This is a genomic window from Pseudomonas sp. SbOxS1, assembly GCF_013416725.1.
Taxonomy (GTDB): Bacteria; Pseudomonadota; Gammaproteobacteria; order Pseudomonadales; family Pseudomonadaceae; genus Aquipseudomonas.
Window position 1 is genome coordinate 115,343 of the sequence record NZ_JAAVXC010000001.1, and the last position, 57,671, is coordinate 173,013.

Consider the following 57,671-nt stretch of genomic DNA (forward strand, 5'->3'; position numbering starts at 1 on the left):
TTTATCGGTCATTGCATTCTCCAACGCGCCAGGAAGTTCTAAGATGCGCCATTGTTTTCCGCTTGGCGAATCCGACGATGATACAGATCACTGCCCTGCCCGCCTTCACCGACAACTACATCTGGTTGTTACAAGACCCCGACACCCGGCGCTGTGCGGTGGTCGATCCGGGCGATGCCGCGCCGGTAAATGCCTGGCTCACGGCCAATCCGGGCTGGGTCTTGAGTGATATTCTGATCACTCACCATCACCATGACCATGTCGGCGGCGTCGAGCAGCTCAAGAAAGCGACGGACGCAACCGTCTACGGTCCTGCCAGCGAAAGCATCCCCAAGCGGGACATCGCGCTCAAGGATAACGATCGCATCCATGTGCTGGGCCATGACTTCGAGATCATTGCCGTGCCCGGGCATACCCTGGGCCACATTGCCTATTATCACACCGGCTTGCTGTTCTGTGGCGACACCCTCTTTGCGGCGGGTTGCGGGCGCCTGTTCGAAGGCACGCCCAAGCAAATGCACACCTCGCTGTCGCGCCTCGCCGCGCTTCCCGAAGACACCCGGGTGTACTGCACCCATGAGTACACCCTGAGCAACCTGCGCTTCGCTGCCGCGGTCGAACCCGGCAACGCCGATACCCTCGAACGCCTGGCCAGCGTGACCCGTCAGCGAGAAGCCGGGGCCATCACCCTGCCATCGACGGTGGCCCTGGAAAAACGTACGAATCCGTTTTTACGTACCGGCGAAACATCCGTTAAAGAAAAAGCGGATGAACGGACCGGCACCGATAACTCCGCGCCCGATATGGTTTTTGCTGCGCTGAGAGCGTGGAAAGATACGTTTTGAGCACTTTGCACCATGGTCCAAAAACTCTGAAAGGTTGACCGCAGAGGGCGTGCTTTCTAGAATCGCCCGACATTTTTGCCCGGAACTTACTTCCAGCCAATGTCGTCATCTATACGCAAAGCCATCAATTCGGACGCACTGACCCGCCTGGCGCAAGCCATAGCGGTGGCTGTGTCCGCGACATTGGCGGGCTGTTCCAGTCATGTGCCGCAGACCGATGCGGCACACGCACCGAATATTGCCGCGCGCGCCAAACAGAAACCCGTCTTCCTCACCGAAAAGCCCAGCCCGCAGATCCCGCAGGATGTCTGGGAGCGCATGCGCCAGGGCTTCCAGCTGCAGGACGGCCTGGGTGTCAACCCGCGCATCGAGCAACAACGACTGTGGTTCGCCAGCAATCCATCCTTCCTCGAAAACGCCGGCGACCGTGGCAGCCTGTACATCCACTACATCGTCGAGCGCCTTGAAGAACGCAACATGCCGCTGGAACTGGCACTGCTGCCAGTGATTGAAAGCGCCTACAACCCGATGGCCTATTCCCGCGCCAACGCGGTGGGCTTGTGGCAATTCATTCCCTCCACCGGGCGTTACTTCAACCTGCGCCAGACCCGTTTCTATGATGGCCGTCGCGACATCACCGCCTCGACCACGGCGGCCATGGACTACCTGACCCGCCTGCACGACATGTTCAACGGTGACTGGCTGCTGGCCCTGGCCGCCTACAACGCCGGTGAAGGCACGGTCAGCCGCGCCATCGAACGCAACGAGCGACTCGGCCTGCCAACCGACTACTGGAACCTGCCGCTGCCCGCCGAGACCCAGGCCTACGTGCCGAAGTTGCTGGCACTCTCGCAAGTGGTGATGGCGCCGGATGCTTATGGCGTGAACCTCAACCCGATCGCCAACGAACCGTATTTCCAGGTCGTCGAGATCAACCAGCGCATGGACCTGTCCAAGGTCGCCGCGGTGGCCAATATCGACGAAGACGAGCTGTTCCAGCTCAACCCCGCCTTCAAGCAACGCACCACCATCGACGGCCCGCAGCACTTGCTGGTGCCGACGTCCAAGGCCCAACTGCTGACCACCAGCCTGCAGACCATGCGTCCGGAAGAGTTGATCAGCAAGAAGCAGCTCAAACCGGTTTTCGAAGGGTCTGACGATACACAGCTGGCGGGCGTCAAGCGTAGCTATCGGGTCAAGCGCGGCGACAACCTGGGCTCCATTGCCAAGGCCAACAATGTCGACGTCAAGGACCTGCAACGCTGGAACAAGTTGAGCGGCAGGAATCTCAAGGCCGGCCAGACCCTGGTCATGCAAGACACCGGCAAACGTAACTCGGGGCGCATCAACACCGTGGTCGCGGCCAAGTCCAGGACCAACGCCGAGAAGTCGCAATCCAAGTACAAGGTGCAACGGGGCGATTCGCTATACATGGTAGCCAAGCGCTTCAATGTTGAAATGCAACACCTCAAGCGCTGGAATCCTCGTGTCGGCCAGGCACTCAAGCCGGGGCAGATGCTGACGGTCTCCAATCCGCATTAAAAAAGAGCCCCTGATTCCAGGGGCTTTTTTATGCCGCATTGTAGGAGCTGAGCTTGCTCGCGATAGCGGTGTATCGGGCAACATCCATGTTGAATATGACGCCGCCATCGCGAGCAAACTCGGCTCCTAAAAACCGTTCTTTTTCCTGTCCATACAAGCTGTTACTGTACGATCCACAAAGCCCAAGCCGCCTGGATCGGATCTCTGACTTGAAGCGTCCCCTCCTCCTGCTCCTGATCAGCCTGGCCTTGAGCTCCACCGCAAGCGCGACGATCAGCGAAAGCCATGGTTATGCGCAGTTCGGCACGCTCAAGTACCCGGCCAGATTTACCCACTTCGACTGGGTCAACCCGCAAGCGCCCAAGGGCGGTACGTTGCGGGTCATGGCATTTGGCACCTTCGATACGCTCAACCCGTACACCTTCAAGGGCACAAGCCCCGTTGCCACCCCCAATTTCCTGCAGTACGGCATCAACGAGCTCAACGAGCCGCTGATGGTCGGCACCGGCCAATACGCGCCGCTCGGTGACGAGCCGACCTCCAGTTACGGCCTGATCGCCCAATCGGTGGAATACAGCGAGGACCGCAGCTGGGTCGTCTTCAACTTGCGCCCGCAAGCTCGCTTCCACGACGGCACGCCGATCACCGCCTATGACGTAGCATTCTCCTACCGTTTGCTGCTCAAGGAAGGCCATCCGCAATACCGCACCAACCTGCAGGAAGTGTCGCGGGTCGACATCCTCAACCCGCAGCGCATTCGATTCGTGTTCAAGCGTGCTGGCAATCCCCTGTTGATCCTGCGTCTGGGGGAGTTGCCGGTGCTGCCGCAGCATTACTGGAAAGGTCGCGATTTCAAGGCGACCACCTTCGAGCCGCCACTGGGCAGCGGACCGTATCGCATCACTTCGGTTACGCCGGGGCGGCAGATCGTGTTCGAGCGAGTCAAGGACTATTGGGGCAAGGACCTGCCGGTCAATCGCGGCAAGTACAATTTCGACCGCATGGAAGTCGAGTTCTACCGTGACAGTGACGTGGCGTTCGAAGCGTTCAAGGCTGGCGAATTCGACATCTATATCGAGCACCAGGCGAAGAACTGGGTCACCGGCTACAACTTCCCGGCGATCCGGCGCGGCGAGGTGATCAAGGCGCAGATCCCGCACCAGATCCCGACCCAGACCCAGGGCCTGTTCATGAACAGCCGCCGCCCGACGTTCGCCGAGTCAAAGGTTCGTGAAGCACTAGGATTGATGTTCGACTTCGAGTGGACCAACCGCACGTTGTTCAGCGGCGCCTACCAACGCGCCATGAGTTACTACCCCAACAGCGAGTTCTCCGCCAGCGGGCTGCCGGTAGGCCATGAATGGCTGTTGCTCAAGCCGTATCGCGAGCAATTGCCAGCCAGGCTGTTCACCGAGCCTTTCAGCCTGCCACAGACCCAGGGCCGCGGAATCCCCCGGGACACAATGCGCAAGGCCCTGACCCTGCTGGCCGAGGCCGGCTGGAAGCTCAACGGCCAGCGTTTGCAGAACGCGGCCGGGCAACCGCTGCGCCTGGAGATACTGCTGGTCAACCCGAACCTGGAGCGCATCCTGCAACCCTACGTCGAGAACCTGGCCAGCATCGGCATCGACGCCAGGCTGCGCACGGTCGATCGCGCGCAGTACAAGCAGCGCCTCGATCAGTTCGATTTCGACATGATCCTGATGACCCTCAACCAGACCCTCAGCCCGGGCCTCGAGCAATGGCAGTACTTTCATTCCAGCCAGGCCACGGTCAAGGGCAGCAAGAATTACGCAGGCATTGCCAACCCGGTGGTGGACCACCTGCTCGAACAATTGCTCGCCGCCAAGACCCGCGATGAACAAATCGCCGCCGGCAAGGCACTGGACCGCACGTTGCTGTGGCAGCACTACATCATTCCCAACTGGTACCTTAATTATCACCGCCTGGCCTACCGCAACCGGTTCGCCTTCGTCACGACGCCGCCCTACACCCTGGGCCTGAGCGCGTGGTGGCTGAAATCTTCGGAGAAAGATCGATGAAATCTGCAAGTGGCCTGCTCGCCCTGTTGTTCGCAGGATGGGCCTTCGCCGCCCCGCAACATGCCCTGACCCTGTACAACGAACCGCCGAAATACCCGGCCGACTTCAAGCATTTCGATTACGTCGACCCGGACGCCCCCAAGGGCGGAAAATTCCGCCAGGCCGGCTTCGGCGGTTTTGACAGCCTCAACCCGTTCATCAGCAAGGGCGTCGCGGCCAACGACATCGACCTGATCTACGACACCCTGGCGCGACAGAGCCTCGATGAGCCTTTCACGGAATATGGCCTGATCGCCGGCAAGATCGAAAAAGCCCCGAACAACGACTGGGTGCGTTTCTACTTGCGACCCGAAGCGCGATTCCATGATGGTCATCCGGTGCGCGCCGAAGACGTGGTGTTCAGCTTCCAGACCCTGGTCAAGGATGGCGCACCGATGTTTCGTGGTTACTACAGCGACGTCGAAGACGTGGTCGCCGAAGATCCGCTGACCGTGCTGTTCAAGTTCAAGCACAGCAACAACCGCGAATTGCCGTTGATCCTCGGCCAGTTGCCGGTGCTGCCCAAGCACTGGTGGGCGAGCCGCGACTTCAACAAGGGCAACCTGGAAGTCCCGCTGGGCAGCGGCCCGTACAAGGTCACCGAAGTGAAGGCCGGGCGCTCGGTGCGCTATGAACGGGTCAAGGATTACTGGGGCAAGGACCTGCCGATCAACCGCGGCTTCTACAACTTCGACGTGATGACCACCGATTACTACCGCGACAACACGGTGGCGCTGGAAGGCCTGAAGGCCGGGCAGTTCGATTACTGGCTGGAGATGACCGCAAAGAACTGGGCCAACGCCTACAATATCCCGGCGGTGACCGAAGGCCGGCTGATCAAGGAACAGATCCCCAACGGCAACCCCACCGGCATGCAAGGCTTCGTGTTCAATCTGCGCCGCCCGCTGTTCCAGGACGTGCGTGTGCGCCAGGCCCTGACCCTGCTGCTGGACTTCGAATGGACCAACAAGCAGTTGTTCAACGGCGCCTACGCAAGGACCCGCAGCTATTTCGAGAACTCGGAAATGGCCGCCACCGGTTTACCGGACGCCGATCAGCTGGCGATCCTCGATCCGTTCCGCGGCAAGCTTCCCGAGCAGGTGTTCAGCGAGGCGTTCCAGAATCCCGTGACCGATGCCAGCGGCATGATCCGCACCCAGCAACGCAAGGCCTACCAACTGCTGCAAGAGGCCGGCTGGCGCATCGTCGACGACAAGATGGTCGACGCCACCGGAAAACCGGTGAGCATCGAATTCCTGCTGGCCCAGACCGAATTCGAACGGGTGCTGCTGCCGTTCAAGCGTAACCTGAGCGACCTCGGGATCGAACTGGTGATCCGCCGGGTCGACGTTTCGCAATACGTCAACCGCGTGCGCTCGCGGGACTTCGACATGATCGTCGGCAGCTTCCCGCAGTCCAACTCGCCGGGCAACGAACAGCGCGAATTCTGGATGACCGCGGCCGCCGACAAACCCGGCAGCCGCAATTCCATGGGCCTGAAAGACCCGGTGGTGGACCAGTTGGTCGAACAACTGATCAACGCCGATTCACGCAAAAGCCTGGTGGCCCACGCCCGCGCACTGGACCGCGTGCTGCAATGGGGTTATTACGTGATCCCCAACTGGCACATCAAGACCTGGCGCGTGGCGTACTGGAACCACATCGGCCACCCCAAGGTCTCGCCTAAATACGACATCGGTATCAACACCTGGTGGATCAAGCCCGATGCGAAACCGGCCATAGAGATCGAAACCAAATTGCAAGCCGACCCTGCGGGCACGGAGTAATCAGATGCTGGCGTATATTTTTCGGCGACTGCTGCTGATCATCCCGACACTGTTCGGCATCCTGCTGATCAACTTCGTGATCATCCAGGCGGCCCCCGGTGGCCCCGTGGAACAGATGATCGCCAAGCTCGAGGGCTTCGAAGGGGCCACCAGCCGCATCGCCGGCGGCGGTGCCGAGGTGTCGGTGGCAGGCTCGGCCTATCGCGGCGCACAGGGCCTGGACCCGGCCTTGATCAAGGAAATCGAGCACATGTACGGCTTCGACAAATCGGCGCCGGAACGCTTGTGGATCATGGTCAAGAACTATGCCTCCCTGGATTTCGGCGACAGTTTCTTCCGCGATGCCAAGGTCATCGACCTGATCAAGGAAAAGATGCCGGTGTCGATCTCCCTCGGGCTGTGGAGCACCCTGATCATGTACCTGGTGTCGATCCCGCTGGGGATCGCCAAGGCCACGCGGCACGGCAGCCACTTCGACGTCTGGACCAGTTCGGCGATCATCGTCGGCTATGCGATCCCGGCGTTCCTGTTCGCCATCCTGCTGATCGTGGTGTTTGCCGGCGGCAGTTACCTGGACTGGTTCCCGTTGCGTGGGCTGACCTCGAACAACTTCGACGAACTGAGCATGGGCGGCAAGATCCTCGACTACTTCTGGCACCTGGCACTTCCGGTGACCGCACTGGTGATCGGCAACTTCGCGACCATGACCCTGCTGACCAAGAACAGCTTCCTCGATGAAATCAACAAGCAGTACGTGGTTACCGCCAAGGCCAAGGGCCTGACCAATCACAAGGTTCTGTACGGCCATGTGTTTCGCAACGCCATGCTGCTGGTGATCGCCGGCTTCCCTTCGGCGTTCATCGGCATCTTCTTCACCGGCTCGTTGCTGGTGGAGGTGATCTTCTCCCTCGACGGCCTGGGCCTGATGAGTTTCGAAGCGGCGATCAACCGCGACTACCCGGTGGTCTTCGGCACCCTGTTCATCTTCACCCTGCTGGGGCTGGTGGTGAAGCTGATCGGCGACCTCACCTACACCTTCGTCGATCCGCGCATCGACTTCGAAAGCCGGGAGCATTGAGATGAACCTGTCCCCTCTCAATCGACGACGTTTCGAACTGTTCAAGGCCAACAAACGCGGCTGGTGGTCGATGTGGCTGTTCCTGATCCTGTTCGGCGCCAGTCTCGGCGCCGAGTTGATCGCCAACGACAAGCCGCTGGTGGTGCACTACGACAACGGCTGGTACTTCCCGGCCCTCAAGCGCTACCCGGAAACCACCTTCGGCGGGGAATTCCCGCTGGAAGCCAACTACAAGAGCCCATACATCCGCGAACTGCTCAAGGCCAAGGACGCCTGGGTGTTGTGGGCGCCGATTCCCTACAGCTACCAGAGCATCAACTACGACCTGAAGGTCCCGGCCCCCGCGCCTCCGTCGACCGATAACCTGCTGGGCACCGATGACCAGGGCCGCGATGTGCTGGCGCGGGTGATCTACGGCTTCCGCATTTCCGTGTTGTTTGCCCTGACGCTGACGTTGCTCAGCTCGCTCATCGGTGTGATCGCCGGTGCGCTGCAGGGTTTCTATGGCGGCTGGGTGGACTTGGCCGGGCAACGTTTCCTGGAGATCTGGTCCGGGTTGCCGGTGCTGTATCTGCTGATCATCCTCGCCAGCTTCGTCCAGCCGAACTTCTGGTGGCTGCTGGGGATCATGCTGCTGTTTTCCTGGATGAGCCTGGTGGACGTGGTGCGCGCCGAGTTCCTGCGTGGGCGCAACCTTGAATACGTGCGTGCAGCGCGGGCATTGGGCATGCAGAATGGCGCGATCATGTTCCGTCATATCCTGCCCAACGCCATGGTCTCGACCATGACCTTCATGCCGTTCATCCTGACCGGCGCCATCGGCACCCTGACCGCCCTGGACTTCCTCGGCTTCGGCTTGCCGGCCGGCAGTCCGTCACTGGGTGAGCTGGTAGCCCAGGGCAAATCCAACCTGCAAGCGCCCTGGCTGGGCATGAGCGCGTTTGCCGTGCTGGCGTTGATGTTGAGTTTGCTGGTGTTCATCGGCGAGTCCGCTCGCGATGCCTTCGACCCGAGGAAGTGAAATGAATCAGCACAATCTGATCGAAGTGCGCGACCTGGCCGTCGAATTTGTCGTTGGCGAGCGCTGCCAACGGGTGGTCGAAGGTGTCAGCTTCGACATCAAGCGCGGCGAAACCCTGGCGCTGGTGGGTGAAAGCGGCTCCGGCAAATCGGTGACGGCGCATTCGATCCTGCGCCTGCTGCCCTACCCGCTCGCCCGGCACCCGTCGGGGACCATCGTGTATTCCGGGCAGAACCTGCTGGACCTGAAAGAGAAAACCATCCGCCACATCCGCGGCAACCGGATCGCGATGATCTTCCAGGAACCGATGACCTCGCTCAACCCGCTGCACTCGATTGAGAAACAAATCAACGAGGTGTTGCGCACCCACAAGGGCCTGATCGGCAAAGTCGCGACCAAACGCACCCTGGAACTGCTGGAAATGGTCGGCATCCCGGAGCCGGAAAAACGCCTCAAGGCTCTGCCCCACGAATTGTCCGGCGGCCAGCGCCAGCGCGTGATGATCGCCATGGCCCTGGCGAACGAGCCGGAACTGTTGATTGCCGACGAGCCAACCACCGCCCTGGACGTGACCGTACAACTGAAAATCCTCGAATTGCTCAAGCAATTGCAGGCCCGATTGGGCATGGCGCTGCTACTGATCAGTCACGATTTGAACCTTGTGCGAAGAATTGCGCATCGCGTATGTGTCATGCAGCGCGGTTGCATCGTCGAACAGGCATCGTGCGAAGAATTGTTCCGCGCGCCGCAGCATCCGTACACTCGGGAACTGCTGGCAGCGGAGCCCAGCGGAAAGCCTGCGACCAATGTTATCGGCCCGCCATTGCTTGCGGTCGAGGACCTGAAAGTCTGGTTCCCGATCAAGAAAGGCCTGCTGAAAAAGACCGTGGATTACGTCAAGGCGGTCGATGGCATCAATTTCAGCCTGCCCCAGGGCCAGACCCTGGGGATCGTGGGTGAAAGCGGTTCCGGCAAGTCGACACTGGGCCTGGCAATCCTGCGCTTGATCGGCAGTAAAGGCGGCATCCGTTTTGAAGGCAAGCAGCTCGACAGCCTGACGCAGCAACAGGTGCGGCCGCTGCGGCGGGAGATGCAGGTGGTGTTCCAGGACCCCTTCGGCAGCCTGAGCCCGCGTATGTGCGTGAGCCAGATCGTCGGCGAAGGCCTGCGGATCCACAAGATGGGCAGCGAGGCCGAACAGGAACAAGCGATCATTGCGGCACTCAAGGAGGTAGGTCTGGACCCGGAAACCCGGCACCGCTACCCCCACGAATTTTCCGGCGGGCAACGGCAGAGAATCGCCATTGCCCGGGCTTTAGTGCTAAAACCGGCGTTGATTCTGCTGGACGAGCCGACTTCGGCCCTCGACCGCACCGTGCAACGCCAAGTGGTCGAGCTTTTACGATCATTGCAAAGCAAGTACAACCTGACGTATCTGTTCATCAGCCATGACCTGGCTGTCGTCAAGGCGCTGAGCCACCAGCTGATGGTGGTCAAGCAGGGCCAAGTGGTCGAACAGGGAGACGCGCAAAGCATTTTTGCCGCCCCCCAACATCCGTATACACAGCAGTTGCTGGAAGCCGCCTTTTTGGCACCAGCCACTGCGCAATAACCTGAAAAGAGGAGCAACACATGGGTTTTCTCGCCGGTAAGCGCGTACTGATCGTCGGTGTCGCCAGCAAGCTGTCCATCGCATCCGGCATCGCTGCCGCCATGCATCGCGAGGGCGCTGAGCTTGCCTTCACTTATCAGAACGACAAACTCAAGGGTCGTGTCGAAGAGTTCGCACAAGGCTGGGGTTCGAGCCCTGAGCTGTGCTTCCCGTGCGACGTGGCCAGCGATGCCGAAATCGCCAAGGTCTTCGAAGAACTGAGCAAGAAGTGGGACGGCCTGGACTGCATCGTGCACTCCGTGGGCTTCGCCCCGGGCGACCAACTGGACGGCGACTTCACCGAAGCCACCACCCGTGAAGGTTTCCGCATCGCTCACGACATCAGCGCCTACAGCTTCGTGGCCCTGGCCAAGGCCGGCCGCGAAATGATGAAAGGCCGCAACGGCAGCCTGCTGACCCTGTCGTACCTGGGCGCCGAGCGCACCATGCCTAACTACAACGTAATGGGTATGGCCAAGGCTTCCCTGGAAGCTGGCGTACGTTACCTGGCCGGCTCCCTGGGCCCGGACGGTACCCGCGTGAACTGCGTATCGGCAGGCCCGATCCGCACTCTCGCCGCTTCCGGCATCAAGAACTTCCGCAAGATGCTGGCCGCCAACGAAGCGCAAACCCCGCTGCGTCGCAACGTCACCATCGAAGAAGTCGGCAACGCCGGCGCCTTCCTGTGCTCGGACCTGGCGTCGGGCATCAGCGGTGAAATCATGTACGTGGACGGTGGTTTCAACACCACGGCCATGGGCAACATCGAAGAGTGATCTTCGGTTAGCCATTAAAAAACCCGCCTTTTCAGGCGGGTTTTTTACATCATTTTCCTCACTGCCATAGCTTTAGCAACCGGTCTCGTGCTCATTCCAATGGCGCCTACACCCAATAAGCCAAATTGAGTGGCGACTTGATCAACAGTCCTATTAGATTGCACTAAAGCACGGCCCGGCCGCGGAGCGGATTGTGCTCTAGCCGGTGCAGGGGGGGGGAATGGATGCGACTTCGGCAGCACTTACTGATCTGGGCGGCAGATACTCTGTAAGTATGAGATTGTCAAACTGCGTATTCGGGATACGATGGGTCGCTCCGGATTGCGCAATTGTTCGCAAGTCTGCATCGGGACGAAGACCCAGGCCATATTCAAGCACTTGAGGGCTACCGGTATGGTGGACGCCGAAAATTTGTGCATCGGGGCCGGCACGTCTCAAGAAAGCGTCTGCGACCTCAACATTTAACGTTGTATAGAGACCTGGCCCTAATAGCTCTCCGCCAGCATGCATAGCTGCCCCTGAAAGCGTACCGCCATTATTGAGCTCGAGAAGCGGCGCTCTTTTCCCGACAAAATACCCAAAGAAGTTGCTGGGCAAATTTGAAGGTAACATTTCCAGCGCTTTGCTTGCCACGATAACCAAGTGCCCACTCGGATCCGTCCGCATCACTGGATTCCCCTGACAATACGCATACGCATTCATCCCCCCCTTGCCAAAGGGACTCCAACTGTCCGGACTGTTAAACCGCATCAACACCGGATTAAACGCCCGATAGCCATTACCCAGTAAATAATGCCCGGTCACCGGGTCCGGGCGCTCACCGTTGAATCCCAGCAGACTGGTCAAGCCATTTTCATTTCGGCGGTGGCCGTAAGGTGAATAAGTCACTGGCTGTTGCGAGGCGCTGCTTTTGAATACATGCAGCACCGAACGTTGTTGATCGGTGGTCAGCAGAGCGACATCCAATCCATCGCCATTTCGATGTTGCTCCGCAAGCAACAGACCACCCTGCTGAATGATGGAACAACGGGCCGCTCCCTGTATCTCGGTCGCCAAGCGACTTTTGCAGTAAAAGCGCTGGTGCACAGGGGCATTTGGCTGGTCGTGACTGGTCACGCGATCCAGTGGGTCGTAGCGATAATGGCTGAGCAGGATTGGCAGTGACGAATCCATGGGAGCTCCTGTTTTACAAGTGCTGGGAGCCTGAGTGTTGACTGCAATGCCAAGAAGGACAACTATCAGAACTGATAGGTAGGGACCCATAACGCGATCGAAAAATCTTGTACGCGCACAGTGGCTTCAACACCATTGCCATGGGCAATCTCGTAGAGCAATCCCATAAAAACCCGCCAGCTGGCGGGTTTTTATGGAATTGCTCAACCTTGAAAACACCAAATGCTTGAGTGTCGTTCAAGTCCAATCGTAAGCGTCTCCATAATCGAGAAGGAGTTCATCCCCCTTCTTGATGTCTTGCCAGGCCACAAAAAACGTCATGTATCTTCCAACGCTAATGGATGCCACGTTTTCAGCGCCCAACGATGGCCTGCCTGGCGCGTTAGGACTATTGACCAAACTTAAAATATTACCGCTGCCATGAGCGCTGATCGTTCCGTCATTTGAAAACGAGCTAAAGGCGTAACTGTTCACAGGTTTATGGCCTTTTTCTGCAATCTCCTCCAGCAGGGTTTTACTTCCAAAATGCAACTTCCCGGAATAGGGGCCCAGCACTTCGAATCTTTTAATGTCACGCTTCGCAACGACCGATCGACCACGCGCGGGCCCATTCGTCAGCACTTTAGTTTCCATGAGCTGATCAAACCTTGGTGCGAGGTTATTATCGTTTCGAATCCAGTCTTGAACGTCCCGGGTGATTTTTTCGTGCAATTTCGACTTTGTGGCCGCGGGCGTCACGTTATCGAGTAGCTGATTCCAGTAGGTCACCACAATTTCATCAGCCGTTGCTGGGCGCCCTTTTAGTCCACCAGGCCCTTCAGCTCTTAGTGTGAGGCTCTCTTTAACATTGTTCGGGTCCTGCAGAATCGGCAACGAATTGTCTATGTCATGACCCAGGTGAGGCCCATCCTCAAGATCTGGTCGGGGGCGCTTGCTACTTGCGGGCGCACTCTCTTCTGCCGGACGTTTAGTGCCCCGACTTTTGCGTGCGAAGGGTGGCCTGGGCGTGGGCTCACCAAAGATAAGGAGCTCTTTTCCAGATTTTGTAAGATCACCTGTTTCGCCCACGTAAGTTTCCCAACGCATTGGATTCAGATTGTTTTGCTCAGCAAAATCAACGGCAGTCAGCTTATTGTCTCGTGACTTATATAGCGCCTGCCAAGCGTCCAGATGTTCATAGGTGATATTGGTAAACTCCTCACCCTTAGCGTGTTTCACCAGCACCTTTCCAGCGGCTTTAAGCTTGCCATATTGGTCGATGTGTTCCATGAATGATGCAAGATTGAGGTTGTGTCGGTTGGCAAAACCCTCTTGTGTCAATCGATCACGTCCCCGTTGAGATTGAGCTTGCCAGTGCCTCAAATGCTTTTCAGTCACTGCGGTCTGAACGTTCCTTGCCCTTTGGAGCATTTGTTGCCCTTCACTGGTGAGTCCAAGACTCAACTGCGCATACTGTCTGAATTCCTGGGGATCGAGTCGGTATCTTGAGGCGAATTCGCGCACGGCCGACTCTTCGAGCGAATTATTCAACTTCTGCCATTTCACCAGGTGGTTGTGGGTGATCAAGTCATAGTCATCAGGCGCTCCTCCACTCAACCCGATCTTCTGCCACTGACCAGCGTCCGCTGACCCTACCCGCAACTCTGTTTGCCGGTTGGTTTTGTAATTGACGATATTGACAGAGACCACATCGGCATTGAGATCGAAATCATTGCGGATTTGATAGACCGCGATATTTCCGCCTTCATCTATGTTGCAGATGTAGTGCCGCTGAGCATCGACGCTTCGGTAAATCCCTTTGGCATTAGGCGTGAGCCCCGCTATGCATACTGCTGGCGCCGCATAATGACGGTGGACCAGGTTGCTGATGGCTGTTCTCGGCGCCCGGTAGCTCGGTCCGAAAATGTGTTGGGTGGATGGATCGATCAGGCGGAAATCGTCGGACGCCGGGCTGCCGGTGTTGCGCATCGGGACATTATCGATACCGTCAACTTTGCTCAGCAGGTCACCCGTACGCAGCGGTTTCCAGGTTGCTGGATTCACCGAGATCAGATGATGAACGCCGGGGGAAATGATGTTCATCGATAATTTGCTGAGTTGAGTGATGCCTCTATTGATTTGCCTCGCGCCTGCACCCGCTAATTTGAGCGAGACGGTACCTCCCAGCTTGAGCAATGTCAGCGGGCCGGCCAGCGGATTGAGTTCCTTTAGTGTCGAGATCGCCAATTGTTTGGTCAGTACAGTGAATCGAGGCAGGGCAACACGAATACCGACTTTCCCGCCCTGGACCGCCAGCCGAGCTAAACCGGAGACGTATCTTCCGACTGGCGCACCGAACGATACGATATCGGTAAACAGGGCCAGGCCACCTCGTTCAATGCCCTGTGGATCGCCCGATGACAGGTCGTCTATCGCCCCCCAGACAGGCACCACCATTTTCCCCCAGAAAGAGCCCTCCTCCAGCAACGTTTGCACGAGGTCCGATTCTCGAGTGTCTTTTCTGGTTTGCTCCAGGAGTGCCTGTTCGTCACAGAAGAACAGCCCCCTCGTGACCATTTCTGCCAGGTCCTCACTGCGCCGGGAATTGAGCAGGTTGGCGTCAAAGGATTCTTCGCGAGGAGCGGCTACGATGGGGGATAGCGTTCGGCCGACCTGCTCGGCGATCAATAAGCGACCCTCTGAGGGTTTGCTTCCTTCCTTATAGGCCGACCAGTCGAACCCCAGTTCGGTACCGAGCCTGAACGTTGCTCTGCCAGGGCGGGAACTGCTGCCGGTTGACCGCACCTCTGACAAGCCACCAATGAGCAAGTCACGGATGTCTTCGCGAGCACGGGCCACGCCAGCCCTGGGAAACACTTCCATGTAGTATTTGTGGTTGCGGAAAACAGTCTCGATGATGAACCCTGCCCGCCCCCGGACCGCATCTGTGTTGCTTTTGGTTTCGTGTTGAATTTGCGTTTGGGGAAGAGGTTCTCTCAAGGAGTACACCCTGACTTCACCATTGGCGATGCTGTGTCGATAGAATGACGGAAGTTGCGTGAGAAGCCCATTGATCAGGGTTCTGTAGGCAGCCTTCGGCGCATCGAGGGACAAGTGGAACGCCTCTGCAAACGCCTCATCCGAAGCGAAACGCCAACGGCTGGGCAGGTTCAGGACCAAGTCCTGGACCGCCTCGGTCATTTCGCGCTCATGCTCTTCCAGAACCGTTACGGCTCGCTCGATTTCATCGACCGAGTAACCTTCATGCTTTATCGCCAGCACCCCATTGCTGACGGCCCATTGCACTGCCGGAGCCAGTCTGGATGTAGCAACCAGCGATTGGTGTTCAGGTGAAGCGGCACGATGATGTTCGGCTGGCAGGTTGAGCAACTGCTCAAAAGTCATGTGTTTTGACGAACCGCAAGCCATCGCCTCCGCCAGCAGAAACCCGCTCCTGAAATTGACCCACGCGCTGGAGCCGGTATAGATCAAATCATCCGGAATATCACGGACCCAAAGCTCGGAAGAGGTATTCGCTTCGATGACGCGCATCACCAGACGCGCGACAGGCTCGAAAGTGTCCAGGCGACTCATCAAGTCCTTTACGATGTCATTGCGTATGAAAGAATAGTTAACCCCCTGGCCGGTGAACTGCTCGATATCATAGTGTGAATATAAACATTCCGGCCGAGTCGGTGGTGCCGCGATGCTCAACCAAAGTGCACGCCACACCAGTTTCGCCAATACCGGTTGCGGGCAGGTTTCTCCTTCTTTGCTGCCATGCCAGTCCAGTGCCTTGACGAGCCTGCGGCCCAGGGCAAGGCTGTTTTCCGAATTCACCAATTGTTCAAGAACAACCGTCGGTGTATGGGTAACTTGTTGCTCCAACTCGACTGTAAAAAAATGCTGGGCCAAGTGATTGATCAGCGACGTTGCATGCTCCGCTCGAACTTGATAAACAACCTCGAGTATGCACTTATCGTCGTATTCATCCATGACCGGATCAAGATCACTGAATTGACCGTCGTGCCCCAGTATGAAGGCGGCGCGAAGCTCCTTCAGACGATCCAGCGCGGCCGTCCATTGAACGGCCGTCTGCGGCGACGATGGGGTAATCAAGTAATATTTCAAGACAAGTTCGAGCCGAATCGTACCGTCGCTTCGGATGCCATCGCCAATGATGCGATGGACGTCCAGGAGAACTGCAATATCGTGCTGCCAATAAACAGGAATATCATCAAGCAGTAACTTTACGTTACCAATGGAAAGTACCAGAGCCGGCAAAGGCGTCTCTACCTTGGGACTACTCAACAAAGGTACGATCACATGATGCCAGAACCAATCCGTTTCGCTGGGGCGGATAATTCCGTTTTTCTTGTCTTGCAAGTACTGTTGAAATTCTTCGTCTGCGTCAAGTTTTTTCAGAACCGCAAACGCCTCGGCGCAGACATTGCCCAGTGCAGAATGGGTGGGCGGAGGGTAAAATAAATGTGTTGCCGCCGATGAAGAATAACCATGGACACGCAAAGTACCGTTTATGAGTTGCTCCATGTAACCAATTAAATGATCAATATCCTGCAGGCGCTTTTCTGGTCGTTTGAAATAGAAGTCGGAAATAGCATTATTCAAAATACAACCCTCATGAAATTCAATTCTGCTTTAGTATTTTTTATATTTAGCAGACATGAGCGCACAACTCACCTTGCAATAAGTGACAATTCATTCAACGCCAAAAACAGGACGTGGACGGTACTCGCGTGAAGTGCATATCGGCAGGCCCTTCGCACCCTCGCCGCTTTCGTCTTCAAGAACTTGCGTAAGATGCTGGCCACCAACGAAGCGCAAACCCCGCTGCATCGCAACGTCACCCTCGAAGAAGTCGGCACGCCGGCGCCTTTCTGTGGTGATCTTCGGTTCCATTGAAAAACCGCCTTTTTTGGCGGTTTTTTCATGCCTGCAATTTCGCGTACGTTGCTGATCCCTGCTTGCTCGCGACAGCGGTGTATCAATCGACATCCATTGTGAATTTTGGCCCGTTATCGCGGGCAAGCCCGCTCCCGCAGGTTTTTTGTTTAGTAAGCAAATGGGGTCAGACACTCGCCCGCCGAATATCTTTCAATCGGAAAGTACAGGTCTACACTGGGCATCATCTCACGCAAATCGAGGCACGCCAGATGCAGCTCTCCCCTTTTCACTTGGCCATTCCGGTGTATGACCTGGCTGCTGCGCGGCACTTCTATGGCAGCGTGTTCGGCCTTGAAGAAGGCCGCTCCAGCGACCATTGGGTCGATTTCAATTTCTTCGGCCATCAACTGGTGATCCACCTCGCGCCAAAAAACGCCTCGCAGGAAGCCGTCCACACCAACGCCGTCGACGGCCACGACGTGCCGGTGCCGCATTTCGGTGTGGTGCTGGGGATGGCGGAGTGGGAGGCATTGGCCGAGCGGCTGAAGGCATTGGAGACGCGTTTTGTGATTGAACCGGGGATTCGTTTTCAGGGATTGGTGGGTGAACAGGCGACGATGTTTTTGTTCGATCCGTGTGGAAATGCGCTGGAGTTCAAGGCGTTCAAGGATATTGGGCAGTTGTTTGCCAAATGAGGGAAGGCGTTGCCTTCAAGGCCGCCTTCGCGAGCAAGCCCGCTCCCACATTTGACCGAGTTGAAATGCTATCAATTGTGGGAGCGAGCCTGCTCGCGAAGAGGCCCGTAAAAACAACGCTGAACTAACGGCCCAACGCTTTTTCAGCCTCAACCAGCAGCTCTTCAACCGAACCATGAACCGCCGGGTCATGCTCGATCTGCCCGATACTGAAACGAATCTCATACCCGCGATGCGCCGTGGCCTTGCGCTCATCGAGCATTTCTTCAAGCCGCGCCTTGATCGCCGCGATATCCACGCCTGCAGAGCCGGTGAGCAAGGCCACGAACGTGGAACCCTCCAGCCGCCCGATCACGTCGCTCTCACGAAAACCGATGCGCAGTACATCGGCAAAGATTTTCAGCGCCTTGTCACCTTCGGTGCGACCAAACAGGTAGTTGATGCGCTTGAACTCGTCGAGGTTGAAGAACAGCAGCGTCGCCGGCCGGCCCAGTTGCTGGCAGGCGTCCAGGCCCGATTGAGCCAGGGCGAGGAAACCGTGCCGGTTGGGCAGCAGCGTCAACTCATCCATGCTCGCCATCTGCACCCCGATCAGCTCTTGCTCAGCCTTGCGGGCCAGATCGCGCAGTAGCTCACGCTCCTGCTGTGGCGTCCCTGCACGTTCACAAGATTTGTGCGGTTTGCCTGAGATCAGCATCACATACTCCATGGGTGGGTATGTTGTTTAGAGTCCTCAATATCGGGTTTGACTCCATGTCGACTCGCCGTTGGTCAGCTACCCACTACCGGACACGGCCCGCCGGCGTCCGCCCAGCGCTTGAACTGCGTGACAAAAATATCGTGCGGCACCGGCACTGGCGCACGATCACCGCCAGGATTCCAGCCCCAAAGCACCAGTTTGTCTTCGTTGACGTGCTTGATCAGCGCCGCGAAATCGCGGTCACCGTTGCTCGCGCGGTCCTTGATCATGCTGCACAGCTGGTCGGGCGGCAGGCCGATCCAGGCCATTTTGTGCGCCGCTGGCGGCAAGCTCCAATGCGGTGCACCGGGTGGCGCATTCGGACCGTAACTGGCCGGAGGATTGGCTTCGGCATGGCAACTGGCGCAAGGCAAACCCGCCGCGCCCTTGCCGTCCATGCCGCGCACGACGTTCATCGCATGGGGCGTTCCCGCGTCGAACTGCAAGGGCGAATCGCCAGGAATGTGGCAGTTCTGGCAACGGGGGCTCTGGAACACCTGGCGAACCGTGTCGAAGGCCTTCACGGCCTCCTTGTCATCGGCGAACAGCTCCGTTGCATAGATAAACAGGCAAATCAGCAGCACCGAGCCGAGCAACCAATGGTGTCTTTTCATCTCACACCCCCGACAGTTGCAACGGCAGCTCACGCAAGCGTTGCCCGGTCAGGGCGTACACCGCGTTGGCCACTGCCGGCGCCGTGGGCGGCACACCCGCCTCGCCGATGCCACCGGGTTTTTCCGTGCTGGGCAGGATATGCACTTCGACCACCGGCATCTCGTTGAGCCGCAGCACCTGGTAATCGTGGTAGTTGGACTGCACCACCCTGCCGTCCTTGATCGTCAGTTTGCTGTGCAAGGTGAAGCCCAGGCCGAAGGCGATGCACGACTCCATTTGCGCCGCGATGCTCTTCGGATTGACCGCAATCCCGCAGTCCACCGCACACACCACCCGGTGCACACGAATCGCCAGGTTGTCCTGGGAGACTTCGGCGACCTGGGCCACGTAGCTGCCAAATGACTCATGCACCGCCACGCCCAAGGCATGGCCGTCGGGCAGCGGCGCCTTCCAGTTGGCTTTCTCCACCGCCAGGTTCAATACGCCGAGATGCCGTGGATGCGCCTTGAGCAAGGCCCGTCGATACTCCACCGGGTCCTTGCTGGTCGCGGCGGCCAGTTCATCGATAAGCGATTCCATGACGAAGGCGGTGTGGGTATGCCCCACCGAACGCAGCCACAGTACGCTGATGCCGGTTTTTGGCGAATGCAGGTCAACCTGATGATTGGCCAGCCCCTGCAGATAAGGACTGTCCGCCACGCCCTCCACCGACGTCTTGTCGATGCCGTTCTTGACCATGGCGGCTTCGAGCGAGGTGCCGGCCATGATCGACTGTCCGACCAGCACATGCTTCCAGGCCAGCGGCAGGCCATCCGCGCCCAGGCCGACGCGCGCCTGATGCAGGAACGCCGAGCGATAATAGCCGCCACGGATATCATCCTCCCGCGCCCACACGGTTTTCACCGGCCCGCCCGCGGCCTTGGCGACCTGGACCGCTTCGGCGACAAAGTCCGAGGTCGGGTTGGCGCGCCGGCCAAATCCGCCGCCAAGGAACTCGGTATGGATCACTACCTGCTCAGGCTTGAGCCCGGTGATTTTGCCGGCGATCATCTGGTCCAGGGTCTGGAATTGCGTACCGGTCCAGATCTCGCATTTGTCCTGGGTGATGCTCACGGTGCAGTTGAGTGGCTCCATGGGCGCGTGGGCCAGGTAGGGCACGCTGTATTCAACGTCCACCGTCTTGGTCGCTTTGGCCAACGCTGCCTGGGTATCGCCAGCCTGGCTGGCGGGCAGCCCGGGCGTGGCCGCGAGCTTGCGAAAATCCTCGAGCAATTGCTCACTGTCGAGCCCTGCGTTCGGCCCCAGGTCCCACTCGACGTGCAGTGCATCACGCCCCAGTTTCGCCGCCCAGTAGTGATCGGCGATCACCGCCACGCCGGTTGGCACCTGCACCACTTTGTGCACACCGGGTATCGCCAGCGCGTCGGCGCCTTCAAAGGATTTGACGCTGCCACCGAACACCGGCGAACGCGCGACCATCGCGGTCATCAGGCCGTCGAACTGCACGTCCATGCCGAATTTGGCGCGCCCGGTGATTTTCTCCGGCGTATCCAGGCGCTTGGTCGGTTTGCCGATGATTTTCCAGTCCTTGGCCTCCTTGAGCTTGATGGTCGCGGGGTCCGGCACCGGCAGCTTGCCGGCGTCATCGGCCAGTTCACCGTAAGTGGCGTGCTGGTCGCCGGCGATCACCACGCCTGACTCGGTGCGAATCCCGGAGGGCGCGACGTTGAAGCGCTTGGCCGCGGCCTCGACCAGCAGCAGCCGCGCCGCCGCACCGGCCTGGCGGTAACGGTCGAATTCCATCCAGGTCGAGGTCGAGCCGCCGGTGATCTGCATGCCGCCGAACCCGGCCAGACCGTAATCGGCGGCCGAAGCCGGAGCGTGCTCGACGCGGATTTTCGACCAGTCGGCGTCCAGCTCTTCGGCGATCAGCATGGTCAACCCGGTCCAGATGCCCTGGCCCATTTCCGAATGGCCGAGCAACACCGTGACACTGTTGTCGTTGCCGATGCGCAGGAAGGCATTGGGTGCGAACACGTTGCCCTGGTTTTCCGCGCCCTGGGCAAAACGATGAGCCCCGGGGATGACGAATGCCACCACCAGCCCGCCACCCAGTACGGCACTGCCCTTCAGAAAACCACGACGTGACAGCGGATCGATGCTGTTCATGGCCATCAACCCAAACCCAACTGGGCGGCGCGTTTGACCGCGGCGCGAATTCTTGGGTAGGTACCACAACGACAGATATTGCCCGACAACGCCTGGTCGATGTCGCTGTCGGTCGGTTGCGGGATTTTTGCCAGCAAGGCCGCCGCCGACATGATCTGCCCGGACTGGCAGTAACCGCATTGCACCACATCGAGTTCGGTCCAGGCTCGTTGCACCGGGTGCGAGCCGTCGGTGGACAGGCCTTCGATGGTGAGGATTTTCTGCCCATGGGCCACGGCGGTGGCCGGTGTGATGCAGGAGCGCAAAGGCGTGCCGTCGATGTGCACGGTACAGGCGCCGCACTGGGCCATGCCGCAGCCGAACTTGGTGCCGGTCAGGTGCGCGACATCGCGCAGGACCCAGAGCAGCGGCATGTCTGCAGGGACATCCAGCTCCTGGTCCTTGCCATTGATGTTCAAGGTCAGCATTGCGAAGGTCCTCAGACTCACGGTGTTCTGAAGTTGGCGCCGCTGTGGCGATCAGGAACCTACGCGCGCCTTGGGGTTATCCCTACAGCTAAGCGCAAATTGAACGGCAGGCCGAGGTGTATCGACCACCGGTCACGAAAGCGGCCTGGCAGCCGACCTGATTTCAAGTGAACACGTGATCGCTCCCACGCTCTGCGTGGGAATGCCGCCAGGGACGCTCCGCGTTCCGCCGACGACGCATGACGTGAGCCAGGCGATATGGTGACGCGGAGCGTCACAGGATGCATTCCCACGCAGAGCGTGGGAACGATCACAAACCCTAAGTGGCCGTTACCGCAGGAATGGATATGTACTCCGACAAAAATAAAGGTCGGCTGTCAGGCCGCCTTCGCCGGCAAGCCGGGCTCCTACACCCTCGGCCTGAACAAAATACCAGTGTAACGCCACAGAAACAGCCCAAACGCCACACACCAAAGCAACGCCGACACCCCCAATCCCCACGCGGAAAACGACACCAGCAACACCCGCGAAAGACCCGCCAGCAGCACCAGGGCAAACCCCACAACGATGACTTTCGAGGGCACCAACGGCCGCCCGGTATGCCCCAGGCTCACCCGCGCAATCATCGCCAGAATCAACCCGCCAATACCGCCCACCGCCAACGAATGGGTGGCCAGGCTCTGTTGCGGCATCAGCCCCAGATGCCACAGCACCATGGCAAACACCGCCACCACCAGCCAGGCGTAAGACAGGTACAGAGACCACAACAGCGGCACACGCCACATACCGCGGTCATGCCAACGCCACAGGCGCAGCAGGTGCAGACTGCCCATCAATAAAAACAACGCCGCCAGCCAAAACCTGGGCACGTCATCCAAACCGATGGCAAACGTCACCGCGGCCAGCATCCCGCTCACCAGCAACACCCTGGTGGGTAGTGGATTGGCCGCAGGCGTTGCCGGACGGTTCAAGCCGCGCTGAATGAAAAACGGAATCACCCGTCCGCCAATCACGCTCATCAACGCGCCGACCAACCATAAGGCCGCCAATACACCACGCCGCTGCAAACCAGCGTCATCAGCCCGGAAACCCCACAATGTCATGACCTGACAGCCGGCCAGCAACGTGATCATCAGCAGGATCGGATAGTTTTCACGCTTGCCAGCGGCCACCAGATCGCGCCCCAGCACCCAGGCCAACAACGGCAAAAAAGGCAGCTGCAAAAGCAGCAACCAGGCAGGAGAAATCGGTAGGAACCAGGCCAGTCGGGCCAGCAACCAGATCAGCACCAGCCCGAGCAGTGGCCACCCGTTGAGCCCGCGGCGGCCAGTCCAGTTAGGCACCGCCGTCAACAGGAACCCGGCGATGATCGCCACTGCGAACCCGAACGGCATTTCGTGCCGATGCCAGGCGAGCATGCCGCCCAGCGGTTGCGCGCCGGGCAAGCGACCGTACAACCACAGGGCCCAGATCGCCACTGCCAGTGCGGCAAACGCGGCACCCGCGAGAAAGAACGGGCGAAAACCGAGGCTTAAGACGGGAGCAGCTGCCAGTTTGCCCATCAGGCCACCACCGCGTGCTGAGGTTTGCTCAACCGGTGTTGGGCCAGCAGGCGCATGACGTAACCGATTTTCAGCAGGGTCGGCCCGACGATGGTCATGGCGTGCAACGACACCAGCGCCACGATCGACAGATGTCCGCCATACAGGTAAGCGCCGTAGATGCCTGCCAGCAACATCGCCAGGCCGACGCCCAGCACGCGACTGGACAGGTGCAGCACATTCCGGGAGTTGCTGAAGAAATGGAACACTTTCCGTACTCCTGTAGCCGTTCAGTTGTACGTTGGATGTATCAAGTCGCGTGCCAGGTATTGAGCCCTTGTAAATCAGGCACGTGGAGACGTACGAGTCATAACGACTCACCACAAAAACAGTCTATTTGACTCATGACATGGTCATATCGACAACGCCCCGTAGAAATTCCTTACACACTCGGCGATCTACGGCACGGCCAGACCGTCGGAGGCTGGCTACGCTGATAATCCAGCATGCAAAAACCTGCCAAGGAGACCCGCCATGCTACACGTGCAAAAACTCACCCCCTGCCTGTGGTTCGATGGTCAGGCCGAAGAGGCCGCCAGGTTCTACTGTGCGATCTTCGATCATTCGAAAATCAGCGCCATCACTCACTACGGCGAAGCCGGTAAGGAGTTCCACGGCCGGGAAGTCGGTTCGGTCATGACAGTCAGCTTCGAACTCGACGGGCAGACGTTTACCGGCCTCAACGGCGGCCCGAACTTCACCTTCAACGAGGCGATCTCGTTCCAGGTCAACTGCCAGACCCAGGAAGAAGTCGACCACTTCTGGGGACGCCTGTCCGCCGGCGGGCCGGTCGAGGCCCAGCAATGCGGCTGGCTCAAGGACAAATTCGGCGTGTCCTGGCAGATCGTCCCGGTGGCGATGATGGACATGATCAAGGACCCAGACACGGTAAAATCCCAACGCGCGATGCTGGCGATGATGCACATGAAAAAACTCGATATCGCCGAACTGAAACGAGCCTTTGACGGCGAGAGCTAATACACTCAGGCGCTGATCTGCCAAGGATTGACCATGAAGCCCTCCAAGCTCAGGGACGCCGACAAGGCCCCGCGCTTCTGGCGCGATGACGCCCTGCCCTTCATCGAAGCCCGCTCCATCGCCGATGGGCGCGAAGTCTGCTACACCCGGCATGCCCACGAGCACTTTTCAATCGGTGCGATCACCGCCGGGCGCAGTACCTATGTCCATGAGCAATCGAACTTCGAGGTCGGTGCCGGCACCGTGGTGCTGATGAACCCCGGTGATGTGCATGCCTGCAATCCGATCGACGATCAGCCCTGGTCGTACCTGATGCTGTATGTCGACACCCCGTGGCTCACCGATTTGCAGCATCAGCTCGGGTTTGGCAACGATCAGGCGTTTCGCCGGTTCGCGGTCACCCATACCACGGACCGTGCGCTGTTCGTTGGCTTACAGGCGTTGTACCAGGTACTGGTCGACGATCAGCAAGACGTGTTACGCAAACACAGCGCGGCCGTGGAGTTTTTCACCGAGGTGCAGCTACGCCTGAATCCGGCTCAACAAACGCTGCGCGAGCCCAACTTCAAGCTCGAGCGCGCAGCTGACTTCATCCACGAGCACTGCACGCAAATGCTCAAGCTCGAAGATATCTGCGAAGCGGCGCAGCTGTCGCCGTCCTACCTGATCCGCGCGTTCAAGCAGCATTACGGCATGACACCCCACGCCTTCCTGGTCAATCGGCGCATCCAGTTCGCCCAGGATCAACTGCGCAACGGCAGGCTGATCGCCGATGTGGCGCTCGAAGCCGGGTTTGCCGACCAGGCGCATTTCCAGCGGGCGTTCAAGCAGCATCTGGCGGCAACGCCAGGTCAGTACCGTGGCTGACTAAGGCAACACCAGGTACACCGCACTCACCGCCAGCAACAATGCCATCCCTCGATTGAACAAGCGCATGCCCGCCGGGTTGTGCAAGTAGCCGCGCAAGAAGGTCCCGGCGTAGGCCCAGCAACCGACCGACAGGTAGCAAACCACCAGGTACACCGCCGCGAACTGCCACACCAGGCGCTCCTCGCCATCGGCGACGAACGCGCCCATGCCAGCCACACAGGCCAGCCAGGCCTTGGGGTTGAGCCATTGCATGACCGCACCATAGAGCATCGACGGCGCGCGGCCCGAGTCACTGGCCTGCAGTTGCCCGTTGTCGGCGGCCAGTTTGAACGCCATGTACAACAGGAACGCCACCCCGGCCCACTGCACCACTTGCGTCATGGCCGGCCACAACTGCAACAGCTCATGCAAGCCCAGCCCCATCAGTACCAGCAGCAACACGAACCCCAGCGTCGCCCCGGCCACGTGCCGCTGACTGGCGCGAAAACCGAAGCGCGCCCCCGAACCCAACGCCACGATATTCACCGGCCCTGGCGTGATTGAAGCGGCCAATGCAAACGCCGCCATGGACATGATCAAACTCATCGCACACCTGCTCAGTCAATTGAACCAGGCGTCAATGTAAGTATCGCTGCGGTGCGCGTATTGAAGAAAACGCCCCTCGGCGGTTCCCGTCATGAGTAATAACCGACCACCCTCTTCACCTTCACCAACGCCTGGCGCAGCGCGTCCATGTCCACAGAGCCCAGCGCCAGGCGTATCGCGTGCGGGACATGCTGGCTAACCGCAAAGGGTTCGGCGGGCGACACCGACACCTGCTCGCGCATCAACGCCATGGCGATCTGGTCGGCGCGGGCGTCTTCGGCCAAGGGCAACCAGATGAAATACGAGAACGGATGGCTGATGGTCCGCAGCCCCGCCAGCACCTCACGGGCCAGGGCTTGCCGGGCCTGTGCGTCCGCGCGCTTCTGCGCCTCAAGCCTGCTGACGGTGCCGTCCTCCAGCCAGCCCGTTGCAATGGCGGTCATCACCCCGGGGGTGTTCCAGGTGGTCGCCATGATGGTGCGTTCGAATCCGCCAATCCACTGCGGCGGCGCGGCGACAAAACCGACGCGCAGCCCGGTGGCGACATTCTTCGATAAGCCGCTGACGTACACCGTTCTTTCCGGCGCCATTTCAGCCAGGGGTGGCGGTGCGTCTTCGGCCAGGAAAGCGTAGGCCGCGTCCTCGATGATCGTCAGGTCATGCCGGCGTGCAATCGCCACCAGTTGCTCGCGCTGATCGACGTCCATCACCCAACCCAGCGGATTGTGCAAGGTCGGCATCGAGTACACGGCCCGCACTGATCGAATCCGGCACAGTTTGTCCAGGGCAGGCAGGTCAGGCCCCCTGTCCGTGACGGGAATGGGCAGGACTTCGAGATGCAGCGTTTCGGCCAGCGTCTTGAAGCCCGGATAGGTCAAGGCATCCGCGGCAATGACATCGCCGGGCTTGAGCAGGCTCATCATCACCACCGCCAGGCCGTGCTGGGCGCCACTGACGATCAACACCTGTTCGGCCGGCACGTTCAGGCCACGCTCGCGCAGATGACGGGCGAACACCGCCCGCTCATGCAAACGCCCGGCGTGAGGCTGGTAACGCAGGAGGGACTCCAGGTCACCGGACAACGCGAGCTGGCGCAGGGCGTTGCGCAGCAGATCAGCCTGGCCAGGCAATGACGGGTAGTTAAAGTTGAGGTCGATCATCCCCGCTGCCACCACCGCCTGAGAAATGCCCTGGCCCGGCGGCAACGAGGTCTCCCGGACAAACGTCCCGCGCCCGGTTTCGCCGCTGACCAGGCCCATGCTCTCGAGCTCGGCATACACCCGGCTGGCGGTGACCAGCGCCAAACCGTGTTCCGTGGCCAGTTGCCGGTGGGTCGGCAAGCGCGTACCGGGCGGCAAGCGCCCCGAGCGGATATCAGCGGCAAAGGCGTCAACCAGCGTTTTGTAGCGGGATCGAGGCATGTCCAGATGTATCCATGACAATTTTTTGATTGTACCGATAGTCAGCCATAGGATGGATTCGTGCAATCAAACAATGAGCGTGAGCGAGATGGAACGGACTTCTAACCTGCAACACCGGACGCTGGAGACAAATACCAGTGGCTGGATCAACGGCCTGATTGGCGTGGTGATCTTCAGCGGCTCGCTGCCCGCGACGCGGGTGGCGGTACTCGAATTCAATCCGGTGTTCCTCACTGTCGCCCGCGCGACCCTCGCCGCGATTCTGGCCCTGTGCCTGTTGTTGCTGTTCAAGGAAAAACGCCCCGGACGACATCAACTGGTGCCCCTGGCCATCGTGGCACTGGGCGTGGTGGTGGGGTTTCCGCTGCTGACCGCGCTGGCGCTGCAGTACGTCACGTCTGCGCATTCGATCGTATTCGTCGGCCTGCTGCCGCTGGCGACGGCGGTGTTCGGCGTCTTGCGCGGTGGCGAACGCCCGCGGCCGGTATTCTGGATCTTCTCGGTGCTGGGCAGCCTGCTGGTGGTCGGGTTCGCTGCTGCCCAAGGCCTGACGGCCTCGCCCCAAGGCGATATCCTGATGCTGTTGGCGATCCTGGCCTGCGGGCTGGGTTATGCCGAAGGCGCAAAGTTGTCCCGCACACTCGGCGGCTGGCAGGTGATTTGCTGGGCGCTGGTGTTGGCGCTGCCGTTCATGGCCGCACTGACCTGGTGGCGGATGCCGGCGACCTTGGCCAACATCAGCCTGCCGGCCTGGTTCAGCCTGGCCTACGTGTCGCTGTTCAGCATGCTGATCGGTTTTGTATTCTGGTATCGCGGGCTGGCGCAAGGGGGCATCGCCGCCGTCGGGCAACTGCAATTACTGCAGCCATTTTTCGGCCTGGCACTGGCCGCGACCTTGCTGCATGAACACGTCAGCCTGGGCATGCTCGGCGTCACCGTGGCGGTGATCCTGTGTGTGGCCGGGGCGAAAAAGTTCGCGCGCTAGCCACTGGTACGCTGCCTGCGTCCATGACTGTATGGGTCAAGCCCCTGGGCAGCTGTGATAAAAATACCGCTCCTGCTGCTGGAGCCGATCATGGACCTCACCACCCTCACCCTTTTCCTTCCGGCCTGTTTCGCCCTGAACATGGCGCCAGGCCCGAACAACCTGCTGTCGGTCAGCAATTCGACCCGCTATGGCTACCGCACCGCGTGCCTGGCCGGTGTTGGCCGTTTGCTCGCCTTCGCCGCCATGATCGCCCTCGCCTCGGCCGGCCTGGCGGTGGTGCTGCAAACCTCGGAATGGTTGTTCTACGGGATCAAGATTCTCGGCGCCGCGTACCTGTTTTATCTCGCCTGGCAACTGTGGCGCGCCAACCCCGGCGAAGAAACCGCAGTGAGCGCCCCGCCGGCGGGGATGCTGGCGTTGGCCCGGCAAGAGTTTCTGGTGGCGGCCGGCAACCCGAAGGCGATCCTGATCTTCACCGCGTTCCTGCCGCAATTCGTCGACCCGACCCGCGCCATCACGCCACAATTTGCGCTGTTGGGCGCGTTGTTCCTGATGCTGGAATGGATCGCCATCGGCGCCTACGCTTACATGGGCCTGCACATGCGCCGCTGGTTTGCCAGGCCTTCGGGCAAGCGGATGTTCAATCGCTGCTGCGCAGGGTTGTTGTCGGCGGCGGCTTCAGTGTTGCTGATGGCGCGCCGGGCCTGACCAAACTACCGCGCTCATGTCATGGGGCACATGCCGATGGATCAATCAACGCCGGACGCCCAGTCCATCTGCAGCCCCATTACCCGCAGCGCAATTTTTATCGTGGCTACCCTGGTTCCCGGCGATGACGCCGCCAGCAAAGTGCGGGGCTGGTGCGCAGACATCGCCGCCCTCACGCGTTCGGTCGGCAAACGGGTTCCCTCGGGCAATCTGTCGTGCATCTGTGGTTTTGGCTCCGCGGCGTGGGACACCTTGTTTGGCCACCCACGCCCCGCCTCGCTGCACGACTTCCGAGAATTCGGACCAGAGGAACGTCGCGCAATCTCCACCCCAGGCGATCTCTTGCTGCACATTCGCGCTGAGCATATGGACCTGTGTTTCGAATTGGCGACGCAGCTACTCTCAGCGCTTGACAGTGCGGTTTCGGTGATCGATGAAGTTCACGGCTTCCGCTATTTCGACATGCGCAGCATCATCGGTTTTGTCGATGGCACCGAAAACCCCGTCGGACGCAAGGCTGTCGGCTTCACCATTGTGGGCGATGAAGACCCTGCATTTAGCGGAGGCAGCTATGTGCTGGTGCAGAAGTACCTGCACAAAATGAATGCCTGGAACGCATTATCCGTCGAGGCGCAGGAGCGGATTATCGGGCGAACCAAATTGTCCGATATCGAACTCGACGACGCAGTCAAACCACGCAATTCGCACAGCGCCCTGACAACCCTCATCAAGGATGGCGAAGAAGTGAAGATCCTGCGCGACAACATGCCGTTTGGCCGGCCAGGCGCTGGTGAATTTGGCACTTATTTCATCGGCTATGCGCGCTCGCCCGAACCGCTGGAACAGATGCTCGAGAACATGTTTGTCGGCAAACCCGCGGGTAATTACGACCGTTTGCTGGATTTCAGCACGGCAGTCACCGGTGGCTTGTTTTTCGCGCCCTCGTCGGATCTGCTGGAAGCACTGGCGGATCGCGACCCCTCGCGAACCTGACGGCCAACGCACGAAATTCTCTGTCGATTTTCCGGTGGAGGGGTTCTGCCCTGCAGCATAAGCTCAACCCATGAACCTACAAGACACGCTACTGCCGCCCCGCGCCGAGATGGTTCGCGCCATGCTCGAACGAGACACCGCCTACGAGGGGGTGTTTTTTACCGCGGTCAAGACCACCGGCATTTTCTGCCGCCCCGGTTGCACCGCACGCAGCCCGAAGCCTGAGAATGTCGAGTTCTTCGCCCACGCCGATGAGTGCCTGGCGGCGGGGTATCGCGCCTGCCTGCGGTGCAAACCCATGGACGCCGCCGCGACTGCGCCGCACTGGGTGCAGCGGTTGCTCACGTCCGTGGACGCCGATCCGGAGCAGCGCTGGACCGACGCCCAGTTACAGGCCGAAGGCATCGAGCCGCTGAAACTGCGCCGCTGGTTCAAGCAGCATTTGGGCATGACCTTTCATGCCTGGCTGCGCACCCGACGCCTCGGCATGGCCTTGGGCGGGATCAAGCAGGGGGATTCCATCGACAACGCTGCGTACGACTCCGGCTACGAATCCCTGAGCGGTTTTCGCGATGCGTTCCAGAAGTCATTCCATATCACACCCGGCCGCGCCGCCAACAGTGAGCCGCTGCTGTTCACGCGCCTGACCACTGCGCTGGGGCCGATGATCGCCATGGCCGAACGGCGCGGGCTGGTGCTGCTGGAGTTCCTCGACCAATCCAGCCTGACCCGGGAAGTGCAGGCGCTGCAAAACCGCTTTGGCTACGCCGTGGCGCCGGGGCATAACGGGCACTTGCAGCAAATCGAAGAGCAACTGAGCGAGTATTTTGCCGGCGAACGCACTGAATTCAGCGTTGCCCTGCACATGCCCGGCAGCGATTTTTCCCGCCAGGTTTGGGCCGAGCTGGCACACATTCCCTACGGCCGGACTACGACCTACGGGGCGATCGCTGCCCGTCTGGGCAAACCCGGCGCCAGTCGGGCGGTGGGCCTGGCCAACGGTCATAACCGCCTCTCGATTGTCGTGCCCTGCCATCGGGTGATCGGCGCCGATGGCTCGCTGACCGGCTACGCTGGAGGTCAGCCGCGCAAGGCGTTCCTGCTCAGGCTGGAAAACGCGACGGTACAGATCACCGAGCAATTGGCCCTTTGATCACTCGCTGCATTGGGCAGCCTCTGCAAGGATGTTTCATGTCTGACCCCTATCGGCTGGCCACCCAATGGCTGGCAGCCCTGGATGACGATTGGCGTCGGCACATCGCCGCCATCGGCCCGTGCCTGCATCAACCTCACGCGGCCCGCGATCCCTATGAATCACTGGTGCGAGCGATTGCCTACCAGCAACTGCATGCCAAGGCCGGGGATGCAATCGTCGGCCGGTTGCTGGCGCTGTACCCGTCGGTGGCGTTTCCTCGGCCTGAGCAGATTGTCGCGACGGATTTTGATCGATTGCGCAGTTGCGGTTTTTCCGCCAGCAAGATTGCAACCATACAGGGCATCGCCCAGGCCGCACTGGACGGCGTGGTGCCGGATTACGCCACGGCACTGGCCATGGACGATGAAGCACTGATCGAACGCCTGGTCACCCTGCGCGGCGTGGGGCGCTGGACCGTCGAGATGCTGTTGATCTACAGCCTGGAGCGGCCGGACATCCTGCCGGCCGACGACTTTGGCGTGCGCGAGGGTTATCGGCGGCTCAAGGGGTTGGAGGTGCAGCCGACGCGTAAGCAGATGGTAGAGATCGGGTTGGCGTGGAGCCCGTATCGGACTGTGGCGGCGTGGTATCTGTGGCGGGTGCCTGGCAGGTAGGCTGTGGTGAGGGGATTCATCCCCGTTGGACTGCGCAGCAGTCCCATTTTTTGGGGCCGCTTCGCTGCCCAACGGGGATGAATCCCCTCACCACAGGGTTGCATTCAGCTTGACTGTCCAAGCCAGTCACAACCCCGACTTCAACCGGCTGAACGCCCGAATCAAAGCCCGGTTGAACGCCTTGCCATTGTCATTCTTGCTGTACAACGACGCCCGCACCGCCTGCGTCGGATAAGTCCCCGGATCATTGCGAATCGCCGGGTCAATCAAGGCATCCGCCGCCGTGATCGCGTTGGCATAGTGGATGGTGTCGGTGATCGGTGCGATCACTTCAGGCGTCATCAAGTAATCCATCAAGGCCAGCCCCGCCTCGGGATGCGGGGCGTCCTTGGGAATGACCATGGCGTCGAACCAGATCAGCGTGCCCTCTTTCGGTATCCGGTATTGCAACGAAAACGGCTTTCCAGCCGCCTGAGCCTGGCCTGCCGCAATGGCCACGTTACCGTTCCACGACATCGCCACACAGGTATTGCCGTTGGCCAGGTCGCTGATGTTCAGGTCGTTGTCGAAGTAGCGAATGTACGGGCGAATCTTCGCCAGTTGCTGTTCGGCCAGTTTCAGGTCATCGAGGTTCTGGCGGTTGATGTCCAGCCCCATGTATTTCATGACCGCCGCGAACACTTCGTTAGGGTCGTTGAGCAGGCTGACTCCGCAATCGGCGAATTTCGAAACCACCGTCGGGTCGAACAGCATTGCCCAGCTGTCCGTTGGCGCATCGGGCAGGCGCCGCTGGACCGCCTCTTGCTGATAACCCACGCCAGTGGTGCCCCAGGCGTAGATCCCGGCATATCGGTTGCCCGGGTCGAACACCGCCATGTGCTGTCGGAACTCTTCGCCGACACCGGCAAAGTGCGGTATCCGCTGCTTGTCCACGGTCTGGATCGCGCCGCTCTGGATTGCCCGCGACAGGTGCTGCCCCGCCGTCAGCACCAGGTCGTAGCCGCTGCGACCGGTCAGCAGTTTGGTTTCGACGGTTTCCAGGGAATCGAAGTGATCGGCGACCACATGGATACCGGTTTTTTTCTCGAAGTTGCTCAAAGTGTCCGGGGCCAGGTACTCGCCCCAGATATACAGGTTCACCACCGGTTTGGCGGTGTCGGCGGCCTGCACACACAGGGGTGCAAGCACCAGCAGTAACGCTTGGGTCAGTTTGTGCAGGCCCATGTTTACACGCCCTTTTTGTTGCAGGCAGCGCCGGCGTACTGCGGCATGGTGATGCACGCGACGTTGCCGCCACCGAGAAGAATTTCCCGGGAGTTTTCGATGCCGACGATCTTGTGCCGCGGGAACAGCTCGGCCAGGGTCGCCAGCGCCACTTGATCGTTGCGATCGCCGAACAACGGCACCACAATCGAAGTGTTACCGGCGTAGTAATTGATATAGGACGCGCAGATTTTCGTGCCAGCCTGACGGGTATGCGTGCTGTCCTGTTGGTCCAGGCCCTCGGCCTCTTCGGCCGTCCACTCCAGCACGTCCGGTTGTGGCAGCTTGTGCACGATCAGCTCGCGGCCACGGCTGTCACGGGTACTGCGCAGGATGTCGTAGGCTTCCTGGTAGATTTCCCACTGCGGGTCGTCGCGATTGTCAGTCCATTGCAGCACCACCTCGCCGGGGCGCACAAAGCACGCCAGGTCGTCGACGTGGCCGTCGGTTTCGTCGAATTTGCAGCCCCGTGGCAGCCAGATGACCTGCTCGGCACCCAGGTAATCGGTCAGGCGGCGAGTGACTTCATCCTTGCCCAGATGCTGGTTGCGGTTACGATTGAGTAGGCATTGCTCGGTGGTGAGAATGCTGCCCTGGCCGTCGCTCTGAATGCCGCCCAGCTCGGCAATCAACGGCGCGCGATAGCGGTCGAAGCCTTCGATTTCGAGGATTTTGCTCGCGATCTGGTCGTCCTTGTCCCACGGGTAGTACAAGCCGCCGTCGAGGCCGCCGTAGGCGTTGAACTCGAAGTCGACGCCGCGCACTTCACCGCTCTCGTCGTTGACCACGAAGCACGGCCCGCTGTCGCGGAACCAGGTGTCATTGCAGGTCATTTCCACTACGCGTACTTGTGGCGGCAACTGGCGGCGCGCGGTGGCGAATTGCGTGGCCGAGGCGCAGACGGTGACCGGTTCGCTGTGGGAAATAGCGGTGACGATCTGCACCCAGACTTTCTGCGCAGGCTTGGCGCCATTGCGCCAGACGTCGGTGCGCTCAGGCCAGCCGAGCCAGCAGCCGGACTTGGTTTCGAATTCGCCGGGCAAACGGAACCCGTCGAGTTTGGGAGTGGAATCGAGCAAACGTGCCATGGGCAAACCTCATCAGCGGGGATTGGAATGACCACAGGCTAAGGTTGCGCGCGCCCTCCTCGCCAACGATGATTATTTCGGAACACTTGAATTCAACTCATCAATCGACCAGTTGATCGTTGAACCATTCGAGCATCTGCGCCACCGCAGGCCGCTCCAGGCGAACCCGCTCGCACACCAGCGCGTATTGCCCCAAGGCCGTCATGCTTGAAGTGAATGGCCGCACCAGGCGACCGCTGAGCAAGTCCTCCTGGGCTGTCAGGTTATCGCCCATGGCGACACCCTGCCCCTGGGCCGCAGCCTCCAGGGCCAACCCGGCGTGGGCGAAATACAGTTGCCGTTCGGGGCGCTGGTCACCGGCATGGCTGGTGAGCCAGGCGGTCCAGGTCTTGCCGTCCTGATCGTCATGCAGCAAGCAGTGGCGGGCCAGGTCCTTCGGGGTTTTCAGGGTGCCCTGGTTGAAAAGACCAGGGCTGCACACCGGGAAAAACTGCAGCGCCGGCAATGGCCGGACGAAATACGCACTGCTGTCCACGGGACCGGTGCCATAGGTGATGGCCAGGTCGATGTCTTCGCCCGGTGCCGTGGCGTCGATGGGTTGCTCGTAGAGGTGCAAGGTGATGTGCGGATAGCGCGCATAGAAATCCGAGAGACGACTCATCAACCACTTTTGCGCGAGCTCAGCGGTGACCGCCAGGCGCAACACCGCCAGGGACGAAGGGTCGCGCAGTTCGTCGCAGGCATCACCGATCAGTTCAAAGGCCTGCTGCAGGCTTTGCATCAGGCGTCCGGCGGCCATGGTCGGGCGAATCTGCCGGCCTTCGCGCACAAACAGCGAGACTCCCAGCTGTTCTTCCAACTGGCGGATCTGATGGCTGACGGCGCTGTCGGTTACGCACAACTCCGCCGCCGCCCGGCCAAAATGAGCGTGACGGGCGGCGCATTCGAAGGTTCTAAGGGCTGCCAGGGAGGGGAGTCGGCGCATAGGGGCGGGTCCGGGGTTGGAGGCGGTCATGCTGACCCGGTGTAGCGTGGGCGTCCAGTGGGACTGCGTTATCGTGCTTCACCTGTAGGAGCGAGGCTTGCCCGCGAAGAACGATGACGGGGTGCGACAGGTACACCGCGGCGCCTGGTTCGCCGGCAAGCCTGGCTCCTACAACAATGCGATGGCGTCGGCACTTTCGCCTCATATCCTCTAGGCTGAACCGAACAACTTTGCCACGGGAGATCCCCATGCATCTCGAAGGCTCCTGCCATTGCGGCGCGGTGTCGTTCAGCCTGACCAGCGCCCACCCCTACCCCTATCAACGCTGCTACTGCTCGATCTGCCGCAAGACCCAGGGCGGTGGTGGTTATGCGATCAACATTGCCGGTGACGCCAATAGCCTCAAGGTGCGCGGGCGCAGGAACGTCGCGATCTACCATGCCCTGCTCAAGGGCGAAGGCGAAAAGCGCGCCCATCGCAGTAGCGCCGAACGGCATTTCTGTTCGCTGTGCGGCTCGGGTCTATGGCTGTTCAGCCCCGAATGGCCGGAACTGATCCACCCCTTCGCCTCGGCCATCGACACCCCGCTACCGGTGCCACCGCAGCACACGCATTTGCTGTTGGACTCCAAGGCTCCCTGGGTCGAGGCCGAAGTACAGCCGGGCGATAAACAGTTCGAGGGCTATCCCGAAGAATCGATCGCCGAGTGGCATGAACGGCTGGGTTTAAGCTGCTGAGCGATTTGCACAGGTGCTGATGGCCCCTTCGCGGGCAAGCCCGCTCCTACAGGGCTGCGGGCACGCCGCTGTGGAAGCGGAACTCCACATCCGGCGATTCGATCAGTTCCTGCTCGGCGGCCCGCACCTTGTCGATCACCTGGGCGATGTCCTTGGCGTCCCCGTACTGGTACGCCAGCTTCAGGTAGCCCTGGAAGTGCCGGGCCTCGCTTTTGAGCAGGCCGAAGTAGAACTTGCCCAGCTCCTCGTCCAGATGCGGTACCAACGCCTCGAAACGCTCGCAACTGCGGGCCTCGATGAATGCGCCGACCACCAGGGTATCCACCAGCTTTACCGGTTCGTGACTGCGCACCACCTTGCGCAACCCCGAGGCGTAGCGCCCGGCCGACAACTGGCGCAAGCCGATCTTGCGTTTCTTCATCAGGCGCATGACTTGCTCGTGGTGCACCAGCTCTTCCCGGGCCAGACGCGACATCATGTTGATCAAATCGACGTGGGAGTGATATTTGGCAATCAGGCTTAGCGCCGTGCTGGCCGCCTTGAACTCGCAATTCTTGTGGTCGATCAGCAAGGTGTCCTGGTCGGCCAAAGCGGCCTGAACCCAGCCATCCGGGGTGCGGCAGCCGAGGAACTCGTGAATTTCGGGAAGGATCATGGGGCTCACGGAAATAGGTATGAAACAAAGGGCGCCGATTATACCGGCCTGCCCGAAGACCACCAGTCACACCGTTGATATGCATCAAGCCACCGAATGCCGCGCAGGAACTATAGTTGTGCAACGCCATGCTTTTTCATTTTCAGGAGATCCCGATCATGCAAGCCATTCGCAGCATTCTGGTGGTCATCGACCCCGAGCATTCGGAAAGCCTGGCGCTCAAACGAGCCAAACTCATCGCCGGCGTGACCCAGGCGCACCTGCACCTGCTGGTCTGTGACCGCAAGCACGACCACAGCGCCATGCTGGGTGTACTCAAGGCTGCCCTGTTGCAAGACGGATACAGCGTCACGACCGAGCAGGCCTGGAATGAAAGCCTGCACGAAACCATCATCGACGTGCAGCAGGCCGAAGGCTGCGGCCTGGTGATCAAACAGCATTTCCCCGACAGCTCGCTGAAAAAGGCCCTGTTGACCCCGGTGGACTGGAAACTGCTGCGCCACTGCCCTACCCCGGTGCTGTTGGTGAAAACCGCAGGCTCGTGGAAGGACAAAGTGATCCTGGCGGCCATCGACGTTGGCAACATGGAGAGTGAGCACCGTCATTTGCACAACAGCATCATCGACTACGGCTACGACATCGCCAGCCTGGCCAAGGCGCACCTGCATGTGATCAGTGCTCATCCGTCGCCGATGCTGTCGGCGGCCGACCCAACGCTGCAGCTGAGCGAAACCATCGAGGCGCGCTATCGCGAACAGTGCAAGGCGTTCCAGGCCGAGTTCGACATCGACAACGAACACCTGCACATCGCCGAGGGCCCGGCGGATGTGCTGATTCCATTCATGGTGCACAAACTGCAGGCGGCGGTGACGGTGATCGGCACCGTGGCGCGCAGCGGATTATCGGGAACGTTGATCGGCAATACGGCGGAAGTGGTGCTCGATGCGGTGGAAAGCGATGTGCTGGTGCTCAAGCCACAGGAAGTTGAGGATCACCTGGAGGAGCTGGCGGTCAAGCATTGAGATTTGCAGCGCCGGGTAAACCGCCTTCGCGGGCAAGCCCGCTCCTACAGACGGTGAGAATCCTGTAGGAGCGAGGCTTGCCCGCGAAGCTTCTAAAAATCACTCGCCAAACGCATCCTTGAGAAACCCCGGCGCAATGTAGCGCTGGTAATGCGCCTCGGAGAGCAGGAAAAATTCCCGATCGATGGCATCGCGCAATTCCGGCAGGCTCCAGTCGCGAAACTCCGGCAACAGCACCATCCCGTAGGCTTGCAGATTGTTGATGACACGCGCGCCCCGGGCGATCAACTGGTAGGCCCAGCAATACTCGGACTGATGCGGCACGAAGCGGATCTTGCGCTGTTCCAGCTGCGTTCGCAGCAGCGCCGGGTCGAAAATTTCCACCTTGGCGGCCATCACCTGGGACAACAACTTCTCAAGACGCAGCCACACCGCGCGTTTTTCTTCCTCGTTGTAGCCGTTCCAGTGGATCACTTCGTGGTGGAAACGCTTGCAGCCACGGCACACCAAGTCACCGTAAACAGTGGAGCAAAGGCCGATGCAGGGGGTCTTGATGGTCTGATTGGGCATAGGTAGGCAAAACGCGAAAAGCAAAACAGGACGGCATGTTAGCCCTTTGTCTAACATTGATCACCCCTCAAAGTTTCAGTCGCCAACTTACCTTTAATTTTTTTTTGCCGTAGAATCAGCCTGCCTTTTTAGGCGCCAATGTCCGTTAGAAGCTGTTTTCAAAGCGTCACGAGCACAGTCGTTCCTTCAGAGCGGTGTTGGCGAAGGGTTTTTCCAGCGGGGAAAAGCCTTGCGCCAACCCTCATCAGCTCCCGTTCTGCAGGCGTAAAACTTTGAAAGCAGCTTCTGTAAGGAATTGTCGGTAATTCTGGCTAAGTGGCTCACAACGCCATACAGCGCATGAGTACGGCAATTTCGGGATGAGCGTCCCGGACACCCATTTGGGACCACTGATGAGGGTAATAACTGTGCTTGAAGCCTACCGCAAACATATCGAAGAGCGCGCAGCACTGGGTATCGTTCCCCAGCCGCTTAACGCCGAACAAACTGCAGGCCTGGTCGAGCTGCTGAAGAATCCCCCGGCTGGCGAAGAAGCATTCCTCGTTGACCTGATCACCAATCGCGTTCCGCCTGGAGTGGACGAAGCAGCCTATGTCAAGGCCGGCTTCCTGTCCGCCATCGCCAAAGGCGAAGCCCAATCCCCCCTGATCGACAAGAAGCGCGCTGTTGAACTGCTCGGCACCATGCAGGGCGGCTACAACATCGTGACCCTGGTCAACCTGCTGGACGACGCCGAGCTGGCGCCAGTAGCTGCCGAAGAACTCAAGCACACCCTGCTGATGTTCGACGCCTTCCACGACGTGGCTGAAAAAGCCAAGAACGGCAACGTTCACGCCAAGGGCGTACTGCAATCCTGGGCTGACGGCGAATGGTTCGTTAAGCGCCCTACCCTGGCCGACAAGATCAGCCTGCGCGTGTTCAAGGTGACTGGCGAGACCAACACCGACGACCTGTCCCCTGCTCCTGATGCCTGGTCCCGCCCGGACATCCCGCTGCACGCCCTGGCCATGCTGAAAATGGCTCGCGACGGCATCGTGCCTGACGCACAAGGCGTCACCGGCCCGATGAAGCAGATCGAAGAAATGCGCAACGCCGGCTTCCCGATCGCCTACGTCGGCGACGTGGTCGGTACCGGTTCTTCGCGTAAATCGGCCACCAACTCGGTACTGTGGTTCTTCGGCGACGACGTTCCCTACGTGCCGAACAAGCGTGCCGGCGGCTTCTGCTTCGGCAGCAAGATTGCCCCGATCTTCTACAACACCATGGAAGATGCTGGCGCACTGCCAATCGAATTCGACGTTTCCAACATGCACATGGGCGACGTGATCGACCTGTACCCGCATGCTGGCAAAGTCTGCAAGCACGGCACCGACGAAGTCCTGACCACCTTCGAAATGAAGACCCCGGTCCTGTTGGACGAAGTTCGTGCTGGCGGCCGTATCCCGCTGATCATCGGCCGTGGCCTGACCGAGAAGGCTCGCGCCGAGCTGGGTCTGCCACCTTCGACGCTGTTCAAGAAGCCTGAAGCACCGGCTGAAAGCACCAAGGGTTTCACCCTGGCGCAAAAAATGGTCGGCAAGGCTTGCGGCGTGACCGGCGTTCGCCCGGGCACCTACTGCGAACCGAAGATGACCACCGTGGGTTCCCAGGACACCACCGGTCCAATGACCCGTGACGAACTGAAAGACCTGGCGTGCCTGGGCTTCTCGACCGACCTGGTGATGCAGTCCTTCTGCCACACCGCGGCTTATCCAAAGCCGATCGACGTGACCACCCACCACACCCTGCCTGACTTCATCATGACCCGCGGCGGCGTTTCCCTGCGTCCGGGCGACGGCATCATCCACTCGTGGCTGAACCGCATGCTGCTGCCAGACACCGTCGGTACCGGTGGCGACTCGCACACCCGTTTCCCGATCGGCATCTCGTTCCCGGCCGGTTCCGGCCTGGTTGCGTTCGCCGCAGCCACTGGCGTCATGCCGCTGGACATGCCTGAGTCGATCCTGGTTCGCTTCAAGGGCGAACTGCAACCAGGCGTCACCCTGCGTGACCTGGTTCACGCCATTCCTTACTACGCGATCCAGTCCGGACTGCTGACCGTAGAGAAGAAAGGCAAGAAGAACGCTTTCTCCGGTCGCATCCTGGAGATCGAAGGCCTGCCTAAGCTGACCGTCGAGCAAGCCTTCGAACTGTCCGACGCCTCGGCTGAACGTTCCGCTGCCGGTTGCACCATCCAGCTGTCGAAAGAGTCGATCGCTGAATACCTGCAGTCCAACATCACCCTGCTGCGCTGGATGATCGGCGAAGGCTACGGCGATGCACGCACCCTGGAGCGTCGCGCTCAAGCGATGGAAGCCTGGCTGGCCAACCCTGAGCTGCTGGAAGCGGACAAGGACGCCGAGTACGCCGAAGTCATCGAGATCGACCTGGCCGACATCAAGGAGCCTGTACTGTGCGCTCCGAACGACCCGGACGACGCTCGCCTGCTCTCCAGCGTTGCTGGCGAGAAGATCGACGAAGTGTTCATCGGTTCCTGCATGACCAACATCGGCCACTTCCGCGCTGCGGGCAAGTTGCTGGAGCAGGTCAAGGGTCAGCTGCCAACCCGTCTGTGGCTGTCGCCGCCGACCAAGATGGACGCTCACCAACTGACCGAAGAAGGCTACTACGGTATCTACGGCAAGGCTGGCGCGCGCATGGAAATGCCGGGCTGCTCGCTGTGCATGGGTAACCAGGCACGTGTAGAGCCGAACTCGACTGTCGTGTCGACTTCGACCCGTAACTTCCCGAACCGTCTGGGTGACGGCGCGAACGTCTACCTGGCTTCGGCTGAGCTGGCGTCCGTGGCTTCCATCCTGGGTCGCCTGCCGACCGTCGAGGAGTACATGGAATACGCTGGCAAGATCGACAGCATGGCGGCCGATGTCTACCGCTACCTGTCCTTCGACCAGATTGCCGAGTTCCGTGAAGCTGCTGCGAACGCCAACATCCCGGTCGTTCAAGCCTAACGCTGCAACGCAATGAAAAACGCCGCCCATCGTGAGATGAGCGGCGTTTTTTTTATGCCTTGAATTTGAACGCTATCCCCTGTGGGAGCGGGCCTGTGGTGAGGGGATTTAGCGAAACGTCGCACCGCCCCGTTCGGCTGCGAAGCAGTCGCAAAGCCAGACAACTCGGTGTGCCTGAAAGAATGCTGGGGCCGCTTCGCTGCCCAACGGGGATAAATCCCCTCACCACAGGCTCGCTCCCACAAGGGGTCATGAGCCGGTCCGGAGGGCCTGCTGTACCGCACCATCCACGCTCAACCCGCTCAGCACAACCGCGTTGGCCTCCACCTGCGGCAACGCCGCCAGCGCCGCTTGCGCGTCGTCCTTCAGACGCGCCAGAATCAGCCGCGTGCCCTCCTGATGCACCCGTACGAAAAATTCCTGCAACGCCTCGATGCTGGTGCCATCCAGGTCGGGGGACTCCTCAAGACTGAGAATCACCGTATGAACCGGCGTTTGCGAGTGCCGGATCAGACGCAAGGCGCCGCCGAGAATCCGCTCGACGTTGGCGAAGAACAGCGCTTCACCCGGACGGACAATCAACACGCCTGGCACGGCTTGCGCCGCTGGATGGCGTTGCAGGTCGACAAAGTCGTGACCGCCATCGATACGCCCCAGAATCTGAATATCCGCCGCCGACATCTGCTTGAGCATCAGCAACACACTGATCGCCACCGCGACCAGCAAGCCGTCCAGCACCCCCAGCACCAACACTGCACCCACGGCGCAGATCACCAGCAAACGATCACGGCGCCAGATGAAGTACCGTCCCAGCGGCTGCAGGCTCAAGCCACGTCCCAGGGCATGGATGACGATGGCGGCGAGTATCGGTTCCGGGGTCAGGGCGATGTAAGGCAGCACTGTCAGGACAATGGCCAGCACCACCAACGCCGCCACGATACCGGCCAGGCGCGAAGTGGCACCCGCCGCCTCATTGGCCGACGTGGCCGAATACCCCGCTCCCGCCGGCATGCCGTGGAACAGCGCGGACAACAGGTTGGACGCCCCCAGCGCCAGCAGGTCGCGGTTCGAGGTCACGCGATCGCCGTGCTTGAGCGCATAGGCACTGATCGAGCCATACGACTCCGCGTACAGAATCATCACCATGGCAAACGCCAACTCACCGAGACGCAACCAGTCGGAGAACGGCAATACCGGCAACTTCGGCACCTCCAGGCTCAGGTCGATCACGCCGATCAGCTTCACGCCATGGGCCGCAAGATTCAGCCACTGCCCTGCCGCGATGCCAATCACCACCACCAACAAACCACCTGGCAGGCGCCGAAACCGCGCGAACAGCCATAACAGGATCAATGCCACGGCACCGACCGCCGCCGCGACCCCGTTCCATTGCGGCAGCTGCTCCAGCAGTTGCGGCAGAAACCGCACCAGGTTGGCCTCGGTCAGGTGCACGCCGACCACACTGGCGACCTGCTTGAGAATGATCGTCAGCGCCAGGCCAAAGGCAAAGCCGCGCAACACCGGCTTGGCGATAAACGACGTCACGCTGCCGAGCTTGAACAGCCCGGCCAGGAGGAAAAATGCCCCGGTCATCAGCACCAGCCCGACGGCCAGGGTCGAGCGCAGTTGCGGGTCGCCATTGGCCAGGGTGGCGGTTGCGGCGGCCAGCACGGCGGCAGAGGATGAAGTCGCCGAGACAATGGCAAAGCGGCTGGTACCCAACAGGCCGTAACACAGCAAGCCGGCGAACAAGGCGATCACCCCGGCCTGGGGCGCCAGTGCGGCGATGCTTGAATAGGCGACCGCCTCGGGCAGCAGCAGGCCGGCAATCGACAAACCTGCCAACAGGTCCTGCCAGCGATTGAGTGGCTCAACGGGGTTTGGCGGTGAGGCGCTCGACAATCCGGTGTCTCCAGGCAAAAAAAAGCCGCTGCACGTATCACGTGCAGCGGCCACTGTAGCTGTCAATTTGGCACTGCGCGAGCAGGCCGGTCGATCACGCGGTCAAGGAGTAGACCAACGCCGTGATCGCCACCAGGCCCACCGCCGTCACGAAGACGTTGGATGCCTGACCGCGATAGCGCGCCATCGCCGGCACCTTGCGAATCGCGTACATCGGCATCAGGAACAGGATCGCCGCGATCACCGGGCCACCCAGGGTTTCGATCATGCCGAGGATGCTCGGGTTCAGTGTCGCGACGATCCAGCACACCACCAGCATGAACGCGGCGGTCATGCGATCCAGGGTCTTGGCGGACGGACGCTTGCCACTCTTGACGATCAGGCCCTTGAGGCCTTCGCTGGCGCCGATGTAGTGCCCCAGGAACGACTTGGAAATGGCCACGAAGGCAATCAACGGCGCCGCAAAGGCGATGGTCGGATTGCTGAAGTGGTTGGCCAGGTACGACAGGATCGACAGGTTCTGCGCCTTGGCTTCAGCCAGTTGCGCTGGCGACAGGGTCAGCACGCAACTGAAGACGAAGAACAGCACCATCACCACCATCAGCAAGTGGGCGCGGGACAGGATCTGCGAGCTGCGCTCCTCGGCGTGTTCGCCGTAGCGACGCTTCTGGTCCACGGCGAACGCCGAAATGATCGGCGAGTGGTTGAACGAGAACACCATCACCGGAATCGCCAGCCACAGGGTGTGCAGCAACGCCGACGGCGCGGGCACATCGCTGGCGGTGGCGAGAATGCCGCCGTTCCAGTGGGGAACCAGGTACACCGCCAGGAACAGCAGGGCGACGATGAACGGGTAGACCATCAGGCTCATGGCCTTGACGATCAGTTGCTCACCACAACGCACCACCGCCAGCAGGCCGAGGATCAGCACCAGCGACAGCACGGCGCGCGGTGGCGGCATGATGTGCAGTTGATGCTCAAGGAAACTGCCCACGGTGTTGGTCAGGGCCACGCTGTAGATCAGCAGGATCGGGAAAATGGCGAAGAAGTACAGCAAGGTAATCAGCGCGCCGGCCTTGATGCCGAAATGTTCCTCAACCACCTCGGTGATGTCCGCGCCTTCGCGCCCGGACAGCACAAAGCGGGTCAGGCCGCGGTGTGCATAGAAGGTCATCGGGAATGCCAGCAACGCCAGGACCAACAGCGGCCAGAAACCGCCCAGGCCCGCGTTGATCGGTAAAAACAGGGTGCCCGCACCAATCGCCGTGCCAAACAGGCCCAGCATCCAGGTGGTGTCTTGGCGATTCCAGCTCGAAAGCGTCGCGGGTGTCGCTGCTACATAGCGTTCGTTAACGCTATTGGCCTGATCATTCATCCGGTGGGATCTCCACATTCCGGTCACTTGCCACCCGGCCCGGACGCGTCGGAATACCCGACAGGCAGCGCCCTGGCCGAAACAGGGGCGCGATTCTGGAGGATTAGTGAACAGAAGCAAAGACTTAGATGAGGAACGGTGGTACCAATTTTGGAAATTTCCAACAATGCATAACCCTGTGGGAGCGAGCCTGCTCGCGATGAAGGCGGCGGATTCACCACCCGCATTGTCTGATACATCGCTATCGCGAGCAGGCTCGCTCCCACATGGTTTTGCAACAATTCATCGGCAAACGCCAATCCAGCCTTGATAAAGGTCGTCCATCATGTATTTTTAAAGAACCTGTCAACCCTCTGGAGTCATCCCATGCCACTGGTTCGCGTCGACCTCAAGAAACAGCAGGACCCCACCTATGCCAAGCGCGTCGGACAACTGATCTACGCCGCCCTGCGCAGCGCGATTGGTGTGCCGGAAAACGATAACTTCCAGATCCTCGCCGAACACGACGAACAGCACTTCATCTTCGACCCCCAGTACCTGGGCATCCAGCGCACCGATAACCTGGTGGTCATCCAGATCACCCTGAGTGAAGGCCGAACCCTGGAGCAGAAAAAACTGCTCTACAAAACCATCGTCGAAAGCCTCAACACGCAGCTGGCCGTGCGCCTGGAGGATGTTTTCATTAATCTGGTGGAAGTGAAGAAAGAGAACTGGTCGTTCGGCAATGGTATTGCCCAATACGCACTCTGATAACCATCTTATTGACCCTGTGAGCCGCCCATGCCCCGCGTTTCCCGCAAACAAGCCGACCTCAACCGCGAAATCATCGTCGAGGCCGCCACACGGTTGTTTCGCGAACGCGGCCTGCACGGGATCAGCGTCGTCGATGTAATGGCGGCGGCGGGCCTGACCCACGGCGGTTTCTATGGTCACTTCCAGTCCAAGGAAGCGCTGGCCAGGGAGGCCAGCGAGCGGGCCTTCAAGGAGGCCGGTACGCGCTGGCGCGAACGAATCACCCAGGGCGACGACAAGGCGGCGGCGCGCCAGGCACTGATCAAGCCTTATCTTTCGGTCTACAGCCGCGACAACCCCGGCGAAAGCTGCCCGGTGGTGGCCTTTGCCGGGGACATGTGCCACGAACACGCCGACAGTGGCTTGCGCGAGCCGTTCATGGCCGGCCTGAACCGGCTGCTCGATGCCCTGGGCGAACTGATGGACTCGGACGATGCCGCTGAAAAGCGGCAGCAGGCGCTGGTGCAGTATTCACTGATGGTTGGCGCGCTGACCCTGGCGCGGGCCACCCGGGGCGACGCCCTGTCGGAGGAAATCCTCGAGGCGGCCCAGTCCTTCCTGACAGAGCCCCCTGCCCCGGCCTGAAAATTCGCTGGCAGCAAAAATATTCCGTGGCTTAAAAAGATCGCAGGCTTCGCCAGCTCCTACACTGAGGAGCGAAGACAGTGAGATTGCCAAATTGGTTTGCAACCAGCACTCTCGACCGACGTTCGAGCCCGACTGTCCGCTGCCCACAGGAGCAAAGCATGCCTGCAACCGTTCTGGTACTGGTTGAAACCATCAATGATTACCTGCCCATTCTCGAACATCAGGGCTTTCACCTGATACTGGCGCCCACGCCCGCCGAGCGCGCCGAGGCCATCAGCCGCCACAGCGGCCAGATCGACGCCGTCCTGACCCGGGGCCCGCTCGGTCTCTACGCCGATGAAATCGCCGCCCTGCCCAACCTCAAGATCATCTGCGTGATCGGCGCAGGCTACGAACAGGTCGACCTGCAAGCCGCTGCCGACCGGGGCATTACCGTCACCAATGGCGCCGGGGTCAACGCCTCCTCGGTGGCGGACCATGCCATGGCGCTGCTGCTGTCGCTGGTGCGCGACGTCCCCCGCTGCGATGCCGCCGTACGCCGGGGTGAATGGCCAAAAATCATGCGCCCGTCCCTGGCCGGCAAGCGCCTGGGCATTCTCGGCCTCGGTGCGGTCGGCATGGCCATCGCCAAACGCGCTGCCGCAGGCTTTGACATGACGGTGAGTTACCACAACCGCCAGCACCGCAGCGATGTGCCCTACAAGTTCTGCTCGACGCCCACCGAACTGGCCCGTGCCTCGGACTTCCTGATCGCGGCCACCCCGGGGGGCCTGGGCACCAAGCACCTGATCAACCGCCAGGTACTCGAGGCCTTGGGGCCCAACGGTTTTTTCGTCAACATCGCCCGTGCCAGCGTGGTGGTCACTGCCGACCTGGTTACCGCGCTCGAGCAACGGCGGATCGCCGGTGCCGCACTGGATGTGTTCGATGCCGAACCCAAGGTACCGGATGCGCTCAAGGTCCTGGCGAACGTCATTCTCAGCCCGCATGTGGCCGGACTCTCCCCCGAGGCCACCCAGGGCACTGTGGAACTGGTGGGGCGCAACCTGGTGGCGTTTTTTTCCGGCCAGCCGGTGCTGACCCCCATCGAACTGCCGAAGGACATTACCCAAGCCGTCCAGTAAGACAATTCAAACAGGTGTATCAAAAGCAATGATTGCCCGGCAACACGCTCACCTATAAGGGGGATTCGAGGTTGTGGGTGCCGGGTGTGCGCATTAGATTAGCCAATAGTTTCAGGCCTCCAGAATAAGCAGAAGGGATAAGCATGACGCTTACTGACCAATCCACCCGCACCCGCACCGGCGAAGAACTCGATGCCAGCCTGATCGATCCCTACCTCAAGGCCCACATTCCGGGCTTGAGCGGCCTGCCACGGATCAGCCAGTTCCCGGGCGGTGCGTCCAACCTCACCTATTTGCTGGAGTACCCCGAACAGGAGTTCGTCCTGCGTCGCCCGCCGTTCGGCCACAAGGCCAAGTCCGCCCATGACATGGGCCGCGAATTTCGCATCCTCAATCAACTGCGCGACGGCTTTCCGTATTGCCCGAAGGCCTACGTGCACTGTACCGACGAAGCAGTGATCGGCGCCGAGTTCTATGTGATGGAGCGCGTCAACGGCATCATCCTGCGCTCCGAATTGCCGCCGGAACTGGGGCTGGACTCAGCGAAAACCGAAGCCCTGTGCAAGAGCTTCATCGACAAGTTCGTCGAACTGCACCGTGTGGACTACAACGCCTATGGCCTGGGCGACCTCGGCAAGCCCGAAGGCTACGTGGCGCGGCAGATCAAAGGCTGGAGCGATCGCTACGAGAAAGCCCTGACCCCAGACGCGCCGCAGTGGGAAGCAGTGAAAGCCTGGCTCAACGACAAGATGCCGGCCGATCACCCGACCTCCAGCATCGTGCACAACGACTACCGCTTCGACAACGTCATCCTCGACCCGAACAACCCGATGCAGATCATCGGCGTGCTCGACTGGGAACTGACCACCCTGGGCGACCCGCTGATGGACCTGGGCAACACCCTCGCCTACTGGATCGAAGCCGGCGATCCGGCGCCGGTACAGCTGATGCGCCGTCAGCCCAGCCACGCCCCGGGCATGCTCACCCGCCGCGAATTCGTTGACTATTACGCCCAGCGTTCAGGCATCGAAATCGACAATTTCGACTTCTACTACACCTACGGCCTGTTCCGCCTGGCCGGTATCGTGCAGCAGATCTACTACCGCTTCTACCATGGCCAGACCCAGGACAAACGCTTCGCGCAGTTCATTCACATGAACAAACTGCTGGAGCAGATGAGCTTGCAGGTCATCGACAAATCCAGCCTCTGATACTGATACGACACAAACCCGTAGGAGCCAGGCTTGCCGGCGAAGGCGTACTTGAGGCCGCCTTCGCCGGCAAGTCGGATCGCCGCATCGCGAGCTCCTACGAAAAGCGATTTCGGCTCCATAACAAGGAAAAATCATGTCCAAGACTCAGTTGTTCGACCTCGACGGCAAGATCGCTTTCGTCTCCGGCGCCAGCCGCGGCATCGGTGAAGCCATCGCCAAACTGCTGGCCCAGCAAGGCGCCCACGTGATCGTCTCGAGCCGCAAACTCGAGGGCTGCCAGCACGTGGCCGACGCGATCATCGCCGCTGGCGGCAAAGCCACCGCCATCGCCTGCCACATCGGCGAGATGGAACAGATCAGCCAGGTCTTCGCCGGCATCAAGGAACAGTTCGGGCGCCTGGACATCCTGGTCAACAACGCCGCGACCAACCCGCAGTTCTGCAACGTGCTGGACACCGACCTCAGCGCCTTCCAGAAAACCGTCGACGTCAATATCCGCGGCTACTTCTTCATGTCGGTGGAAGCCGGCAAGCTGATGCGCGAAAACGGCGGTGGCAGCATCATCAACGTCGCGTCGATCAATGGCGTCTCTCCAGGGATCTTCCAGGGCATCTACTCGGTGACCAAGGCGGCCGTGATCAACATGACCAAGGTATTCGCCAAGGAATGCGCGCAGTTCGGCATCCGTTGCAACGCCCTGCTGCCGGGCCTGACGGACACCAAGTTTGCTTCGGCGCTGGTGAAGAACGAGGCGATCCTGAACACGGCGCTGCAGCAGATCCCGCTCAAGCGCGTGGCAGATCCGAGCGAGATGGCCGGCGCCGTGCTGTACCTGGCGAGCGACGCATCGAGCTACACCACCGGCGTTTCCCTGAACGTCGATGGCGGCTTCCTGTCCTGATTTGACGCCCCCCTGTAGGAGCGAGCCTGCTCGCGATGAGCCTGAGATACCCACGGGGTGTCAGGCTCCCAGCGTTATCGTTGGATACCATCGCGAGCAGGCTCGCTCCTACAGGTTCTGTTTACTGGGTGACACACCGCGTCACGGTGGTTTCTCGCGTCACCTGTCCTTCCGCGCGCATTTCACCCATCACCTGGGTGTTATCGGAGGTCTGGCAGGTGGTTTCAGGTGGAGGGGGTGGCGCGGCAGGTGGCGGTGGCGGCGGACTGGAACAACCACCGAGAATCACGGCACAGAGTGCAACAGGGGTAAAAAGGCGTTTCCCGAGACTTTTCATAGGATGACCCGCGAAAAAGTAAGTACACATGGATGTGACAACAGAACACCGTTGGAAAGTTCACGGTGTGGCTGCAGAAAAATCACTTTTGTACTTTTTTATCGCGTATTCATTGGTCCTGGCGTGACAAACCTGGCAATTCCTACACGACCGGGTCCGGGCGTTGCAGGCTATTGCTCTCGAGCTCATAGCGCAGTTCTTCGATCAGCGCAGCCATCGCTTCGGGGGTCTGCAGCATGGCCACGTTCAAGCCGCTGACCACCAGATCGACTTGCCCTGACAGGGGGTGGTAGAGCTTGATGGTCAACGAATGATCGCCGGTAATGTTGCACTCACAGGCCAGCGGCGAAAAGGTCCGCTCAAGCTGTGTGCGCAGCTGGGATATGTGGATCATCGCGGTAGCCCACTGCGGCAAGCAATGGCGTGGGTAGTGCGTTCGTCGTGCATGGCTGTTCCTTTAGCGACCAAGGGCAGACGAGTGATCGCAAATGTCATTCGTCCGCGCTTAGCCTAAGGTTTGCCACCTGCCTGGCAGAACGTGAGTTTGCACCCCATCACCTGGTGCATTTGCACCTTACCGTTGCCCCTTGGGGCGCCATGCACTGGAAAACAATCCACGCTCGCGCGCCCAGACAATCGCCTCGCTGCGGCTGTGCACATCGAGCTTGGAATAGACCGTCGCGACGTGGTTGCGCACCGTGTTCGTCGACAGCTTCAGGCGCGAGGCGATTTCCTTGTCCGCCAGGCCTTCACAGATTAATTCCAGCACGTCGCGCTCCCGGGCGGTCAGGTCGGTAAAGGACACGCTGGGCAACTGCGGCGCATTGACGTTCTTCACGTTAGCGAGTTTTTCGATCAGCGTGCGGCTGAACCAGGAGGCATCCTTCATCACCTCTTCAATGGCCGACACCAACTCAAGCTCGGTGCGTTTGCGCTCGGTGATGTCCATCATGACCAGCAGGTAGCAAGGGCTGTCCTGGATGTTCACGGTATCGGCGCTGACGGCGCAATCGATCAGTTGGTCATCTTTGCCGCGCACACGTACGTCGACGCGGTCCAGGCGTGCGGTTTTCTCCAGTGCGGTGAAGAGCCGTGCCCGTGCCCCTTTGTCATGGAAGAAGTCGATCTCGGCGATGGTCTTGCCGCACACCTCTTCGCTGGAGTACGCGAGGGTATCGAGGAACGCTTCGTTCACATCCATCACCACCTGATCGCTGGCGCTGCACACCAGGGTCGGCACCGGCGTCAGGCGAAAGGCCTTGGCAAACCGCTCTTCGCTCTGGCGCAGGGCAACCTCGGCCTTGTGCCGGGGCTCCATGTCGACGAAGGAAAACAGCATGCAGGGCTCGTCATTGAGTTCAAGGGGCTGGCCGGCGACTATCACTTGCTTGCTGCCACCGTCGGCCAGGCGCAACTGGGCCTGCATCTGCGTTATGGTCGCGCCTTCGCGCAGGCGCTGTTTGGCCAGTTCCTTGTTTTCAGCCTGTTCCAGCACGTCCAGCTCATAGGTCGACGTGCCGATCACCTGGTCGCGGGCATAGCCGGTCATTTCAAGAAACCCGGGGTTGACCTTGATGTAGCGCAAATCACTGAGGCGGCAGATCACGGCCGGTGCCGGGTTGGCGGCGAAGGTTTTCTCGAAGCGTTGCTCGGCGCTGGCCCAGTCGGTGACATCGTCCATGATCAGGACCAGCGATTCCGGTTCGTCACGGCTGTCGGCCAGCACCAGGCTGCGCACGCGATGGACCCAGGTACGCTCCTCCCTCGTCACCTCTACCAGCACGTCACTGAAGGTCTCGCCGCGCGCCAACCGGTTGATCGGATAACTGTCGGCCGGTACCACGTGGTTATTGCGATAGCGCAGGGCGAACTGCCTGGCGTATGCCTTGGCGTTGCCGCCCAGCTCACCGATCTGCTCGACGCCGTGCATGGCCAGCGCCGCGTCATTGGCCCAGAGGATGCTCTGGTCGGGATCCAGCAGGATCACGCCGTCGGACAGACCGGCGATAATTTGCTGTAACTGGCGGCGGTTGGTTTCCCTGGTCAAGACGTCCTGGCTCATTGTGACTCCACAAGTTGGGTGACCCTGTGAAGTTTCCGACCGCCCGTACTTCGGATAGTGCAAAGAACCTTGTGCGTTAAGCCGGCCGATCTTGCATGACCAGTTCCCGCAACGTATCGAGAAACAGCTTCAGTACCGGCGAATCATCGTCCGCACGGTAGGTGGCGTACAACGGCACCTCCGGTAACGCCGGGCTCAGGCGCCGGAACACCAGGCCTGCCGGGGCCAGCTGTTCGATGGAGGCCGGCAACAAGGCCACGCCGAAACCGGCCCGGACCAGGCTGAGCAAGGTTTGCACCTCGATCACCTGCTGGCGTATCTGCGGCGTGAATCCGGCCTGGATGCAGCACTGGTAGAGAAAATCGGCAAACCGTGATTGCTTGAGCTCCAGCGCCACGAACGGTTCGGGCGCCAGGTCCGCAGGCGCCAGAAGCTGTTTTGCGGCCAACGGGTGATCGACCGGCATGACCACCCGGATCGGCTCGTAGATCAGCAGTTCATTGCGCAACTGCGGATCGTCATAGCCGACCCGGAACACGCAGGCATCGATGCGTTTCTCCTTCAGCGCCTTGACCTGCGCCGCAGGCGTCATCTCATGCAGGCGCCAGGACACCTGCGGATAACGCTCACGAAACAGGTGCAAGGCCCGTGGCAGCACACCGACCATCACCGAACTGATCATGCCGATTTCCAGCTCGCCCAACTGGCCGCGGCCGGTTTGTCGCGTCAGGTCGAGGGCACGGTTGAGCTGTTCGAACACCAGCGGCGCCTGCTCCTTGAGCATTTGCCCGGCGGCGGTCAGCTCGACCCGGTGATGACTGCGCTCGAACAGCGGCGTGCCCAGCTCCTCCTCCAGCAGGCGAATCTGCTGGCTCAGCGGTGGCTGGCAAATGTGCAATCGGGTGGCGGCCCGGCCGAAATGCAGCTCTTCGGCCAGCGCCATGAAGTAGCGCAACAGACGCAAGTCCATGACGCCTAACCCAGGTTCAATGGCGTGGAGCGCTGGCGCACGCCGGTCAGGCTGAACAGCGCATTGGCGATGGCCGGGGCCACCGCCGGGCTGCCGAGTTCACCGACACCCCCGGGCTTGGCCGGATCACCTTCGACCAGCAGGATGTCCAGCGCCGGCATGTCCGACATGCGCGCTACCCGGTAATCATGGAAGTTGCTCTGCACCACCCTGCCCTGCTTGATGTCCAGGCGATCGAACAAGGCGTGCCCCAGGCCCCACATCAGGCCGCCGTAGATCTGTTCTTCGACACCGCCGGGGGAAACCGCCAGACCGCAATCGACCACGCAGGTGAGTTTCTCGACCTTGATCGCCCCGTCCTGTTTCGACAGCCTTGCAACGACCGCGATGAAGCTGCTGTAGCCCTGGTGGGTGGCGATGCCCAACGCCGTGCCTTCAGGCAGGGGCTGGCCCCAACCGGCGCGCTCGGCAGCGCTTTTGAGCACCGCGACGTGCCGTGGCCGCTCCTGCATGTTGGCCAGGCGCATGGCCAGCGGGTCTTGCCCGGCGCCATGGGCCAGCTCATCCATGAAGCTTTCCACGGCGAACACGTTGGGGATGAAGCTCACTGAGCGATACCAGCCGCTGGGCACCCGGGTTTCGTGTCTGACCCAAGATAGGTCGAGGTTAGCCGGGCGATAGGCGAAATCCCACGCGGTGATGGCTTCCGTGGTGCTGTAGTCCATTTTATCGGGGCGTTCGAAGTAGCCCGGTTCCCATTGTTCCGGCGAGGCCGGTGACACGGCCTCCAGCTGCAACGCCATCAGGCGTCCCTGGGCATCCAGCGCCCCCTTGGCCCGGTGGAGCGTGGCCGGGTGCATGAACAACGAACGCATTTCGTCTTCACGGCTGTTCATCAGTTTCACCGGCACCCTGGCCTGCTGCGCCAGGTACGCCACTTCGAACAGCCAGTACTTGGCCTCCCGCGCACCGAAGCTGCCGCCGGACACCAACTCATTGATGGTGACCTTGTCCTTGGTGATCTTGCACACCGTTTGCGCCGCTTCCAGGGCCGACGAAGGCACCTGCACGCCGCCCCAATAGGTAATGGCGTTGTCCTTGACCTGTGCGGTGACGCAGATCGGTTCCAGCGGATTCTGCACCTTGTAGGGCATGTGGTACTCGGCTTCGAGCAGTTTCGCGGCGTTCGGCCATTGGCCGTTCACATCCCCGGCAGCCATCGCGGACACCCGTTGCGCGCCTTTGTCAGCCAGCGCCGCGGCCTGGACCTTGTGCAGTTCATCGCTGTCGAAACCGGCCAGTGGCGAGTCGCTCCATTGCACCTCGAGCAATTCGCGGCCCTGATGCGCGGCCCAGTAATGATCCGCCAACACCGCCACGCCTTCGACGTTACCGCCGAGCACATCGGGACGGCCCGGCACCTTGATCACCTTGCGCACACCCGGCACCTGCAGCGCCGCCGTGCTGTTTACCGACACGACACTCGCCCCCACCACCGGCGCGCGTTGAATCACCGCCACCAGCATGCCCGGCAGCACCACGTCGATACTGTAGGTGAAGCGCCCGCAGACCTTGGCCTGGGCATCGCGCTTGTGCCGCAGTTTGCCGATGTACTTGAACTGCGCCGGGTCCTTGAGCGTGACGTTGGCCGGTGCCGGCAGATGCGCGGCGATAGCGGCCAGCTCACCGTAGCCAAGGCTGCGCTGGCTCGCCGCATGCACCACGCGGCCCTCCTCGGTGGTGCAGCTGTCGGGACTGACTTTCCACTGCCGGGCGGCTGCCGTGAGCAACAGCGTGCGCGCCGTCGCCCCGGCCATGCGCAGGCGCTCGTACTCCAGCGACACGCTGGTGCTGCCGCCGGTGGAGAAGACCTTCCAGATCGGGTGAATGTAGGTGTCGAAGAACGGGTTTTCCGGCGAGATCACCTGCACGGTCATCGGGTTGACGTCCAGTTCCTCGGCCACGCACGCGGCCAGCGCGGTGTGCGTGCCGGTGCCGGAATCGTGCTTGTGCACCACCAGTTTCACCGTGCCGTCGGGCAGGATGCGCACCCAGGCGTTGGGTTCGAAACCAGCGGCCGGCGCCGGGGCCTTGGGGTCTGTCGCAGACAAACCGCTGGGCAGGTAAAAGGCGATGGCCAGGCCGCTGGCAGCGGTGGCGCTTTGCTTGAGAAACGCACGCCGCGAGAGGTCCACTTGGGAGATCGTCATCACGCCTCCTTCGGCGCGTTGGCCGCGCGCTTGATCGCCTTGTTGATCCGCCCGTAGGTGCCGCAGCGGCACAGGTTGCCGGACATGGCATTGCGGATCGAATCGTCGGTCACTGCTGCTCCGGTGTTGAGCAACGCGGCCGCGGACATGATCTGACCGGATTGACAGTAACCGCATTGCGGCACATCTTCGGCAACCCAGGCCAGTTGCAGCGGATGCTGCCCGGTGGGTGACAAGCCTTCGATGGTGGTGATGCTGTGCCCCGCCACGGCGGCCACCGGCAACTGGCAGGACCGTACGGCGACCCCGTCCAGATGCACAGTGCAGGCGCCGCACAGGCCCATGCCGCAACCGAACCGGGTGCCGGTGAGTTTCAAATGGTCACGCAACACCCATAACAAGGGCATGGAGGGCGATGTCTCTACCAGCTCGCGTCGTTCGCCGTTTACCGTGAATTCGATCATTGTCAGGCTCCAAGAGAGCGGCCCGTCTTTGTGCAGGCCTGGTGCTCGATTATTGGGAGCCTTGGGAAAATCGGGCCAGCGACGATTTCTGCCATCCTGTGTAAGTAGGACTAACAGCATGTACAAGCGATACCCGTCGGTGCAGTCCATGAGTGCCTTCATCCAGGCCGCCCGCAGCGGCAGCTTCTCCAGCGCCGCGCGCAAACTGGACCTGACCCACAGCGCCATCAGCCAGCAGATCCGCTCCCTGGAGGACTTCATCGGCCAGCCGCTGTTCGTGCGTGAAGGCGGCGGCAGCAACCTGACCGATGCCGGGCAGCTGTTCGCCAGTGTGCTGTCCGACGGCCTGGCGCAGATCGACCGGGCGTTGTCCTCGGTGAAAAACCGCAGCGTGGCGCAACGCCTCACACTCGATGTGGACAGCGAACTGGCCCAGAGCTGGCTCAATCCGCGCTTGCCGCAACTGCTGGACCTGTTGCCCGAGCATGAGGTGGTGTTGCTGTCGATGCCGCGCTCGGACCGCAGCACGTTCGAGCGGGTGGACCTGGCCTTGCGCTACGGTTATGGCGATTGGGAAGACTGCGAGATGACACAGGTGTGTGGGGATCGGGTGATGGCGGTGGCCTCGCCTGAGCTGCTGGAGCGCCATGGTTTGCAGTTGCCGCTGAGCCCGGCGCAGATCCTTGGGTTGCCGTTGTTGGGGTATACGCGACGGTCGTGGATTCCCTGGCTGGATGCGGCGGGCATGCCTCCCGTCGAGCCTGCGGCGCGGGTGGTGTTCGACAACGCGGCGAACCTGATTGCCGCCGCCGAGGCAGGGGTTGGCGCCGGATTGGTTCGGGGTTTGCTGGCAGCGGATGCGTTGCGCTGCGGGCGGTTGGTGGCGCTGAACGAGGCGCAGATTGCAGCGCATTACAACCTCTACGCCGTATGGCCACCGGGGCAAGCCGAGCGGGTGGCGCCGGTGGTTGAGGCGGTCCAGCAGTTGGCTTTGCATACACAATCCTGATGCCATCGCCAGCAGGCTAGCTCCCACAGTTGACTGCGTTTATACAGGTGGAACACATTCCCCTGTGGGAGCTAGCCTGCTGGCGATGAGGCCCGCCCAGTCAACACGAAACCATATCGAACACGTATCAACCCCTCGCCCAATTAATATTGTACGAACCGCACACCCCCTTCCAATACTTCCCCCCAAGCAGCCAGCGTCCCGAGCCGGATGCGACCAGGCGAGGGAATGCGCGAGTCTTTGCGCATAGAAATGGCCGATTGCCCGGACGTGGCTGCTAGCGAACCGCAAGGTTCCCTTACCCGCTATCAGGAGATCGACTTCAATGATCATCGATATCAGTTGCTATCCCACCGATCTGGTGGACCTCGCCTGGAGGCATGACGGTGACCCGTTCACCGGCGAGCGTCTGCTGCAGATGATGGATGGCCCGTACATGGTCAACGGCAAACCTCGCCGCATCGACAAAGCCTTCATCCAGCCGCCGCAGGGCAACACCATCTACACCTGGACCGACGGTGAACTCAGCGGGCGCGAATCCATCGACGCCTACATGGCCTACACGCTGAAAATGGTCCAGACCTACCCGGATCGCTTCATCGGTTGCTTCGTCTACAACCCGCGCTGCGGCGTGGAAAACGGCGTCGAGGCGATCGAGCGCTACGTCACCGAGCACGGTTTCAAGATGGTCCAGATGCAGGCCAACATGCACGCCTACCGTCCTGACCGCGCCCTGGACTGGGTGCGCCCGGCCTTCGAGAAATGTGCCGAGCTGGGCATCCCGGTCAAGCTGCACACCGGCGACGGGCCATACAGCATCCCCTCGGAATGGGTGCCGATGATCAAGGAGTTTCCCAACGTCGATTTCATCATGGCCCACTTCGGCGTGCAGACCGGCGGCGTCTACGTGTTCGAGCCGATGCAATGGGCGATGGAGTTGCCCAACGTCTACTGCGAATCGGGCTGGTGCCTGCAATCGCGGATCGTCGAGTTCGCCAAGGTCTTGCCCACCCACAAGATCCTCTTCGGTACCGATACGCCGCCGAACGAACCGGGCATGTGGCTGCGCCTGCTGGAAGTGCTGTGCCACGAACCGCCGCAAGGCCTGAACCTCGACGAAGACACCCTCGAGGAGTACCTGGGCAACAACACCGCCCGGATGATCGGCCTCGAACCGACACCGCCGCCGCGCTCCGTTTCCGAAGCAGAGGCGCAACTCAAGCGTCCCGTCACCACGCAACTGGCCAGGAGCTGAACCGATGATCATCGATACCCATCTGCACCCCACCAACCTGGTCGACGAGGCCTGGCGCCACACCGGCGAACCCTTCACCGGCGAGCGCATGCTCAAGCTGATGGACGGCCCCTACATGATCAACGGCAAGCCGCGCCGGATCGACATGGGTTTCATCCAGCCACCGCCGGGCAACACCGGCTACCGCGACGGCAACCGCCGTGGTCGTGAAGGCGTGCGTGACTACATGTCCTACGTCGCCGAGCTGTGCGTGAAGTACCCCGACCGTTTCATCGGCAACTTCAACTTCAACCCGCGCTGGGGACCGGAAAACGGTGCGGCGGAGCTGGAATTCCACATCAAGGAATACGGCTTCAAGATGCTCAAGCTGCACGCCAACATGCACGGTTATCGCCCGGACCGGGCGCTGGACTGGCTGCGCCCGGCGATGAAGGTGTGTGCCAAGTACAACATCGTGGTGCTGATCCACACCGGCGACGGCCCGTACACCATTCCGACCATGTTCTACCCGATCATCCGCGAGTTCCCGATGGTCAATTTCATCATCGGTCACTTCGGCATCCAGACCGGTGGCAACTACTCGTTCGAAGCGTTCTGGATGGCCATGGACACGCCGAACGTGTACTGCGAATCCGGCTGGTGCTTCCAGTCGCGGATCGTCGAG

50 protein-coding genes and 2 pseudogenes (2 of these 52 running past the window's edge) are annotated in these 57,671 nt (G+C 60.6%); 28 read left to right on the forward strand and 24 right to left on the reverse strand.

Annotated elements, in window-relative coordinates; translation table 11 throughout:
• Window positions 1-12, reverse strand: the start of a protein-coding gene (locus HFK74_RS00445) for a class I SAM-dependent methyltransferase (RefSeq protein ID WP_180201904.1). Its footprint begins 747 nt before the window's first position; 12 of the gene's 759 nt are visible here — the first part of the coding sequence; its start codon is at window positions 10-12; its stop codon lies off the left edge, out of view.
• A 65-nt stretch (window positions 13-77) separates the two neighbouring features.
• Here HFK74_RS00445 and gloB point away from each other — a divergent pair, with 65 nt between their 5' ends.
• The 8 genes from gloB to fabI all read left to right on the forward strand — a co-directional run bounded on the left by gloB (window position 78) and on the right by fabI (window position 10,781).
• The gene (gloB, locus tag HFK74_RS00450; protein WP_180201905.1) at window positions 78-845 is read left to right on the forward strand and encodes a hydroxyacylglutathione hydrolase; all 768 of its coding nucleotides are present in this window, start codon (window positions 78-80) and stop codon (window positions 843-845) included.
• A gap of 99 nt (window positions 846-944) precedes the next feature.
• Window positions 945-2,387 carry a transglycosylase SLT domain-containing protein gene (locus tag HFK74_RS00455; protein ID WP_180201906.1) on the forward strand — a complete coding sequence of 481 codons (1,443 nt, stop codon included), beginning with the start codon at window positions 945-947 and terminating at the stop codon, window positions 2,385-2,387.
• A gap of 209 nt (window positions 2,388-2,596) precedes the next feature.
• On the forward strand, window positions 2,597-4,429 hold the full coding sequence (locus HFK74_RS00460) for an extracellular solute-binding protein (protein ID WP_180201907.1): 1,833 nt from the start codon (window positions 2,597-2,599) through the stop codon (window positions 4,427-4,429).
• Window positions 4,426-6,255, forward strand: coding sequence for an extracellular solute-binding protein (locus tag HFK74_RS00465; RefSeq protein WP_180201908.1), 1,830 nt, complete (start codon window positions 4,426-4,428; stop codon window positions 6,253-6,255). Before HFK74_RS00460 ends, HFK74_RS00465 begins: the two co-directional genes overlap by 4 nt.
• 4 nt (window positions 6,256-6,259) lie before the next feature.
• The gene (locus HFK74_RS00470; protein WP_180201909.1) at window positions 6,260-7,333 is read left to right on the forward strand and encodes a microcin C ABC transporter permease YejB; all 1,074 of its coding nucleotides are present in this window, start codon (window positions 6,260-6,262) and stop codon (window positions 7,331-7,333) included.
• Window position 7,334: 1 nt separating this feature from the next.
• Window positions 7,335-8,354: an ABC transporter permease gene (locus HFK74_RS00475; protein WP_180201910.1), complete on the forward strand. Its 1,020-nt coding sequence runs from the start codon at window positions 7,335-7,337 to the stop codon at window positions 8,352-8,354.
• A 1-nt stretch (window position 8,355) separates the two neighbouring features.
• A complete protein-coding gene (locus tag HFK74_RS00480; protein ID WP_180201911.1) occupies window positions 8,356-9,966 on the forward strand; it encodes an ABC transporter ATP-binding protein in 1,611 nt (536 codons plus the stop codon).
• Between the two features lie 20 nt (window positions 9,967-9,986).
• Window positions 9,987-10,781 (forward strand): enoyl-ACP reductase FabI, encoded by a 795-nt coding sequence (fabI, locus tag HFK74_RS00485; protein WP_007937760.1) that lies wholly within the window; start codon window positions 9,987-9,989, stop codon window positions 10,779-10,781.
• Window positions 10,782-10,979: 198 nt separating this feature from the next.
• On the opposite strand, the gene HFK74_RS00490 is transcribed toward fabI, so the two are convergent.
• The gene (locus HFK74_RS00490) at window positions 10,980-11,954 is read right to left on the reverse strand and encodes an RHS repeat-associated core domain-containing protein (RefSeq protein ID WP_180201912.1); all 975 of its coding nucleotides are present in this window, start codon (window positions 11,952-11,954) and stop codon (window positions 10,980-10,982) included.
• A 237-nt stretch (window positions 11,955-12,191) separates the two neighbouring features.
• Entirely contained in the window at window positions 12,192-16,562 is a 4,371-nt protein-coding gene (locus tag HFK74_RS00495; protein ID WP_180201913.1) for an SET domain-containing protein-lysine N-methyltransferase, read from the reverse strand.
• Between the two features lie 116 nt (window positions 16,563-16,678).
• On the opposite strand from HFK74_RS00495, the pseudogene HFK74_RS00500 reads away from it, so the two are divergent.
• Together HFK74_RS00500 and HFK74_RS00505 are read left to right on the forward strand one after the other, a co-directional pair.
• Window positions 16,679-16,817: pseudogene (locus tag HFK74_RS00500) on the forward strand (SDR family oxidoreductase); the annotation flags it as partial.
• 290 nt (window positions 16,818-17,107) lie between these two features.
• Window positions 17,108-17,533 carry a VOC family protein gene (locus HFK74_RS00505; RefSeq protein ID WP_180201979.1) on the forward strand — a complete coding sequence of 142 codons (426 nt, stop codon included), beginning with the start codon at window positions 17,108-17,110 and terminating at the stop codon, window positions 17,531-17,533.
• A 124-nt stretch (window positions 17,534-17,657) separates the two neighbouring features.
• Here HFK74_RS00505 and HFK74_RS00510 read toward each other — a convergent pair whose 3' ends face one another.
• The 6 genes from HFK74_RS00510 to HFK74_RS00535 form a co-directional block, all read right to left on the reverse strand.
• Window positions 17,658-18,230, reverse strand: a complete 573-nt coding sequence (locus HFK74_RS00510; RefSeq protein WP_180201914.1) for a GGDEF domain-containing protein — start codon at window positions 18,228-18,230, stop codon at window positions 17,658-17,660.
• A gap of 74 nt (window positions 18,231-18,304) precedes the next feature.
• Window positions 18,305-18,886 (reverse strand): hypothetical protein, encoded by a 582-nt coding sequence (locus tag HFK74_RS00515; protein WP_180201915.1) that lies wholly within the window; start codon window positions 18,884-18,886, stop codon window positions 18,305-18,307.
• Window position 18,887: 1 nt separating this feature from the next.
• Complete coding sequence (locus HFK74_RS00520; protein ID WP_180201916.1) at window positions 18,888-21,056, reverse strand: xanthine dehydrogenase family protein molybdopterin-binding subunit; 2,169 nt, start codon at window positions 21,054-21,056, stop codon at window positions 18,888-18,890.
• Between the two features lie 5 nt (window positions 21,057-21,061).
• Window positions 21,062-21,523 (reverse strand): (2Fe-2S)-binding protein, encoded by a 462-nt coding sequence (locus tag HFK74_RS00525; protein ID WP_180201917.1) that lies wholly within the window; start codon window positions 21,521-21,523, stop codon window positions 21,062-21,064.
• A 407-nt stretch (window positions 21,524-21,930) separates the two neighbouring features.
• The gene (locus tag HFK74_RS00530) at window positions 21,931-23,085 is read right to left on the reverse strand and encodes an NnrS family protein (protein WP_180201918.1); all 1,155 of its coding nucleotides are present in this window, start codon (window positions 23,083-23,085) and stop codon (window positions 21,931-21,933) included.
• Window positions 23,085-23,333 carry a transmembrane sensor/regulator PpyR gene (locus tag HFK74_RS00535; RefSeq protein ID WP_180201919.1) on the reverse strand — a complete coding sequence of 83 codons (249 nt, stop codon included), beginning with the start codon at window positions 23,331-23,333 and terminating at the stop codon, window positions 23,085-23,087. The genes HFK74_RS00530 and HFK74_RS00535 overlap by 1 nt, the downstream gene beginning before the upstream one ends.
• Before the next feature lie 265 nt (window positions 23,334-23,598).
• Between HFK74_RS00535 and HFK74_RS00540 the strand changes: the two genes are divergently transcribed.
• A complete protein-coding gene (locus HFK74_RS00540; RefSeq protein WP_180201920.1) occupies window positions 23,599-24,102 on the forward strand; it encodes a VOC family protein in 504 nt (167 codons plus the stop codon).
• Window positions 24,103-24,135: 33 nt separating this feature from the next.
• A complete protein-coding gene (locus HFK74_RS00545; protein ID WP_180201921.1) occupies window positions 24,136-24,969 on the forward strand; it encodes an AraC family transcriptional regulator in 834 nt (277 codons plus the stop codon).
• Here HFK74_RS00545 and HFK74_RS00550 read toward each other — a convergent pair whose 3' ends face one another.
• Both HFK74_RS00550 and HFK74_RS00555 read right to left on the reverse strand, forming a co-directional pair.
• Window positions 24,970-25,557 carry a LysE family translocator gene (locus tag HFK74_RS00550; RefSeq protein ID WP_180201922.1) on the reverse strand — a complete coding sequence of 196 codons (588 nt, stop codon included), beginning with the start codon at window positions 25,555-25,557 and terminating at the stop codon, window positions 24,970-24,972.
• 89 nt (window positions 25,558-25,646) lie between these two features.
• Window positions 25,647-26,978 (reverse strand): PLP-dependent aminotransferase family protein, encoded by a 1,332-nt coding sequence (locus tag HFK74_RS00555; protein WP_180201923.1) that lies wholly within the window; start codon window positions 26,976-26,978, stop codon window positions 25,647-25,649.
• Between the two features lie 88 nt (window positions 26,979-27,066).
• Here HFK74_RS00555 and HFK74_RS00560 point away from each other — a divergent pair, with 88 nt between their 5' ends.
• From HFK74_RS00560 to HFK74_RS00580, 5 genes are all read left to right on the forward strand, one after another.
• The gene (locus HFK74_RS00560) at window positions 27,067-27,963 is read left to right on the forward strand and encodes a DMT family transporter (protein ID WP_180201924.1); all 897 of its coding nucleotides are present in this window, start codon (window positions 27,067-27,069) and stop codon (window positions 27,961-27,963) included.
• 90 nt (window positions 27,964-28,053) lie between these two features.
• The gene (locus HFK74_RS00565; protein ID WP_180201925.1) at window positions 28,054-28,674 is read left to right on the forward strand and encodes a LysE family translocator; all 621 of its coding nucleotides are present in this window, start codon (window positions 28,054-28,056) and stop codon (window positions 28,672-28,674) included.
• Between the two features lie 30 nt (window positions 28,675-28,704).
• Window positions 28,705-29,667 carry a Dyp-type peroxidase gene (locus HFK74_RS00570; RefSeq protein ID WP_180201926.1) on the forward strand — a complete coding sequence of 321 codons (963 nt, stop codon included), beginning with the start codon at window positions 28,705-28,707 and terminating at the stop codon, window positions 29,665-29,667.
• 70 nt (window positions 29,668-29,737) lie between these two features.
• Window positions 29,738-30,820, forward strand: coding sequence for a bifunctional transcriptional activator/DNA repair enzyme AdaA (locus HFK74_RS00575; RefSeq protein ID WP_180201927.1), 1,083 nt, complete (start codon window positions 29,738-29,740; stop codon window positions 30,818-30,820).
• Between the two features lie 38 nt (window positions 30,821-30,858).
• The gene (locus HFK74_RS00580) at window positions 30,859-31,476 is read left to right on the forward strand and encodes a DNA-3-methyladenine glycosylase (protein WP_180201928.1); all 618 of its coding nucleotides are present in this window, start codon (window positions 30,859-30,861) and stop codon (window positions 31,474-31,476) included.
• Between the two features lie 126 nt (window positions 31,477-31,602).
• Here HFK74_RS00580 and HFK74_RS00585 read toward each other — a convergent pair whose 3' ends face one another.
• From HFK74_RS00585 to HFK74_RS00595, 3 genes are all read right to left on the reverse strand, one after another.
• The gene (locus HFK74_RS00585) at window positions 31,603-32,700 is read right to left on the reverse strand and encodes an extracellular solute-binding protein (RefSeq protein WP_180201929.1); all 1,098 of its coding nucleotides are present in this window, start codon (window positions 32,698-32,700) and stop codon (window positions 31,603-31,605) included.
• A 2-nt stretch (window positions 32,701-32,702) separates the two neighbouring features.
• Window positions 32,703-33,827, reverse strand: a complete 1,125-nt coding sequence (gene aguA, locus HFK74_RS00590) for an agmatine deiminase (RefSeq protein ID WP_180201930.1) — start codon at window positions 33,825-33,827, stop codon at window positions 32,703-32,705.
• A gap of 100 nt (window positions 33,828-33,927) precedes the next feature.
• A complete protein-coding gene (locus HFK74_RS00595) occupies window positions 33,928-34,812 on the reverse strand; it encodes a LysR substrate-binding domain-containing protein (protein WP_180201931.1) in 885 nt (294 codons plus the stop codon).
• A gap of 248 nt (window positions 34,813-35,060) precedes the next feature.
• Between HFK74_RS00595 and HFK74_RS00600 the strand changes: the two genes are divergently transcribed.
• Window positions 35,061-35,549, forward strand: a complete 489-nt coding sequence (locus HFK74_RS00600; RefSeq protein ID WP_180201932.1) for a GFA family protein — start codon at window positions 35,061-35,063, stop codon at window positions 35,547-35,549.
• A gap of 46 nt (window positions 35,550-35,595) precedes the next feature.
• On the opposite strand, the gene HFK74_RS00605 is transcribed toward HFK74_RS00600, so the two are convergent.
• Complete coding sequence (locus HFK74_RS00605; RefSeq protein ID WP_180201933.1) at window positions 35,596-36,204, reverse strand: tRNA-(ms[2]io[6]A)-hydroxylase; 609 nt, start codon at window positions 36,202-36,204, stop codon at window positions 35,596-35,598.
• 158 nt (window positions 36,205-36,362) lie between these two features.
• Here HFK74_RS00605 and HFK74_RS00610 point away from each other — a divergent pair, with 158 nt between their 5' ends.
• A complete protein-coding gene (locus tag HFK74_RS00610) occupies window positions 36,363-37,226 on the forward strand; it encodes a universal stress protein (protein ID WP_180201934.1) in 864 nt (287 codons plus the stop codon).
• A 99-nt stretch (window positions 37,227-37,325) separates the two neighbouring features.
• Here HFK74_RS00610 and HFK74_RS00615 read toward each other — a convergent pair whose 3' ends face one another.
• A complete protein-coding gene (locus tag HFK74_RS00615; RefSeq protein ID WP_180201935.1) occupies window positions 37,326-37,796 on the reverse strand; it encodes a DUF1289 domain-containing protein in 471 nt (156 codons plus the stop codon).
• A 407-nt stretch (window positions 37,797-38,203) separates the two neighbouring features.
• On the opposite strand from HFK74_RS00615, the gene acnB reads away from it, so the two are divergent.
• On the forward strand, window positions 38,204-40,804 hold the full coding sequence (gene acnB / locus HFK74_RS00620) for a bifunctional aconitate hydratase 2/2-methylisocitrate dehydratase (RefSeq protein ID WP_180201980.1): 2,601 nt from the start codon (window positions 38,204-38,206) through the stop codon (window positions 40,802-40,804).
• Window positions 40,805-41,053: 249 nt separating this feature from the next.
• Here acnB and HFK74_RS00625 read toward each other — a convergent pair whose 3' ends face one another.
• Both HFK74_RS00625 and HFK74_RS00630 read right to left on the reverse strand, forming a co-directional pair.
• Entirely contained in the window at window positions 41,054-42,706 is a 1,653-nt protein-coding gene (locus HFK74_RS00625) for a SulP family inorganic anion transporter (RefSeq protein WP_180201936.1), read from the reverse strand.
• Between the two features lie 94 nt (window positions 42,707-42,800).
• The gene (locus HFK74_RS00630; RefSeq protein ID WP_180201937.1) at window positions 42,801-44,081 is read right to left on the reverse strand and encodes a serine/threonine transporter; all 1,281 of its coding nucleotides are present in this window, start codon (window positions 44,079-44,081) and stop codon (window positions 42,801-42,803) included.
• Window positions 44,082-44,447: 366 nt separating this feature from the next.
• Between HFK74_RS00630 and HFK74_RS00635 the strand changes: the two genes are divergently transcribed.
• The 5 genes from HFK74_RS00635 (at window position 44,448) to HFK74_RS00655 (ending at window position 48,700) form a co-directional block, all read left to right on the forward strand.
• Window positions 44,448-44,831, forward strand: coding sequence for a tautomerase family protein (locus HFK74_RS00635; protein ID WP_110752056.1), 384 nt, complete (start codon window positions 44,448-44,450; stop codon window positions 44,829-44,831).
• A 30-nt stretch (window positions 44,832-44,861) separates the two neighbouring features.
• Window positions 44,862-45,458, forward strand: a complete 597-nt coding sequence (locus HFK74_RS00640) for a TetR/AcrR family transcriptional regulator (RefSeq protein WP_180201938.1) — start codon at window positions 44,862-44,864, stop codon at window positions 45,456-45,458.
• Window positions 45,459-45,619: 161 nt separating this feature from the next.
• On the forward strand, window positions 45,620-46,585 hold the full coding sequence (locus HFK74_RS00645) for a 2-hydroxyacid dehydrogenase (protein ID WP_180201939.1): 966 nt from the start codon (window positions 45,620-45,622) through the stop codon (window positions 46,583-46,585).
• A gap of 143 nt (window positions 46,586-46,728) precedes the next feature.
• Window positions 46,729-47,796, forward strand: coding sequence for a phosphotransferase family protein (locus HFK74_RS00650; RefSeq protein WP_180201940.1), 1,068 nt, complete (start codon window positions 46,729-46,731; stop codon window positions 47,794-47,796).
• Between the two features lie 136 nt (window positions 47,797-47,932).
• Window positions 47,933-48,700, forward strand: a complete 768-nt coding sequence (locus HFK74_RS00655) for an SDR family oxidoreductase (RefSeq protein WP_007976320.1) — start codon at window positions 47,933-47,935, stop codon at window positions 48,698-48,700.
• 13 nt (window positions 48,701-48,713) lie between these two features.
• On the opposite strand, the pseudogene HFK74_RS33395 reads toward HFK74_RS00655, so the two are convergent.
• The 6 genes and pseudogenes from HFK74_RS33395 to HFK74_RS00680 form a co-directional block, all read right to left on the reverse strand.
• A pseudogene (locus tag HFK74_RS33395) lies at window positions 48,714-48,791 on the reverse strand (outer membrane lipoprotein carrier protein LolA); the annotation flags it as partial.
• Between the two features lie 388 nt (window positions 48,792-49,179).
• On the reverse strand, window positions 49,180-49,431 hold the full coding sequence (locus HFK74_RS00660; protein ID WP_180201941.1) for a DUF1652 domain-containing protein: 252 nt from the start codon (window positions 49,429-49,431) through the stop codon (window positions 49,180-49,182).
• A gap of 180 nt (window positions 49,432-49,611) precedes the next feature.
• Window positions 49,612-51,099, reverse strand: coding sequence for a helix-turn-helix transcriptional regulator (locus tag HFK74_RS00665; protein ID WP_180201942.1), 1,488 nt, complete (start codon window positions 51,097-51,099; stop codon window positions 49,612-49,614).
• Between the two features lie 76 nt (window positions 51,100-51,175).
• Window positions 51,176-52,069: a LysR substrate-binding domain-containing protein gene (locus HFK74_RS00670; protein ID WP_180201943.1), complete on the reverse strand. Its 894-nt coding sequence runs from the start codon at window positions 52,067-52,069 to the stop codon at window positions 51,176-51,178.
• Window positions 52,070-52,074: 5 nt separating this feature from the next.
• Window positions 52,075-54,279, reverse strand: coding sequence for a molybdopterin cofactor-binding domain-containing protein (locus tag HFK74_RS00675; RefSeq protein ID WP_180201944.1), 2,205 nt, complete (start codon window positions 54,277-54,279; stop codon window positions 52,075-52,077).
• Window positions 54,279-54,743, reverse strand: a complete 465-nt coding sequence (locus HFK74_RS00680) for a (2Fe-2S)-binding protein (RefSeq protein ID WP_008059301.1) — start codon at window positions 54,741-54,743, stop codon at window positions 54,279-54,281. The genes HFK74_RS00675 and HFK74_RS00680 overlap by 1 nt, the downstream gene beginning before the upstream one ends.
• A 118-nt stretch (window positions 54,744-54,861) precedes the next feature.
• On the opposite strand from HFK74_RS00680, the gene HFK74_RS00685 reads away from it, so the two are divergent.
• The 3 genes from HFK74_RS00685 to HFK74_RS00695 all read left to right on the forward strand — a co-directional run.
• Window positions 54,862-55,752 (forward strand): LysR substrate-binding domain-containing protein, encoded by an 891-nt coding sequence (locus tag HFK74_RS00685; RefSeq protein WP_180201945.1) that lies wholly within the window; start codon window positions 54,862-54,864, stop codon window positions 55,750-55,752.
• A 325-nt stretch (window positions 55,753-56,077) separates the two neighbouring features.
• On the forward strand, window positions 56,078-57,007 hold the full coding sequence (locus HFK74_RS00690) for an amidohydrolase family protein (protein WP_180201946.1): 930 nt from the start codon (window positions 56,078-56,080) through the stop codon (window positions 57,005-57,007).
• A 4-nt stretch (window positions 57,008-57,011) separates the two neighbouring features.
• Window positions 57,012-57,671: the 5' portion of an amidohydrolase family protein gene (locus tag HFK74_RS00695; protein WP_008059304.1), read on the forward strand. The gene runs 246 nt beyond the window's last position; only the first 660 of its 906 coding nucleotides appear in the window; its start codon is at window positions 57,012-57,014; its stop codon lies beyond the right edge, outside the window.

Bases quoted from the DNA above. Each gene is read 5' to 3' on its own strand.
- gloB (WP_180201905.1), top strand. From the start codon at position 78: ATGATACAGATCACTGCCCTGCCCGCCTTCACCGACAACTACATCTGG.
- HFK74_RS00455 (WP_180201906.1), top strand. From the start codon at position 945: ATGTCGTCATCTATACGCAAAGCCATCAATTCGGACGCACTGACCCGC.
- HFK74_RS00465 (WP_180201908.1), top strand. From the start codon at position 4,426: ATGAAATCTGCAAGTGGCCTGCTCGCCCTGTTGTTCGCAGGATGGGCC.
- HFK74_RS00470 (WP_180201909.1), top strand. From the start codon at position 6,260: ATGCTGGCGTATATTTTTCGGCGACTGCTGCTGATCATCCCGACACTG.
- HFK74_RS00475 (WP_180201910.1), top strand. From the start codon at position 7,335: ATGAACCTGTCCCCTCTCAATCGACGACGTTTCGAACTGTTCAAGGCC.
- HFK74_RS00480 (WP_180201911.1), top strand. From the start codon at position 8,356: ATGAATCAGCACAATCTGATCGAAGTGCGCGACCTGGCCGTCGAATTT.
- fabI (WP_007937760.1), top strand. From the start codon at position 9,987: ATGGGTTTTCTCGCCGGTAAGCGCGTACTGATCGTCGGTGTCGCCAGC.
- HFK74_RS00490 (WP_180201912.1), bottom strand. From the start codon at position 11,954: ATGGATTCGTCACTGCCAATCCTGCTCAGCCATTATCGCTACGACCCA.
- HFK74_RS00505 (WP_180201979.1), top strand. From the start codon at position 17,108: ATGCAGCTCTCCCCTTTTCACTTGGCCATTCCGGTGTATGACCTGGCT.
- HFK74_RS00510 (WP_180201914.1), bottom strand. From the start codon at position 18,230: ATGCTGATCTCAGGCAAACCGCACAAATCTTGTGAACGTGCAGGGACG.
- HFK74_RS00515 (WP_180201915.1), bottom strand. From the start codon at position 18,886: ATGAAAAGACACCATTGGTTGCTCGGCTCGGTGCTGCTGATTTGCCTG.
- HFK74_RS00520 (WP_180201916.1), bottom strand. From the start codon at position 21,056: ATGAACAGCATCGATCCGCTGTCACGTCGTGGTTTTCTGAAGGGCAGT.
- HFK74_RS00525 (WP_180201917.1), bottom strand. From the start codon at position 21,523: ATGCTGACCTTGAACATCAATGGCAAGGACCAGGAGCTGGATGTCCCT.
- HFK74_RS00530 (WP_180201918.1), bottom strand. From the start codon at position 23,085: ATGGGCAAACTGGCAGCTGCTCCCGTCTTAAGCCTCGGTTTTCGCCCG.
- HFK74_RS00540 (WP_180201920.1), top strand. From the start codon at position 23,599: ATGCTACACGTGCAAAAACTCACCCCCTGCCTGTGGTTCGATGGTCAG.
- HFK74_RS00545 (WP_180201921.1), top strand. From the start codon at position 24,136: ATGAAGCCCTCCAAGCTCAGGGACGCCGACAAGGCCCCGCGCTTCTGG.
- HFK74_RS00550 (WP_180201922.1), bottom strand. From the start codon at position 25,557: ATGAGTTTGATCATGTCCATGGCGGCGTTTGCATTGGCCGCTTCAATC.
- HFK74_RS00555 (WP_180201923.1), bottom strand. From the start codon at position 26,978: ATGCCTCGATCCCGCTACAAAACGCTGGTTGACGCCTTTGCCGCTGAT.
- HFK74_RS00560 (WP_180201924.1), top strand. From the start codon at position 27,067: ATGGAACGGACTTCTAACCTGCAACACCGGACGCTGGAGACAAATACC.
- HFK74_RS00565 (WP_180201925.1), top strand. From the start codon at position 28,054: ATGGACCTCACCACCCTCACCCTTTTCCTTCCGGCCTGTTTCGCCCTG.
- HFK74_RS00570 (WP_180201926.1), top strand. From the start codon at position 28,705: ATGCCGATGGATCAATCAACGCCGGACGCCCAGTCCATCTGCAGCCCC.
- HFK74_RS00575 (WP_180201927.1), top strand. From the start codon at position 29,738: ATGAACCTACAAGACACGCTACTGCCGCCCCGCGCCGAGATGGTTCGC.
- HFK74_RS00580 (WP_180201928.1), top strand. From the start codon at position 30,859: ATGTCTGACCCCTATCGGCTGGCCACCCAATGGCTGGCAGCCCTGGAT.
- HFK74_RS00585 (WP_180201929.1), bottom strand. From the start codon at position 32,700: ATGGGCCTGCACAAACTGACCCAAGCGTTACTGCTGGTGCTTGCACCC.
- aguA (WP_180201930.1), bottom strand. From the start codon at position 33,827: ATGGCACGTTTGCTCGATTCCACTCCCAAACTCGACGGGTTCCGTTTG.
- HFK74_RS00595 (WP_180201931.1), bottom strand. From the start codon at position 34,812: ATGCGCCGACTCCCCTCCCTGGCAGCCCTTAGAACCTTCGAATGCGCC.
- HFK74_RS00600 (WP_180201932.1), top strand. From the start codon at position 35,061: ATGCATCTCGAAGGCTCCTGCCATTGCGGCGCGGTGTCGTTCAGCCTG.
- HFK74_RS00605 (WP_180201933.1), bottom strand. From the start codon at position 36,204: ATGATCCTTCCCGAAATTCACGAGTTCCTCGGCTGCCGCACCCCGGAT.
- HFK74_RS00610 (WP_180201934.1), top strand. From the start codon at position 36,363: ATGCAAGCCATTCGCAGCATTCTGGTGGTCATCGACCCCGAGCATTCG.
- HFK74_RS00615 (WP_180201935.1), bottom strand. From the start codon at position 37,796: ATGCCCAATCAGACCATCAAGACCCCCTGCATCGGCCTTTGCTCCACT.
- HFK74_RS00630 (WP_180201937.1), bottom strand. From the start codon at position 44,081: ATGAATGATCAGGCCAATAGCGTTAACGAACGCTATGTAGCAGCGACA.
- HFK74_RS00635 (WP_110752056.1), top strand. From the start codon at position 44,448: ATGCCACTGGTTCGCGTCGACCTCAAGAAACAGCAGGACCCCACCTAT.
- HFK74_RS00640 (WP_180201938.1), top strand. From the start codon at position 44,862: ATGCCCCGCGTTTCCCGCAAACAAGCCGACCTCAACCGCGAAATCATC.
- HFK74_RS00645 (WP_180201939.1), top strand. From the start codon at position 45,620: ATGCCTGCAACCGTTCTGGTACTGGTTGAAACCATCAATGATTACCTG.
- HFK74_RS00650 (WP_180201940.1), top strand. From the start codon at position 46,729: ATGACGCTTACTGACCAATCCACCCGCACCCGCACCGGCGAAGAACTC.
- HFK74_RS00655 (WP_007976320.1), top strand. From the start codon at position 47,933: ATGTCCAAGACTCAGTTGTTCGACCTCGACGGCAAGATCGCTTTCGTC.
- HFK74_RS00660 (WP_180201941.1), bottom strand. From the start codon at position 49,431: ATGATCCACATATCCCAGCTGCGCACACAGCTTGAGCGGACCTTTTCG.
- HFK74_RS00665 (WP_180201942.1), bottom strand. From the start codon at position 51,099: ATGAGCCAGGACGTCTTGACCAGGGAAACCAACCGCCGCCAGTTACAG.
- HFK74_RS00670 (WP_180201943.1), bottom strand. From the start codon at position 52,069: ATGGACTTGCGTCTGTTGCGCTACTTCATGGCGCTGGCCGAAGAGCTG.
- HFK74_RS00675 (WP_180201944.1), bottom strand. From the start codon at position 54,279: ATGACGATCTCCCAAGTGGACCTCTCGCGGCGTGCGTTTCTCAAGCAA.
- HFK74_RS00680 (WP_008059301.1), bottom strand. From the start codon at position 54,743: ATGATCGAATTCACGGTAAACGGCGAACGACGCGAGCTGGTAGAGACA.
- HFK74_RS00685 (WP_180201945.1), top strand. From the start codon at position 54,862: ATGTACAAGCGATACCCGTCGGTGCAGTCCATGAGTGCCTTCATCCAG.
- HFK74_RS00690 (WP_180201946.1), top strand. From the start codon at position 56,078: ATGATCATCGATATCAGTTGCTATCCCACCGATCTGGTGGACCTCGCC.